The sequence below is a fragment of the Dellaglioa sp. L3N genome (assembly GCF_054941095.1).
Genome location: NZ_CM142928.1, coordinates 1,609,640 through 1,667,310, shown reverse-complemented (window position 1 = coordinate 1,667,310; position 57,671 = coordinate 1,609,640). Strand labels below are relative to the sequence as shown.

Below are 57,671 nucleotides of genomic sequence, written 5' to 3'. Positions count from 1 at the left end.
AGCAATTAGTTTATATCCTAATGATGATGAAAGATAATCCTTAACGACTTGAACTTTAAAATATTTAACCATAAAAATAACCCCCAGTATTGGATTTTGGTCCAATACTGGGGGTTCACTTCAGTAGTGCTTTTTTGATGACCTTTTAAATGGCTTTAAATCAATGATTTTACGTCGATGTAAAGTAATCTTTACCTATTATTAGTCTATTGGATGTTGGTCATCATTAGTATCTATATTTATTTGAAATCTAAAAATTTCTTTTAGACGGATTGATTGGTTTATTAAAAATAACATCATTAAGTGCTTTTAAATCAAGTTAAATCAAAAAAGTTTAGAGCTTAATATAAGCAGTCAAAACGATAAAAAAGGAGAAATAATAAGCATGTAACAATTATTTTTAAATGTGCTATTTAAAGGTTTGTTTTTTTATGGAGGGCATCATCTAGTAGCAAGTGTCAGTTTAAATGAAATGAGAATTAGTGCTAGTGGCTATATTCTTGTGCAGCGCGTATATTGAAAAAAATAAAAATCTTAGATAGGAATTATTATGAAAAAAATATTTATATCGGATAATTACTGGATGAAATGGTTTGGTGCGGTTAGTATCGTATTAATTTTGGTTGCGCCATGGTTAGTAGCCGAATATCCAGCTCTTGATTTTTGGTTATCTGGTGCTGGCATCATGGAAATATGCACTTATATTGGAGCTTTACCATTTTTTCAAAAAAATTTTGGTTACACTTTATTAGGTGTTTTGCTGATGTGCTTATTATCAATATTCGCTATAATTTATACTATAGCCGTATTTATGCTTTTAAAAGTTTAATTAGAAAAGCCACAAAAAAAGCTTTCCATTATCATAAATGGAAAGCTTTTTTTGTGGCTTTATTAGTGATTTAACCAAACTGACATTTGACCATCATCACGATTTGCCCAAGCATAGTAAGGAATCAAAGTCAGGCTTGTTTCAATATCGTTTGGTTTTTGATATTCAGCATACAAAGCTTGATCAGTCTTGATTTCGCTTCGTTTTGCTTTAGCCTTGACTTGAACGACACCATTGAGCAACGTTTCTTGAAAACTTGATTCAAGAGGACTCTCCACAGCAACGCGATATTTCCATAGAGGGGCCTCATTATCGACTTCTTCTGCACAATAGACAATTGGACCACGTTGGACGCTAACTTTACCAAAATCATAACGAACTAATTCATTAGCTTGCATAAATTTAGCACTCATATCGAGCGTCAATTGGATATCTAACTCAGTTCCGTCAATAGTAAAGTAAATAAATCCATCTTGTAGGTCGCTTTTAATAGGGCTACCATTCACAGTAACTTGGTAGTTAGCTTGTGACCAACCTGGAATACGAATTCCAAATTTAAATGTCTGACTGTTAGGGTTTGCCAGATGATATTGAATGTCGCCATCCCATGGGAAATTATTAGTTTGTTCAATTGTAATGCCGTTATCAAATTCCGCTTTATTAGCGATGAATTGATCAGATAAAATAACGTTATCTGTTTCATGATAGATATAGGTATCCACTGAAGCAATTAATCTGGCTACGTTGCTTGGACAACAAGCACAACCAAACCAATCCGCACGTTGCGTTAGAACATGATTTCTTGAAGGATTATTTTTTGAAATCACTGGATCGGCTTCGAGTGGGTTAACATAAAAGAAATGTTTCCCATCCAATGACATGCCACTTAAAGTGCCATTAAAGAGTTCTTTTTCTAGAACGTCACCGTATTCACCTTTAGCTTCAATACCTAGCATTTGTTTAGCGAAGAAGGCCATGCCGACAGAAGCACACGTTTCACCATACATGGTATCGTTTGGAAGATCATAATCATAGGTAAATGCTTCGCCTATGTTAGTTGAACCGATGCCACCAGTAATATACATCCGTTTTTGGACGATATCATTCCAGAAGCGATGGCAGGCAGCTAATAATTCTTTGTCGCCAGTTTCTCGTGCTAAGTGTGCCATTCCGGTACATAGATAGACGACTCTAACGGCATGACCTTCAGCGGTTTCTTGATCAATGATAGGCTCTCCTGCTTGATAATAAGTATCTGGAAAGCTTTTCATCCCATCAATTAAGTCATTATCAAGACCATCCAGTTTAATTTGATCATCAAAAAATTCTGGGTCTTGACCTCGTTGATTAATAAAAAATTGTGTTAAGGTTAGGTATTTTGACTCCTGTGTTTCGTCATATAAACGCATTAAAGCGAGTTCGATTTCTGGATGACCATCCCCGCCATGGATTTTGCCAGCTGATAATCCAAAATGATTATCAATGCAATCTGCCATTTTAATGGCTATATCAAGGGCTTTTTTATTCCCAGTTGCTTGATAATAGGCAATTCCAGCTTCGATATAGTGACCCATTGTGTACAATTCATGAGACTGTTTTAAGCGTTTGAACTTTCTTTCAGGGGCATCGATTTGGAAAAAGGTTGATAGATACCCATCTTCATCTTGTGCTTCAGCAATTAAATCAATTAAATTATCAGTGATTTCACGTAAATTAGCATCTGGATGATAATTAAAACTGTATGCGGCAGCTTCTAACCATTTATAGACATCTGTATCTTGAAAAGGATAACCAAAGTGATGACCAGTTTCTTGACCTGCAGCAATCTTTAAGTTAGCAATTGCATGACTATTTTTTGAATCAGCTTCATTGCCACCTGGTTCATGGGCAATATCAATATCGGCTTCATCATTCATAACTGCCCATTGATAGGGTAAGACTTCTTTAACAATTAATTCTCGATAGCGACGCCAAAATGAAGAGGTAATTTCAATTTTTTTCATAGTAAATTCTCCTAAAAAATTATTTAAATGGATGTTGCTCGTTTTGCTAAATCGGCTTTAACGACTGATTCATGTTTTTCGTATTTACGGTATAGTAACATTGGAATAATGCCCAGTGCAAAGATAATCATAGGTAACCAAATGAATGAGAAGCTAATGGCACCTAATGAGGCAGTCGTTTGCGTTTGGTCAGCACGGTAGCCAAATGCATTCATAATCATTGATGGAATGAAGCCACCGATACCAGCCCCCATTTTAATACAGAACGAACTCCCAATAGCAGTTAGGAATCCACTTGCTCGAATGCCATTTTTCCATTCACCGTAATCAACTGTATCGCCAACCATTTGGAAAAATAATGAACAAGCAATACCACTACCAATATTAGCAATACACCAGAAAATAATCATCATTGTCATGCTAGAGTGAGAAAAGGCTAAGCCAATCTGACCCACTGAAGCAATGGCAAATCCTAAAATCGTACTCCCGTACTTATTGAATATTTTAACCAAGTAGGGAATCATAGCCATACCCAATACTTGGATAATTGAGATGCCATTAAAGACTGAAATGAGGTTTTTATCGCCAACATTATATTGGAAGTAATAAGCAAGTGTTGAAGTCCGACTTGTTAACCCCATCCAGAATAGAATATTAGCTATGACAACTAAAACCCAAGGCCAATTTTTCTTAGCAGCCTTGAAACTTTCCTTGATTGGAATTGATTTAATACGTTCGATATTTTTTTCACGCATATCCCAAAAGGCAATGACCAGTAAGATAACGGCAACAATGGCATAGATACCGACGGCTATTGACCAACCTTTACTAGAATTACTACTCCCGCCTAATAAAGTGGCTAGGGGTAAAATGAACGTGATAGCTAAGAAGTTCCCAACATTGCCACCAATCATACGGAACGTATTGGCAATTGTTCTTTCGTTGGTGTTAGAAGTTAAATTGGGTAAAACAGCGGTAATAGGCGTTGACATCCCTGTATAAGCAATTCCTGCTAAAATATAAACGATCCCAGCATACCAAAACCTGGCGTTACCTGTGAATCCAAAATTAGTGAATAATAGCCATACAAAGATAGCGAAGGGGGCTGCCATCCATAAGAACCAAGGACGACTTTGACCATATTTACTCTTGGTATGATCAATAATGATCCCCCAAATAGGTGCATCAAAAGCATCAAAGAAACGTGCAACTAATAGAATAATACCCGCTGCAGCAACAGAAAGTCCTAATACTTCTGTGAAATAATATAATGCAAAACTACTAATGATACAATAGAGCAAGTTACCAGACATGTCTGTAAAGGCATAGGTAATTTTCCTATGAAAGGGTAACTCTGCTTTTGGTTCTAAATGATTGCTAGCTACTTTATTATTATCCATTGTTTCCTCCACCTTTTATGTTATTTATTGAATAACTAAATTGTAACCGTTTGCAAACGCGTTAAAAATACCTTAAGATGGAGAATAAGTGGATAAATCCGACTTGTTGAAAAAGGGATGGTGTTAATATGTATGCAATTAATTTAAACAAGCCAATTTTGTTTTATAAATCAGGGGAATTTACTTCAAAACCCGGATGGACGCATAAAAAAATGCATCATGACCGTGATTTTGAATTGATTCTATGTATTCAGGGGACATTAGAATTGAAAATTGATGGTCAGCAGTTAATGGTGCATGAAAATGAATGCTTATTATTGCCACCCAATGTGACAATTCAGGGTAGTCAGCCCGCAACTGACAAAATAGATTTTTACTGGGTCCATTTTTTTGCTAGTTGGAAAGACTTACCTTTACAGGCATCATCTATTCAATTAGCACTTCCAAAAATAAGACATCATCAATTTACGCAGGAATTAAATGATTTAGTTTTATTGCCGAAATTATTTAAGCTGGATAATGCAAATGGGATTGTTATCTTGATTAACCAATTATTAAATACAAATAATTCTTATCATTATAGTCAGCATTCATGTGATTGTTTAATTCAAACGATTCTTATTGAGTTAAGTAATATTTATTTAACGTCGTTATCTAACAAGACTGATAAATCAACGTTACTTACAAACAAAATAATTGAATGGATTAGAGCTAATATGAGTAGTACAATTTCAGTGCAATCAATTGCTGACCATTTTGAGCTTAATCCGGATTATTTAACGCGAATTTTTAAACGTGAACAACATGGCAATCTCCGCAGTTACTTAATTAATTTAAAACTAGAAGTAGCTAAAATCTTATTAATTAAGACAACCTTATCAGTGAACCAAATTTCAGACTTAGCTTATTTTAATGACCCTAAAAATTTTATGCGGATGTTTAAACAGCGGACGTTAATGACTGCTTCTGAGTACCGCAAAATTTATAGTAATACGCATCTGAATAATCCAAATGTTGATCCATCTATTCCGATTCCTCAAGAAATTGAAGTTAAATTGGACCTTTTGAGGAATGATTTTTAATTCGTTATTATAAGCACATATATAAGTCGATAAAATGGGGAAAATTATTAATCCAACTAAAGCTAGAACAAATTTATTTTCACTTATAAAAAATGCCAATAGAGACGCTATGCCCGTCATTATTGCAGGTGCTGATGATAACCGCAGTGCTGTTTTAATGGGTAAGAGAGACTATGATGCAATACAAGAAACAATGAACTTGGTTATGAATGGTCAAAATCGTGTTGTTTATACGATTGATAAAGAAACGAAAACGGTTGAGATTTATTCTTGTTGGGCACATTATGAAGGTGGAACACTTAATCTGAATGGTAAGTCTAATTCACAACGAAACTAGAAATAAAAAAAGCTCCAGAAAAGTTAGATTTGTCTAACTTTTCTGGAGCTTTTAATTTTTAATCTTTCAATGCATATTTTTGAATAGCTTTAGCAACACCTAACTCAACGTTAGTAGCAGTAACTGCTTGAGCGCTATCTTTAACTTCTTGAATGGCGTTACCCATGGCAACACCGAAGCCAACAGCTTGAATCATTGATAAATCGTTACCTTGATCACCAAGTGCCATGACCTCTTCTTTTTTGAAACCTAATTTGTCAGCTAAGCCCATAACGGCACTACCTTTGCTAGCATTTTTGTTTAGGATTTCTAAGAAATAAGGTTCACTTTGAACATAGTAATAATGATCAGTAATTTTTGCAGGTAAGTCGTTAACAACACGAGAAATAACTTCAGGATAATCGACATACATCATTTTTGAAATCACAATGTCTTTAGCCATTTCTTCAGGTTTACGGAATCGAAGTGGCATTTGTACCAAGAAAGATTCAGCAACGGTGTATTCGCTAATATCAGCATTAGCCGTATACATTAATTTTTGATCTTCAGCATGGGCGTGAACGTTTAACTCACGACTTGTTTCTTCAAGTAGATAATAGTCATTAATATCTAAAGTATGATGAATTAAACTTTCACCGGAACCAGATACTTGAACTAAAGCACCATTAAAGGTGATAACGAAATCATCATCCGTCGTTAAATCAAGTTTTTCTAAGTATTTTGTGACACCAGTTAAAGGACGTCCAGTGCAAAGAACGACTTTGATACCGGCAGCTTTAGCGGCTTTAATGGTGGCGATAGTTTCTGGGGCGATTTCTTTTTGGTCATCAACGAGTGTACCATCGATATCGATGGCGATTAATTTAATTGTCATGTTGTGTGATCTCCTTTGGATGAATTAAGTGGTCATTATTAATGTAGCTTCTGAACTGGGTATAAATGTCAGCAAATAAATCATTTTCTGATTTTAATAATTCTCTTGGGAAGAAGAAACGGCGATCGCCTGAAACTTTTCCGGTAATTGAAGCCACCAAGGCACTCACGCTAGATAATTCAACGAGTGAGCCATCGGCTTGAGCTAATTCAATTTGGGTACGGGGTTTATCTTGGGTTGGATCATACGCATCGTAAGGTAAATCATAACTATCATTTTCTGCCATATAATACGTAGGTTGGAAGCCGGCTGATTCAATTAAATTCGCTAATGTAGGCAATAAATCAGCTGTCTCTTCGTCAAATTTGATTGATTTAAATGGTTTGCGGTCCAAGAAACGAACGGCTAAATCACTTAGAATCGTATCAGAATTTTGACGCCATTCCGTGAAATAAGTTGTTAAAACACCGTCATCTAATTGTAAGTAATCGTTCAATGAAAAGTCATTTTCAAAAAGTGGAATCAATAATTTAGGTGAATCTTCAGCACTTAACCGGTTATTTTCATATAGGTATTTAGCGCGATTCAACAAATGACTTAAAATAACTTCCATCGATCGAGAAATGGGATGAAAATAGACTTGAACGTACATCTGGAAACGACTCACAATATAATCTTCAACGGCGTGCATCCCGTTAATATCAAAGGCAATGCCACCTTTATAAGGACGCATGACACGTAAAATACGCGTCAGGTCAAACGTGCCATAATTCGTACCTGTATAGTAAGAATCACGTAATAAGTAATCCATTCGATCCGCATCAATTTGACTTGAGATTAATTGGACAACTTGCGGATTCGGATAGGTTTTTTGGATAACACTGGCCACTTTTGCTGGGAAATCAACAGAAACTTGGGTTAACACGTGATTAATTTCAGTTGATGGGTCAGTCAGAATTTGTGCGGTAATGGCTTCATGGTCTGTTTTAAAAATATGCTCAAAAGTATGTGAGTAAGGGCCATGGCCAATATCATGGAGCAGTGCAGCGCATAGGGCGACTAATTTTTCAGAATCATCCCATAGACCGTCACCAGCTTCTTTAGTTGGATAGTTCCGTTGGAAATTATCACAGATTCGACGGGTAATTTCGTAGACGCCTACGGAATGTGTGAAACGAGAATGTTCAGCGCCGTGGAACGTTAACGAAGTTGTTCCAAGTTGTTTAATCCGACGTAAACGCTGGAATTCTTTCGTATTAATTAAATCTAAAATAACTTGGTGTTGCACATAAATGTAATCGTGAATTGGATCACGTAACACTTTTTCTCTAGCGAGTAATGGCGATTGTTCGAGCATTAGAAATTCCTCCTCGAAAATTTAGATGTTAACTATCAGGTGTAAATAAATTCGTAATACTTCTATTATAACGAATATCTGTGGGTTAGTCATGAAATAATGATGAATAATAGGTAACGACATTTATTTGAATCTAAGTTATAATACAATGAAACAGCAAGGCAATGGAGGAATCGGTCATATGGCGATTACATTAGATAAACAAATTGAAATTCATTTGGAAACAATCAAAACGCAAGAAGGCGAAGTGGAGCGCTATGTCATTGAAACAACAGGGCAACTTGTTCGTTTGGGTGACGGAATGTACATCCGGTATAAAGAAGAGGAAGACGAATCTGGCGAAAGCACCCCAGTCACATTTAAATTACAAGATGATGGTGAAATTCAATTGACGCGAGAAACTGATGCCATACGAACAAAATTAATATTTTTGGCTAAACAAAAAATTAATGGCGTTTATAAAACAGCGTATGGCCGCATGCCAATTGAAATTGAAACAATTCGACTAAAAAGTCAGTTAAAAGATCAACCAATTTCAGGTGCAATTGAGATTGATTATCGCTTAACAACCAATGGTGAATTATTGGGTGACTATAATATACGATTGCAATTTACAGCATAAAAATGTATGATTAAGAGTAGACTTTTTGAAAGGACGTGTGCTAGTTGGAGCTTAAACAATTCGATGGCCAAAATAGAGACGAGTTATCAATGATTGAGGTTGCTCATGCAATCCTATCACAACATGGTGACGTCATGGGTTTTGCTGACCTAACTAATGAAATCCAGACATATCTTGGTAAAAATGATTTAGAAGTGAGAGATCGCTTATCACAATTTTACACAGATTTGAATGCGGATGGTAGTTTCATTTCACTTGGAGAAAACTTATGGGGATTACGTTCATGGTATCCCTTTGATTCAATTGATGAAGCTGTTGCCCATGTGGAAGACGAAGATGATGAAGATCGTCCTAAACGTAAAAAACGCAAGAAGGTTAATGCTTTCTTAGCAGATGTCGCCGACGATGATGACGTTATCGATTACAATGATGACGATCCTGAGGATGACGATTTAGATGCAACTTATGAAGATGACACAGATGATACAGATGGCGATTCAGAAATCAAAGGTTACGATAAAGATTTAGACGAAATAGCAGATGACAGTGATTCTGATGATGAGGAAGAATTGCCAGAAGGTATTGAAGATCAATTATCTGAAATATCAGATGATGATACAGATGACGACGAGGAAAATAATTAAAAGGACTTGACGATTTCGTCAAAACCCTGTAATATATTTTTTGGGCGCCTCGCAGGTTTTTCTTGCGAGGACAAACGCACGGTTGATACAAGCTCCCTACACTGAGTAAATTACTCAGCTTAGGGAGCTTGTTGTTTTTTATAGTAATAATGAGCAGGCCATAAACACATAATCCCCACACAAATTAAACCCAAAGGAGATTCATAATGACCAAATATATTTTTGTTACAGGTGGCGTTGTTTCGTCAATTGGTAAAGGGATTGTTGCAGCATCTCTTGGCCGTTTATTAAAGAATAGAGGCTTAAAGGTAACTATTCAAAAGTTCGATCCCTACATTAACGTGGACCCAGGTACAATGAGTCCCTATCAACATGGGGAAGTTTTCGTAACGGATGATGGTACAGAAACTGATTTAGATCTTGGTCATTATGAACGTTTTATTGATATTAACTTAAATCAATATTCAAACGTGACGACTGGTAAAATTTATTCAGAAGTTTTACAAAAAGAACGTCGTGGTGATTATTTGGGTGCAACAGTTCAAGTTATTCCACATATCACAAATACAATTAAAGAAAAAATCATGCGCGCTGGAACGACAACAGATTCAGACGTTGTGATTACTGAAATTGGTGGGACTGTTGGGGATATTGAATCATTACCTTTCCTTGAAGCATTGCGTCAAATGAAAGCTGATGTTGGTTCTGAAAATGTAATTTATATCCATACAACATTAATCCCATATTTAAAAGCTGCTGGTGAAATGAAAACAAAACCCACACAACATAGTGTTAAAGAATTACGTGGATTGGGTATTCAACCAGATATGTTAGTTGTCCGTACAGAACAACATATCTCACAAGACATGCGTAATAAATTAGCTAATTTCTGTGATGTTGAACCAGATGCTGTTATCGAATCAATGGATGTGGATACGTTATACACGATTCCTTTGGCATTACAAAAACAAAAAATGGATCAAATTGTTGTTGATCATTTGAAATTAACAACACCAGAAGCAGATATGACAGAATGGCAAGCACTTGAAACGAAAGTTTTAAACTTGAAGAAAACCATCAATATTGCGCTTGTTGGTAAATACGTGAAATTACCAGATGCTTATATTTCTGTTGCCGAGGCATTGAAACATGCAGGATATACAGTAGATGCTGATGTTAAGATTACGATGGTCGATTCTGAAAAATTAAATGAAAGTAACGTTGTTGAAACGTTGCAAAATGCTGATGGAATCATCGTTCCTGGTGGATTCGGTAACCGTGGATTGGAAGGCATGATTCTTTCAATCCAATATGCGCGTGAAAATAATGTGCCATTCTTGGGCGTTTGTCTTGGTATGCAAATGGCATGTATTGAATTTGCACGTAACGTGGTTGGCCTTCAAGGAGCTCATTCAACAGAAGCTGTTCCAGAAACACCATACAACATTATTGATTTGATGACAGATCAAGAAGATGTTGAAGATATGGGTGGGACACAACGTCTTGGGTTATATCCATGTAAATTAAAACCAGGAACCGTTGCTGCCGCAGCTTACAATAATCAAGATGTGATTCAAGAACGTCACCGTCATCGTTATGAATTCAATAACGAATACCGTGAACAACTTGCTGATAAAGGCTTAGTTTTTGCTGGCACATCTCCAGATAACCGTTTAGTTGAAGTTGTTGAAATTCCAGAAAATAAATTCTTCGTGGCAGCTCAATACCATCCAGAATTCTTATCAAGACCACAACGTCCAGAAGGCTTATTCCAAGCTTTCGTGAACGCTACGGTTTAATAAATTAAATTTAAAAGAGAGACTAACAATTTGTTAGTCTCTCTTTTTTTGTATTTAGGGGTTGTATTAAATTCGTGTACTATGTATAATAGTACACATGATAGAGGTGAGATAAATGCAAATTAATAAAACAAGTAGTAAACCATTTTATGAACAATTAATATCAGGTATTAAAGAAGATATATTCAAAGGTATTTTACAAACCGATGATAAATTACCATCAGTCCGAGAAATGGCCAAAATCCATGAGATGAATCCAAACACAGTCAGTAAAGCGTATAAAGTTCTTGAATCGCAGGACGTGATTGTTACGGTTAAGGGTCGTGGTACGTATGTCAAAGCTAATAATGAGGATAATCGTGATGAACGACAAATTCAAAAAATTCGTGATGGATTATTAGATGCGATTAAAGAAGTGACCTATCTCGGCGTACAGGAAGCTGAGATTCAAAGTTGGATTACAGCATATTTTAAAAAGGAGGACTAAGCTATGGGATTTGAAATTAAAAATTTATCAGAAAAAATTGGTGACAAAGAAATATTGAAGAACATTAATATTAGCCTAGTTCCTGGAGAAATAGTGGGTCTCATTGGACGTAATGGGGTTGGTAAAACAACTTTATTCCGATCAATCTCTGGCCAATATATACCAGATAAAGGCGATGTTTTAATAGATGATCAATGGGTTAAAGAAGATTTAGCATTGAAAGAAAAACTCTTTTATTTGGACACACAGAATAACTTTTTTGATGGCTATACAATAGATAAAATTGCGGCATTCTACGAATTAGCTTATCAGACATTTGATCGTCAAAAATATGATACTTGGGTCGCAGAATATGAGTTACCTAGACAAACGAAATATCGTCAATTTTCTAAAGGGATGCAAGGGTTATTTAATATTATTTTAGCTTTTTCAACAGGTGCCCCTTATGTTATTTTAGATGAACCTTTAGATGGTTTAGATGTGATTGTGCGTAAGCAAGTTTTCCAGATTATTATCGATGCTGTCGCTGAAGATCAACGTAGCGTGCTGATTTCTTCACATAATCTAGAAGAGTTGGATCGCCTTATTGATCGCGCAATTGTGTTAAAAGGAACTCATATTGTCAGCGACTATCGTTTAGAAGATACACGTTCTGAGGCACGTAAAGTGCAATTAGTTTTTAAATCAATAGAAATTCCAGCATTTATAAAAGAAAATAGTCGCGCAATTAGTATTCAAGGACGGGTTGTCACAGTTTTATTTGAACATTATTCAGATGACCTTGAAGCTCAAATTAAAGCTGAAAAGCCAGCCTTATTCGAAGAATTACCTTTAACTTTAGAAGATTTATTCCGAGCAAGTCTGTCGGCTAAAGAAAATGCTGAAGGTGAAAAATAATGACAGCAAATAAAAGATTGAATCAAATTGTTTGGCAGAGGTATAAATGGTTTGTAGCATTGATTGTGCTGTTAATTGTTGGTTTTTCGCTGTTCAGTACGGTTAGTGCTATTAATACCGTAAAAGAAGCAGAAAAAACGACAACCTATCAAGATTTTGTTTTCAATGCTAAATCGGATGCGAAAGAAAATAAAGTGAAACCTGACTTGAGTCAAGCAGAATATAGAGACTATCAAAAGGGATTGGGATATAATGATTCATTCACCCTTGCAGCAGGCAATGGTACGTTTACCGTTTTTATTTTTTTGGTAGTGGGCGTAGGACTGTTTACAAGTTTATATGATTTACAGACAAAATTTAATGAATTTATTTTTTCGAGTGGTTTTTCAAGACAACGTTATTTTTTGAAAAAAATGGGGTTACTGTTAGGAGTAACATTTGTTTCTTTACTTATTAGCATGTTAGCGGATGTTTTAATAGCTAAGATGCTAATCTCAAGTCATTTCTTTTACATCTCAAGTTTGTTTATTGCATGGGATATAATAGTTGATCTGGTAATCATTCTTGCTGTTTATGCGGTTGGAACGATTGTGGGTGTTTTAGTGAATGGAGTTCTAGCTGCAGTATTAACAGCACTTGGGTTCCTTGGAACTTGTGTTTTATTTACGAATAACTTTTTAAGGAATGGACCAGAAAATTTTCTTGATTACTCAGCAGCATCAAGTGCAAGTCACAGATTTTTAAATGTGCAACTCCCCTTGGTTATCCTTGTTATTTCAGCTGGGTTAATGATGTGGGCAGCCGCTTATTTCTTTGAAAAACTATCATTAGAGCAAGAGGGCCCTTACTTGCAGTTTAATTATCTGAAAAAACCATTACTTATTTTTGTAACTATCTATATTGGGTTGATTTATGGGGCACAAGGTCGTGGCTATGAAACAATGGGTGAGATGATAAGAACGGGTTTAATTAGTGGTGTTATAACGTTGATTATTGGTTATCTTGTCATTTATCGTCCTCAAAACATCTGGCAAAACGTCCGAACTATTTTTTCAAAGCGTCGCTAGTATAATCACTATAAAAAGCTGAGAGGTAGATATTATGACAGTAAATAAAAGGCTAAATAAGCTCATTTGGCGAAGATATACGGCTTTTATCGCATTAATCATAGGAGCAGTTATTGGAATGGCCTTGGCAACGACAAGCAGCACAATAGATATGAAAAGAAGCAATGAAAGAGATTCGACTTATCAAACATTTGTAGCAGAGACAAAAGCAGATGCAAAAGAAGAACATGAACCAGTGGGCTCATTAGATCAAGCAGCATATCAAAAATATCAACAGGAAATGGGTGCAACCTACGAAGAAATAGATTTTAATAGCAATTCATTTATGTTATTTTGTGGGCTTGGTCTGGTAGTCTTGGGTCTTTTTACTAATTTATATGATTTAAAAACAAATTATAATGAATTTCTATTTTCAAGTCCATTTTCTAGAAGAGGTATTTTCTGGCGAAAGGTGGGTCTCATCTTTGGAACGGCGTTTCTATCAATTGTCGTTTGTTCAATCATTAATATTGTGGCAATAAAAGTTGCGATACCTAGTGAATACATGAAAGTATCGCAAATGCGTATGTTGATATTAATGCTTCAATCGTTGGCGCCATTAATGGCGTTATACGGTGTGGGCTTAATAATAGGTATTTTAGTGCGACCCGTTTTACTAGCTATATTAACAACTTTTGGATTTCTTGGTTCAACTGTTCTGATTGAACAATCCATTTATAATCCGACCACGTCTGCCTGGAATGAGGCCGGGATCTATCTCATTTTAGGGGTAATGACTTGGCTCATTGCGGCCTATTATTTTAACAAATTATCCTTAGAACACAATAGTCCGTACCTGCAATTTGATTATTTAAAGATACCTGCGCTGATTGTAACTACAGGTTATGTTGCTTTTGTGATTGGTTTTTCACTTTTTTCAGAAGCAAATGATCCGAAGACTATTATCTGGGGCACAATCATTTCTGGCATCATAGCATTTATCACTGCTTATATCGTCATTTTTCGCCCACAAAGTGTGGAACAAAAATTACAACGAATTTTTTCAAAAAATAAAGCCTAATGATTAAATAAGATCCTATTCAAAACGAATAGGGTCTTATTTTGACCTTACAAACTTGTTAGTATGTATGACAAGAGAGTTATGCTAAACTACCATTTATAGAAATGAAAGAACAACTATTGGGAGGGATTCAACTTGAAAGAAATGTTAACAATAAATAATTTGACTAAAAACTTTGGCAAAAAGACAGTCCTTAAAGGAATTGATTTTAAAATTTCAGAAGGTGAGATAGTTGGACTTGTTGGTGCTAACGGTGCTGGTAAGACAACAATTATGAAATCAATTCTTGGTTTGGTTAGTTACCAAACAGGAGAAATTACAATTGATGGTAAAATCGTATCAACGACAAGCCACCAAGCGCTAGAAGAGGTCGGGGCTTTAATTGAGTATCCTGGCATTTATCCATTTTTAAGTGGCTATGACCATTTGAAATTATTCTCTGAGAAGAATACAAAAGAAGAATTAGATGAAATTGTTGCCGATTTGCATATGACCTCGTATATCAATCGTAAAGCAAAATCATATTCATTAGGGATGAAACAAAAATTAGGGATTGCGTTGGCCATATTAAACAGACCAAGATTAATTATTTTGGATGAACCAATGAACGGCCTTGATCCACAAGCAACACGAGATGTACGTGAACTCGTCTTGAAATTATCAAAACGTGGGACATCATTCCTAATCTCAAGCCATATTCTAGGTGAGTTAGAAAAAATTGTTGACCATTTTATCATTTTAAATAAAGGTAAAATTATTCAAGCGATGTCTGCTGAGGAATTGAATGAAGGGCATAATCATTACGTTCTGTTAACAACAACAGAAAATGAAAAGGCTAAAGAAATTCTCAAAGCTGCCAACTATGAATTACAAGTTGATCGGTCAGTCAAGATTAAAATGAATGACGAGGATAACTTAGCCGCTATTATCCAAGTTCTTTACGATAATAAAATACAAATTAATGATGTGAGACATCAAGAAAATGATATGGAAGAATCGTTACTCAATTTATTAGATCAAAAAGATGGAGGTAAAGCCTAATGATAACCTTGGTTAAACAAGAATTATTCAAGTTATTAAAAAAGAGATCAACACCAATTATTTCAGCTTTACTTGTTATTTTTATTTTTGGATTAGCAATTGTCACAAAAATGAATCCAACCATTTTTGATGCTAAAGGTCTTTTCGTGCAAGGCTTCGGGGCAATATTCTTACTTTTCCTTATTATGATTGCAACTGCTAGTACAGTTGTTGCTATGGAGTCACAATTTGGGACGATTAAAGATTTGCTCTATCGGAAATACTCACGAGGGGCTGTTTTAGCAAGTAAATGGCTAACTGTTTTTCTCTATTCAATTTATCTTAATGTGTTGCTTTTTGTTGCTGCAATTGTGGCAAAATTACTATTTCTACCTAACTTTTCATTATCATCAAAAGTGGGAGATCAAACGGCTGTCCATGCTTTAATGACATTACTGACAGGTAATTTTGTTAACTTATGGCTCATTATCAGTTTAGTGTTATTGTTGGCTAGTGCCTTTAATAGTTCTGGCGCATCAATTGCTGCTGGGGTTGGTTTTTACTTTTTAACATCGATTGTTTCAAGCATCCAAGTGCTAGCAATTGCCAAGTGGGATTGGATGAAGTGGAACCCTATTAACATGATGAATTTAAGCAATCAATTATCACTTGGAAAAGCATATGAAGCATTGACGAAGTTATCAACTGAGCAATTAATTTGGGGTAACTTAGGCTATACGGTCATATTCTTATTCTTAGGCTACCTAGTTTTCAAACGTAAAAATGTCTAAATAAGAGCAACGTCAAATGATAAATTTGATGTTGCTTTTTTATTTAATAAACAAATGCAACCGCTTTACTTAAACAAAACGTGGACCTACAATAAGGTTATTATTAATGATTAAGGAGATAATTATGGGATCAAGAATGATGCACTATGCGATAGCTAATCATATTTCTAATCAAACCAATCTTGGACTTGATTTTTTGATTGGGAGTATTGCGCCAGATGTCAATAAAAATTCAAAAACACCCAAAGAATTAACGCATTTTATGAAAATAAGAGCAGACGGCGAACATGATATGTTCCCTGATATTTTTTTGAGTGAATATGGTAAGGAATTGAGTCCTTTTAAACTTGGCTACTACTTACACTTAATCTCTGATGAGATATGGCTAAAAACGATTTACAAAAGGGTTATTCTTGAAAATAAAACAGATACTAAAGATCAAGCGCTAAAGAAATTTTATTTAGATTTTCATTTTTTTAATCGTAAACTGATCGAAAAATATCAGCTGAAACCTATTGGTAATGTCCCATCAATTGTGACAGGAGTCACTGAAATAGTAGATGCCGATATACCAGAAATTATTAACGATTTAAATTCAGATTTTTTAGACAAATCACAAATGACAGTATCTCAGATAATTTCAAAGAAAGCGATAGATGATTATATAGAAACATGTACAGACCAATTTATGGCATTTTTGACAGAAAATGGGCTTGATTAGGCTAAAAATCTAATAGTTATCCATGGTATAAATTAATGTAAGGGCTATCAGTGATAAATTATGGTTATATCTGATGGAAATGAGTGTCGCCTGAAATTAAGTTGTTAACAACCTTTTGAAAATAATGTCATAAATTGTGAGTACTCCCCCTTTTATTGATACGATTTATTTCTATTAACGTGATATTATAGTTAAATAAACTTACGGACAATGGGGAGAACGGTATGAAAATTAATAATAAGGTAAAATTAACGGTATTAACTTTAGGCTTGTTGTTTTTAGTTAATATTTCAAGTGTTAGTGCTTCAGGTGGTATTCCTAATACGGATTATGATGGTGCACTTGGTAAAGCACCTCGAGCAATATTAATGACTGGGTTATTCCAAACGGGTACGGGGGCTGGTGTTACACCAAATAGTGGGATGGTTGGATTGGATTCTCTGAATAAAGTATCTAGTAAGCCATCAAAAACATTGGTTAAGATTACGGATGCTAAAAACCAAAAAGCAGCAGTTTGGTCATCGGATACTAATTCATTTGATATTAATACGGATGATAAAGCTTCTATGTGGATTTATTTTGGTAATGCTAATAGTGGTGCTGGAGATGGAATGGCACTTGTTTTGCAAAATGATCCGAATAATAATAAAGCCATTTCATCTATTGCAGGTGAAACATTAGGTGTTTGGGGAAATGATTCCGGTGCGAAGTCAGCAGGAGATGTGGCTAAATCAGCGATTCAAAATAGTTGGGCACTGGAATTTGATACGCATAAAAATGATGGTACAAATACGAATAATGCGTTTGATTTTGGCCTAGCAGGTGATAGTCATATTGCTAGTGGCTATCCAGCAGAGGCTGACACTTATGCTGCCCCTTATAAAGGGGCGTCGTATTATACGCAAAAGCATTCAGGTCTTATTACTTACGGCGGCTATTTATCAAATAGCAAATGGCATCATGTCACAATTAATTACAAATCGATTGATGCGAAAAATGGTTCAATGACGTATGCGATTGATGATAAAGCCCCAATTTCAGAGACAAAACCATTGGATCCTACTGATGATGTAAGTCAACCTGGGCAAACGGCAACAGTTCCAATTGATAAATCAAAATTTAATTCAACAGATGGTAAAATTCGTTGGGGCTTTACCGGTTCTACTGGGGATAATTTTGAAAATAACTTAGTAATGTTTGAACAAGTCCCTGGTCTGGTAAATGCGACCGCGGTACAAACTATTACAGATGTAACTCAAAATAAGGATCTCCCTGCTGATGGGACTGGGACAGTTAAAAGTGGAGATCAATTAAAATTTACGACTAAAGCAACCTATTTAGGTGGTAAACAAAATTGGAAGGATCCTGCTGCTTATTTAAAATATCCTGCTGATAATATTAAATGGACAGAAACTATCTTGAATGATGATAAGCCCAATATTTTAGGTCCTGATAGCATATGGGGCGAAGAACCTGGTAGTGGTGCAACATTTGGTGCTGATTTTTCTAAAGATAATCCAACGGGGAAAATAGCATATGTTGGAACTGTCGGACCTGTGACTGAAGATACACCACAAACTAGTCCAGCAGGACAGATAATCGGAAGTAACGCAATGATTGATTCAAATGCGGTTAGTTATACGATTGAAGCCGCTCCTAAAATGACGTTATCAATCGATAATCTTAAAGATATCGATGTTGATTATGGTAAGGATGCAACAATCACAGGAACTGTCAAATCTAGTTTGGGCGGCGATATTGCTAAAGGTGCTAAAGCTAGTGTCACGATTAGTGGCGATAAGACACCCATTGAAGGCGATGTCGCAACAGATGGGACATTTAGTGTAACGGTACCAAAGGCTAAATTAACAACATCTGGTGAAAAGACATATACAGTTCAAGCAACAGATGTAGATGGCAATACAACAGATAAAACGGATAAAGATGATACTAAAAAAATTAATATCCACCCAGTTTTAACTTTGAACGATAACAATGACACAGTTATTGCACCTTATACATTTACGTTCCAAGTTGTCGATAATAGTGCAACTATTACGACGTACTACAAAGAGGGTAAAGATGGAACGCCTGTTCAACTAGAAAAATACGATAATAGTAAACCAGGTTCTACAGATGATCATACAGTTGCGTTGGATGAGTCTAAACTTGCAGTTGGTAGTCATGAATTAACCGTTTATTCTGTTGATTCTGCTAAGGATACTTCCAATGAGCAAACAATTACAGTTGTTATCGGATCGTTGAGTGTGTCATCTGATGATACGATTACTTTTAAGAATAAAATTCCTGCTCAAACAAGTGTTTTAGATCGTACAGCAGACTATACGCTCAATTTAGAAACGTCAGCAGCAAAAAATTGGACGTTATCTGCGACGGCAGGACCTTTAACGGCACAGAGTGATAAGAGTACTTTAAAAGACTCAACTATTGGATTCCGTGATTCTGATAAAGGAGAGCTAACACCACTGAATGCGATAAGTACAACAATTGATAGTGGTGTTGGACAAATAAAGACGATTGCAAAAACATGGTCAAAAGATTCAGGTATTCTATTGAATGTGGCACCAAGTGAAATTCATGCAAATGAAGTTTATACTTCTGAAATTGATTGGACATTAACAGACGCTTCAGCAAGTTAATTAAGTGATCATACGAAAAAGCACACTACTTTAATTAGTTTAAAGTAGTGTGCTTTTTCAATTCTATTTATGAAATCCATGAGCTAATAGCTGACCAGATAGCGCTGAAGAATGAGACGATAGCGTCCCAAATTTTTTGTAAGAAGTTACGATTTCCAGAAGTATTTAATTTACTGAAAATATTTTTAGCGCCATCTTGGATATTTGTTGCGACTTTGCTTGCTTGTGATTTAAAATCTGATGAATCTAAAGCACCTGAATCTCGAATCTTAATTAAGGTAGCGACAATTTGCTGTTTTTGGCTATCAGTGATGACATTTGTTAAGTTATTATTTGTAATTTGATTGTTCACAATCACTGTAATTTGGTTATTTGTAATTGAACTCCCTTTTTTAGCCATGTCTTGTTTAGCACCGGCTACGGCATTGTTCAATTGTGAATCAGTATAGCCATCTTTATTCTTGTTGGCTTGTGTAATATCACTTAAAGTCGACATTTCATCTTGCGCAGCAGTCACTTGTTTGGTGTTTAAAGTATCACCGTTTTGAGCAAAGGCAGCGTACACACCAGCTAAAGCACCAGATCCATCAATGGGTGTGGCAGATGTCACGTAGATATTAGCATCCGTTACGCCAGCTGTTAGTGCGGCATTTTTATATTGATTTTCAGTAATGGTTGTAATATTGTTCGCGCCATTATAGTCTAAAATTTTAACGTTAATCCCAGAACCGCTGCTGGTTTTTTGAACCATCGCAGATGACCAAACGCCAGAATCTGTGGTAAATGTCCCACCTGAACTATTGAGATATTTAACTAAGGTTGCGCCGTTGACGGTTAAGGTCGAGTAAGAGGTATTACCTTCTAAACTTGAGGTTAACGTTGAAAGTGTGCCTGATTTTTGTGTATCTGTTAAGCTCGTTCCTAGTGTTACCACTGGATTCGACCAGTTAGTGGTTGTGCCTGTTGTTGATGACGCAGAACTTGATGAGTCATCAGTTGCAGCATGAGCAACTGAACCTAAGCTAAGGACGGCTAATGTTGTCATTGCCGCTGTGTAAATTAATTTTTTGAATGTCATAGTAGGAACCTCTCAATTGTTATTATTTTAATTTTATTATACCCATCTGGGAAGAAAAGGTTGTTAAATGGGTCTAAATAATAGAAAAAATTAAGGATTGTTAAAATGGAGAAATTTTTAATTAAGTGAGACAATGCGCCTAACGATAAGTTACAATATTAAATTAATAACTAAATAGGAGAGTAACCATGACAAAAAATATGACAGATACATTTAAATTTGGTAGAGGTTTAGAATTGAAAAATCGAATTTTAATGGCACCAATGACTGTAAAAATGAGTTATTATGATGAAGTTGTCACACATGACGAATCGGATTATTATGCGCTGCATTCAGGTGAAGTTGGTGCCGTTATTACTGCCGCTACCAGTGTACAAGCGAATGGAAAAGGTTGGGAAGGCTCACTTGCTGTATATGATGATAAGTTCATTCCTGGATTAACAAGATTAGCGTCTGCTATCAAAAAAGAGGGAAGTAAAGCTATTTTACAAATTTTCCATGCAGGACGAATGACGAATTCAAGCATTCTTAGAGGAAAGTCAACAGTTTCGGCTAGTGCCATTGCAGCAGAACGTCCAAATGCGGAAACGCCTCAGGCATTATCTGAAACTGAAATTTTAGAAATTATTGAATCTTTTAAATCAGCAACAAGACGAGCAATTGCAGCTGGATTTGACGGTGTCGAATTACATGGAGCGAATACCTATCTTCTACAACAATTTTTTTCACCACATTCAAACAGACGTGATGATGCATGGGGTGGCACGCTTGATAAGCGATTTAAATTCATCGATGATGTCGTTAATGGTGTTATTGAAGTTGTTGATCAGTCGGATGTTGAAAAGTTTATTATTGGTTATCGTTTTTCACCCGAAGAATTTGAAAATCCGGGTATTAGTATGGAAGATACAATGGTTTTAATTGATAGACTTGCGGATAAAAAATTAGACTATCTACATATCTCATTGGGTAAGTATAATAGTATTTCGAGAAATAAAAGTTTCAATGAAAAAACAAGAATGGCTTATGTTCAAGAAAAAATTAATGGCCGAGTTCCTTTAATTGGTATTGGTAATGTTCGTACTGGAGAGGATGTCAACGCGGTCTTAGGAAATGCAGATTTAGTTGCGGTTGGTCGTTCTCTTTTAATTGATCCTAACTGGACGTTTAAGATGTTTGATGGAAAAGAAGATACAATCAAAAGAGTTTTGGCTAAAGGTGATCGAGAAAAATTAATGGTCAGCGATGGTGCTGTTGAATTTTTAGAAGATATGATGCCTGAAAGGTTGGTTGATTAACCGGACCATTTTGGTGTGCACGTCGTTACAGTAAAAATTAAAAAAACTTTCAACACTCTAATTTTTAGTGAGTGTTGAAAGTTTTATTTATTTTACCGGAACAACTTTGATTTCAGTTGAGTCGTCATTAATCACAATGTATAGCGTCTGCGTTTCTTCTTTATCGAAGAAACCAAGATTAATACAAGGTAAGCCATCAAGTTCTTCAACGCCAACGAAGCGATCCGTAAATATTTGACGGACCATTTTACCCATTTCTTTATGAGCATTGGCTTTTTCGGCTGCTACTTTGAGCGTGAATCCAGAGTCCAAGTAAGATTTGATTAAGCGAATAATCGATAAGGTATGGTAAGCATATTTTCTATTTTGATTTTTATTCGTATTAATAGAAGAAATGAACCCTTTTTGTTCCCAGTATCTAATTTGGCTCTGTGTCAGTCCTGTTGTTTCAGCAATCTCACCGATTCCGATAGAGAACGTGTCATTTTTCATAATGACGGCCATTCTTTTTGCGTAATCTTGAATGTTTGCAATATCATTCATATCTGCCAAATAAATTTACCTCCTGAATAAAAATTCTAATTAATGATAACGGTTTTAACCTTGTTATATTTACTATATTGATTATATATTTTTTAAAACGTTTGTCAAGATGGTTGACATACTTTGTAAATAGTCTTATATTAGTAACCGAAGCTATTTTAGAGGAAAAGAAGGTCATATAAATGAATGGACTAGATGCAAAAGGAAAACCATATAATCGTACCATGTTAATTGCTATTTTATTAATTGGTACATTCTGTACGGTTTTGAATCAAACGATTTTAGCAACAGCTTATCCAACGTTAATGAAGAACTTTAATGTGACAACGTCAACTGTTCAATGGTTAACAACAGGATTCATGTTGGTTAATGGGATTTTAATTCCAGTTAGTGCTTGGTTAAGTAGCCGTGTTAACACAAAATGGTTATATATCGGCGCTATGGGAATATTTGAACTTGGGACAATTATGGCATACACAGCGCCTAACTTTGGCTTTTTACTTGCTGGACGTTTAGTTCAGGCTGTTGGTGTTGGGGTAACAATGCCATTGCTACAAACGATTATGTTATCAATTTTCCCACCAGAAAAACGTGGGGCTTCAATGGGACTTGCTGGGATGGTTATTGGACTAGCACCTGCTATTGGGCCAACGCTTTCAGGTTGGGTTGTTGATAATGCAACATGGCGTGATCTTTTCGGAATGATTATTCCAATTGTTGCCGTTGTTCTTGTGGCTTCTTTCTGGTTTATGAAACCAGTTATTGAAACACACAAATCAAAAATTGATATTTTATCATTAATTGTTTCAACAATTGGATTCGGTAGTTTATTATACGGATTCTCAACGGTTGGGGATAATGGCTGGGGGAGTGCTTCAGTTCTGAGTTTCTTAGCAATCGGAGTGGTCTTTATTGCACTCTTCGTATGGCGTCAATTAACAATGGAAACACCATTCTTAGAATTGCACGTATTTGCTTCTAAAGAATACACAATTGCTGCATTGTTAAGTTCAATTGTAAATATGGCTATGATTGGTGTTGAAATGATCTTGCCAATGTACTTACAAACTGTTCGTGGTGATAGTGCTTTTCAATCAGGGTTAACATTGTTAGCCGGTGCATTGATGATGGGTGTTATGAGTCCGTTCACAGGTCGTTTATTCGATTTATATGGTGCTAAGAAATTGGCTACCGGTGGTATGTTCTTACTAACGCTTGGAACAATTCCTTTTGCTTTCTTAACAAAAGACACACCAACGTTATATATTGTTGTCATGTACGCTATCCGGATGTTCGGTATTTCAATGGTGATGATGCCCACAACGACATCTGGTATGAACGCATTACCATCTAATTTGATGGGACATGGGACAGCTGTTAATAATACAGCACGTCAAATTGCCAGTTCAATCGTTACTGCTGTCATGGTTTCTGTTTTAACAAATGTGACAACAGATGCCTTACCTGGTAAATCATTACTTAAAGCAGATCCTTTGGCTTACAAGAACCAAGCGATTAATGCAACATTGAGCGGTTACAAAGCTGCCTTTTCAATCGCAATTGTCTTCTGTGTCATCGGTCTTGGTTTTGCATTCTTCTTAAAATCAAAAAAACAAGTAACAAGTAACGGAGGTACAAAATAATGATTATTATTTTATTAGTTATTGCCGTTATTTTATTCTTCCTAACATGGAACTTAATCAAAAATAACGCACTTAGTTATACATTAGGTGGTATTTTCGCACTTTGTGTGATTGTATTTGGTGGTATGATTGTTGCTAATTACAGCACACATTATGGCATGGAAAAAGTCACAACAACTAAAACTGAGAAAGTAGCATCAACATCGAAAGCTATGAATCTACTTGTGTACCAACCAATTGGTACTAATGGTGTTGAAAAAGTAGTTGTGTACAAAAATTCGGCTTCACAAAAGAAAACCAAACAGACACAAACAGATGAAACGACTAGCAAGATTGTCAAAAATGCTAAGCGTAATAAGTTAGTGGTTAAAGAAACACGTTGGGTTTACAAAAATAATTTCTACAAATTATTATTCGGCGTTGCTGATAACAACAAAGTTTTAATAAAGCGGACGAATACATTCTACGTTAAGAAAAACGTTGTTGTGTTAACCGCCAACCAAGCAAAAGCAATGCCTAAGATTGCTAAAGCTGAACAAGCCAAATTAACAACTAAGGCTGGTAAAGCGCAATTAGCAAAAGACGGCGCAACATTTGTTAAGACAGCTGTTGCCAATGCAATGATGAAAAATGCAGCAATCTCAAAAGCGGATCAAGCTAAGATTGTGAAACAAGCAACTGCTGCTTTTGAAGCACAAACTAAAGCACAAGTAATGCAAAAAGTATTACAAGAAGTGAAACAAGTTAAGTAATTAGTGGGCATAACCTTGATAATTTTAAAATTATCAAGGTTATTTTTTTATCTAAACATGAATTTAGACGAGACAAATGGTATGATATGTTAATGTCATTAACATTATAAAGGAGTCTTTAATCATGAAAAAGAAACTTATTATTTGGATTGTCAGCATTTTGGTCGTATTTGCGGTTGCGATTACTGGAGCAAGCTTCTACCTGTATCACTATGCCATCCAAAATACAGAAAAAACATTAACTGGGACATCAAGTAGTACGTCTAAGACAACATTAGAGGCACAGAAATGGTTGAAAGGGACGAAAAAAGAAACGTGGACAGAACAATCAGCAGGTGGTCATTTGAAATTGGTCGCTGATTATGTGCCTGCTGCTACGAAATCAACTAAAACAGTTGTTGTGGCGCATGGTTACATGGGTGACAAAGAAAGTATGGCGTCATACATTAAATTATTCCATGAAGCAGGTTATAACGTCTTAGCCCCTGATGACCGTGGACAAGGTAAGAGTCAGGGGGATTATATTGGCTTTGGTTGGAAAGATCGCTTAGATTATGTTAAGTGGACCAAAAAATTAATCGCTGATAAAGGGTCAAATCAAAAAATTGGGTTATTTGGTGTCAGCATGGGTGGTGCTACCGTCATGATGATGAGTGGGGAACAATTACCTTCACAAGTTAAAGCCATTGTTGAAGATTGTGGTTACACTAATGTGGAAGATTTATTAGCTTACCAATTGAAATTACAATTTAACTTACCCAAAGAACCTTTGCTTACAACATCAAGCTGGGTCACACAAATGCGTGCAGGCTATTCCTTTAAAGAAGCAGATTCAGTGAAACAATTAAAGAAAAATAAATTGCCTACGTTATTTATTCATGGCGATTCCGATGGCTTTGTGCCAACGTCAATGGTTTATGACAATTATAAAGCTTCAGCTGGTAAGAAAGAATTATGGGTCGTGAAAGATGCTGACCATGCGGAAGCGTTCAGTAAGAATCCAAAACGTTATGCTAAAAAAGTGGTAAACTTTATGAATGACAATTTAGATAAATAAGACGAGGACGGTTAATTTATTTTGAATAATCAAGTTATAGAGGGACAAACACTTTCATTTGATGAGGTTACTTTTGAGACAACTTATCATAACTGTACAATTGAAGCGTCAGTTGAGCCAATTAAAGTTGATTCAGTGACTTTTGACCACTGTATTTTTGAACAAACTGATTTTGTTCGCAGTGAATGGTTGGACGTTGTGATTGATCACTGTGAATTCTTGAACGCTGAATTTAATGAGAGTTATTTTTTTCGTAGTGAAATCAAAGGCTGTCGTATGATGGGGTGCGATTTCTCTAATCGGACCATTTTTAAAGAAATGCAGTTTAAAGACTGTCAGTTAAGTTATTCAAATTTTAGTGTTGCTCATTTTCAAACTGTTGAATTTAGGCGATGTGATTTAAAGGAAGCTAGCTTTCAAGCTGTTGAGATTAAGAAGAGTCTGACATTCCCTGAGAGTAATATTGAAGGTTGTGACTTTATCGAAACGAATATGAAAGCTGTCGATTTCTCACAGAGTGAATTCGAAACAGTTGTACTAGATCCAAAATTAGTACGTGGATTAACAATTAATGCGTACCAAGCGACAATTTTGGTGGCTTTATTGGGAATTAAATTAAAATAGGCCTATAATAAAACAGACTGAACCAGCGAAGCTAATATTTCGCAGGTGTCGGTCTGTTTTTGAAAGCTTATTTTTACGGCATATATTGGTAACGCTTTCTATGGAATGTCAATTTCTGTGAGTTAACGCGTAGATATTGATTTTCTTTTGAAATAAGCTATGGTATATTGTTGTTAAGCAGTTAATAAGACGAAATATATATATAATGTATCAATATATTTAAAGAGAATGTGGGGGCATTACAATGAAAAAATTAAAAGTAGGAACATTATTAATAACAACGTTAATGACGTTAATCTTTATTGGGAAATCAGTGAGTGCTGATCCAGCTGATGATTATGCTAACGCAATTAAGACGGCACCACATGGTATTACTATGGATAATATTTTCACACCAGGTACTGGTAGTTCAACAAGTATCGCAAATGTTATGAATCTTGATGATGCTGGTAATGCTGTTGCGGCAGGGTCTGCAGATGCTACTAAGTCAATTGTTAAAATTACGGATAATAAAAATCAGGTTGGTTCAATTTGGTCAACAGATGTTAATGCATTTGATTTAAATGCTAATAGTACGACATCAATGTGGATGTATTTTGGAAATCAGTACGGTGCAGCTGGTGATGGAATGGCTCTCGTTCTACAAAATGATGCAAGAGGCCTAGCCGCAATTTCAGCTGGTGGGGAATCTTTAGGTGTTTGGGGAAGTGATACAGGTGATAATAATATTCAAAATAGTGCGATAAAAAATAGTTGGGCACTTGAATTTGATACACATCGGAATGGTTCATCAAGTAAAGGCAGTGGATTTGATAATATCAAAATAGGCGATAATCATTTGGCAAATGGATATCCCGCGAAGAGTGGGACATATGAACGTCAGGGAAACTTCATAATTGGTTATTATAATAAGATGTCGCATGCAGGCATTATTAATGGATCAGATAGTTGGTTATCAAATGGTTCATGGCACCATGTGACGTTAACTTATTCATCAGATTCTGCAACAGAAGGAACAATGACCTACACAATTGATGACAAGGACCCATTGTCAAATGATCAACAAAAAGGTCAACCTCAAACAGCTACAATTGATAAAAAAGAATTTGCATCAAATGGTAAGGTACGTTGGGGATTTACTGGTGCAACAGGTGCGAAATATGAAAATAATATTGTTATGTTTGAACAGGTACCTAATTTAGTTTCGGCAAAGGCAACTCAAAAAGTTTCTGATGTGAGCCAAGACGATAAAGATATTACTGATAATGGTTACGTTAAAAGTGGCGATAAAATTAAGTTTCAAACAACCTTGAATTATGAAGGTGGGTTACAAGACTGGCGTTCAATTAAAGCAGCATTAAGAGTTCCTAATGATATTACCTTAGATAAGGCAGCTACGATTACTTATGCTAATGGTGATAAGGAAACATTTGATACAACGGTAACGAGTAAAATTGACTTAATCACAAAAAAAATGAAAGATAACTTAACGAAGGCAAATAATGTGGCAGTTATTACAATGGTTGGGACAGCTAATAAAGTTGATAAGGATACCGTTGTATCAAGTCTTGGTGGCGATTTCTATGGATCAAATGCAATTGCGTCATCAAATGATGCAAGTTTTACAATTGGGGAACCAGCGAACCTATCAATTGAGGGATTGAATTCACCATCTGTTGAGTATGAGACTGATGCAACAATAAAAGGAACGTTGAAATCTTCGAATGCTACAACTGAACCAGATAATTTGGTGACATTCTATGCCACAATTAATGGAAATAAAATTGCAAAGCACCCAACAATTACGTTGATAGGTGATAGTGGTGACTTTCAAGATACCGTCCCTGCTGCTGATTTAAAGTATGGGGATAATGCCTATACGGTTTATGCAGTGGATAAATATGGGGATACATCTCCTGTTGCAAAAACAACAATTAAAGTTAATTCACAAAAGCCAATATTTGCATTAACTGATGAAGGTAAAACAGTTGATGCACCATACACATTACAATATCAAGTAACAGATGATAGTAAAACGGTTAAGATATATTATGAAGAAGGGTCAACTACTCATGAGTTAATGGAAACTTACGATAACTCACAAACAATTGGTCAAATGTATTCTGGAAAGTATGAATTACCAAATACATTATCAGTTGGGAAACATGAGTTATCTGTTTATGCCATTGATTCAGATGGTAATAAATCTGATGTGAAAACAATTACGGTTGTTGTTTCTGGTAAAATAGAGATAACAACAGTTGGTAATTTAGATTTTGGGCTTCAAAAAATTCCAGCACAGACAACCGTTTTGTCTCGTCCAACTGATTTCTCAGTTGATTTAGAAACATCGTTGCCTGGAACTTGGAAGTTAACAGCTTCAGCAACTGACCTTACTTCTAAGAGCAATACGCTTAAAGATGCCATTGTTTATCGAGATAAATCTGGAGATACTTTGCAGACATTGGATTCAACCGGTATTGAGATAGCGTCAGGGGCATCGAGCCAAACAATGACAACAAAGTCATGGACCAAAGATGCGGGTGTTTTAATTAAGGCTGATCCAAGCCAAGTTCACAAGGATTCATATACAGCAGAAGTTAACTGGACATTAAGTCACACACCAGCTTCATAATAATCAAGGGTCAGAATAGCTTTTATTCTGATCTTTTTTTATTTTTATTTTGCAATTATAACCATCTAGGATATGATGGACTAGAAAGAAATACCGAATCTGGAGGATGACTAATGAAAATGATCGTTGAAGAATTTATGACTGCCATCGAAGAAGAAGCTTATGATAAGACTTTTTATACAGCAACACCAGCAGAAGTTCAATCTGTTGGGATACCAGCATTATTTGCAAAAAGCTATGCGGCTTTAGAAAAAAGCTTGCGTGATAAAAAGTTAGCTGAGATTCAATTAATGATTGAATACCCAGAAGGAACGGCTATTTTTACGTTGGAAACGAATATTATTAATTTACCTTTCCGTTATTACAAAAAAATGCCGGGATTCTTTAATGAGGTCTCAGATGAAGCTGACATTAATGTTTATTTAATCGTTGAATCACCTATTCTTAATGTGTCTAAGTTGAGAATTGATGAGGTGACCTCAGCTACTAGTTATTTAGAAAATCCAAGTGATTATAATGTAACAATGACAACAATGATTGCTGAAAAAGTGGCTTTCTTAGAGAATCCACCGGTCATTGAAGAAAAAGAACCTGTTGTCGTTGAAAAGAAAAAGAAGGCACCAGCTAAAAAGAAAACGGCTGCTAAGAAAAAACCAGCTGCCAAAAAGAAAGCAACAACTAAAAAAGCGACGACTGTTAAAGCCGAGAAAAAAACAGCGGCAAAGAAACCCGCTGTTAAGAAAGCAACGGCTAAGAAGACGGCTGTTAAGAAACCTGCAGCTAAGAAGAAGTCGACAACTAAACCTAAAGCAAAATAAAAACCAAGGAAAAAATCATCATGATTTTTTCCTTGGTTTTTATTTATGTATCGAGTTAATTTTTATTTGATGAAGAAGTAGTAAATCAATAATAAAGCACCTAAAATGATACGGTACCAACCGAATGGTTTGAAATCTTTTGATTTAATGTAGCCCATCAAGAATTTGATAGCGACAATTGAAACAACGAAGGCCACCACGCAGCCGAGAACCAAGGCAAACGTTTGATCACCAGTAAAGCTATGACCACTATGGAAGTATTTGAAAATTTTAAGTAAGCTGGCACCGAACATCACTGGAATTGACAAGAAGAATGAGAATTCAGCAGCGATAAAACGTGATGTTCCTAAAAGAATAGCACCTAAGATAGTTGCACCAGAACGTGATGTTCCGGGAACTAAGGCAAGGACTTGGAAGACACCAATCCATGCAGCAGTTCGATAGCTAACTTGATTAAATGTCGTAATTGATGGGGTTGTGTTAGCTTTTTTGTTTTCGATAACGATGAATAACACACCGTAGATGATTAACATTAAAGCAACAACTGGGAAATTATACAAATGCGCGGTCATCCAGTCATCAGCAACTAAGCCAATCACAGCGGCTGGTAAGACGGCAACAATGACTTTACTCCACAATGACCAAGTGTCTCGTTTCTCTAATTGAGATTTACGAGGTGAAAATGGGTTTAACTTGTGGAAATAAAGGACAACAACCGCCATGATAGCGCCAAGTTGAATCACAACAAGAAACATATCCATGAAAGCAGCGCTCTCTTTGAGTTTCAAAAATTCATCAACTAAAATCATATGCCCCGTTGAACTAATCGGTAACCATTCTGTTATCCCTTCAACGACCCCTAAAACAATAACCTTTATCATTTCAATAATATTCATAAAAACAGATTCCTTCCAAAACTTTTTTTTAACTTTTTTTAGTATAACCAATTTAATATGAAAAAACACTAAAATTAAAGAAAACCTTAGACTTTTTTAAGTTTAAGGTTTTTGTGGAAGTTAAATTTCTTTACTTAAAGCAATGATTTTATCAACGGTTTCATCTAAAAATTGAATCGTTTGGTTCAATGGTTCATCAGTTGTAATATCAACGCCAGCAACTTTGGCAGCTTCGATTGGGGCTAATTCACCACCAAGTTTTAGAAAATTGAGCCATGATTCAGTTGCGACTTCAGGATCTTTTAATAAATTCAAATGAGCTTGCGTTGAAATGGCAAGTCCAGCTGAATAAGTGTATGAGTACAGTCCCATATAATAATGTGATTGGCGCATCCAAGTTAATTCAGCGCCCTCATTGATTTCAACATCGGGTCCCCAGAATTTTTCGAGTACATGACGTTTGATGTCACTTAGTTGGTCGCCGTCGAATCCTTGACCAGCATCAATCAATTGGTAGACTTCACGTTGGTAAGCTGCTTCAAGTAAATGGGTCACAAAATTATGGAAATAAGTATTTGTTAACATTTTTGAATAAGCAAACCGTTTTAAGCGAGGATCTGTTGACTGATTTTCAATCGAACGCGTTAATAATAATTCATTGAACGTAGAAGGCGCTTCAACCAAGTAAGTAGATGGCTCACTACCAAGGATTGATTGGTTATCTTGTGTCAGGATAGCTTGACCAGCATGCCCAAGTTCATGAATTAACGTGTAAACGTCAGCTAATTCATCTGTCCATGACATTAAAATGTAGGGATGTTTACCATAAGGAGTTGTTTCAAAACCCCCAGTTTCTTTACCGATATTTTGTGGAAAATCAACCCAACGTTCTGGGAATGAACGGGTAACCATCGCTTGATAATCTGTACCAAGTGGGGCAACGGCATCATTGACATACTTTTTAGCTTCTTCGATTGAAACTTTTGGCGCAAAATCAGGATCTAAATCAATTTGTAAGTCGGCGAAGGTCATTTTGTCTAAGCCACGCACGTCTTTAATATGTGCAGCGTATTTCTGCATAACAGGTGCTAACTTAGTCATAATCGTATCGATTTGACGATTAAATAATGAACGGTCAACTTCTTGTTCGGCCAATAAGTAATCGAAAACGGAATCATAACCACGTAAAGTGGCAATACGTTTTTCTAGTGACACTTGATTATAATAATTAGCCGCAATTGTGTGCTTATACTGGGCTAAAGTCATTGAAAAACGCTTGAATGCGGCGTGGCGTACGGCCATATCTGGATTATATTGATACGTATTTTCATATAAAACAAATGACATGGGGTAAGTGACCCCGTTAACTTCAAAATCAGCAAAATCCATATCGGCCGCTCGTGCTTGACCGTAGATTGCTTCTGGTGCAGAGAAGTTAGGTTGGAAAGTAGCGAGTACTTGTTCAACTTCTGGACTTAATTGGTAGGCTTTTTGTTTCTTTAATTGGCGAATGTAGGCTTTTAATTTTGGATTAGCCGTAACGACTTTATCTAAAATAGTTACTGGGCATTTTAATAATTCGATATCAAAGAAAACTAATTTTGTGGAAATTTCAGCAGATAAGGCTTCAAAATCACGCATTAATTGGTTGGCAGTTGGATTCGTAATATCGACGGCTTGCTGCAAAAAAGCATAATGTTCAATATGTGATAAGCGCGTGTAAATGTCTTCTAAGGCATTAAAGGCGTCACAAATTGGCACTGTTTCGGTTAGATGACCATGATAAGCAATATCGAATGCTTGAACGAGGTCACGAACCAAGTCAATATCCGTCTGAAAAGCAATGGCATTTGGATAAATGGCCGTTAAATCCCAAGTTAATGCTTCGGGAACTTCATTTCGAGTAACAAGTTGGTGATTTTTTGTCATAATCGTAGCCTCCTATAAGGTTTGTATGCCTAGTATTGTACCATTATCTAGGGTCTAATGAATAAAAAAAGAACCTATCAAATGAGATAAGTTCTTCATAATTCGTGAGGGCATTATTTTGAGTATTTCTCGATTAAATCGTCTAAGACAAGTAAGTCTTCTGCTTCGTAGCGTTTACGGAAAGCAGCGATTTCTTCTGCTGAGAAGTTTTTGGGATCAACGGCCAAATCTTCAACTGGAATGGCACGTTCGTCAGTAATTTTGACATCAATGAGAACGGGACCTTCTGAAGCTTCAGCTTTTTCAAATGCGGCAACCAATTCGTCATGAGTAGAAACGGGAATACCTATGGCACCCATGGCATTTCCAACTTGTGCCCAATCGGCATCATTGAAATCAATTCCATAGAAAGGTTGACCTTCATCTTCTTGTTCATCTTGAATAAAACCAAAATGTTGGTTAGAAAAGACAACATTAATCACATGTTGTTTGTATTTCACTTGGGTTAATAGATCTTGAACCACCATCGCAAAAGCGCCATCTCCAACAAGGTTAAAGACTTGGCGGTCAGGATAGGCTGATTTAGCAGCGATTGCTGCCCCCATACCGTAACCCATTGTAGCGAATAAAGCAGATGTTGTGAATTTTTGGTTAGGATTCATATCTAAATAACGTAAGCTATTCATTGTGACATTACCAACGTCGATTGCGAAAATGTCATCGCCAGTGGCATGTTTGTTGATTTCTTTAAAGACGGCAGCAGGTTGAAGTGGCGTTGTTGTTTTATCCTCGAATTTTTTGAGGTAAGCACGCCAATTTGCCATATCTTCAATTGTTGCATCGAAGAATGGACGGCTTTCAACAGGTGCGTCAGCCAATTCAACGAAACGAGCTAATGTTTTCTTAGCATCACTGAGTAAAGCGACATCAACAGCATGACGTTTACCAATTTTCGAAGCATCAATATCAATTTGAATAAATTTCATATTTGGTTTTAAGATTTTCTTTGTTTGTGCAAAAGGTAAATCGGCACCCGCAAAGACAACTAAATCAGCGGCAGCAATGGCTTCATCAGCAGGTTTTGTTGCAACGCGGTAAGTTGACCCTAAGTTTGCGCGATAACTATCTGGGACTGTTCCTTTATTGATGGCTGTAATAATAACGGGCATTTTAAACTGTTCAGAAAAGGCGATAATTTCATCAGTAGCCCCTTTTGTCCCAATTCCAGCGAATAAAACAGGTTGTTTTGCTTCTTTGATAAGGGCCAAAGCCTCTTTAATTTTAGTATCATCTGGTTCGGGTAGAATGGGTGCTGCATAATTGTGACCTGATGCGTAATAACTATCAGCGTCGATATCCATCCAACCATAGTCATTTGGAATCGTGACCACCGCAACCCCTTTGTATTGGTAGGCTGTTCGAATGGCTTGGTCAATGACACGGGGTAAACTTTCAGGTGTCATGACCGTTCTATTGTAGACAGAAACATCGGCAAACATAGGATTTTCATTCATTTCTTGGAAGGAATCCATGTTCATAGCACTCGAAGCAACTTGTCCGATTAAAGCAAGCACAGGGACATGATCTTGTTGAGCATCATATAAACCGTTGAATAAATGTGTGGCACCGGGACCAGCTGAACCAAAGACAACCCCAACTTTACCGGTTAGTTTTGCTTCTGCAGCTGCAGCCATTGCGCCCACTTCTTCATGGCGTACTTGGACATAATTAATGTGTTCTTTTTCGGCTTCTAGAGCGCGCATTGTTGTATTGAATGAGCCACCAGGTAAGCCGTAGACATTTTTAACTTCCCAATCTTGTAATACTTTCAACATGGCAATTGATGCTTTGATTTTTTCTGACATAACTTAATCCCCACTTTCATTAATGAATAAGTATCTTGCACAACCTATTATGCCATTTAATGATAACGTTTACAAAAGAAAGGGACTAAAAAAACACGATTCTTTAAGAACCGTGTTTTCAGTGTGTTTATTTAGCTTCTTTTTTGTTTGTATGACGTGCAATTGCTGGCAAGATTAAACCTAGAGCAACGAAGATAATAGGTGTTGCAATGTTTAATGCAAGTTGGAAAATGTAGCTTGATGGGTTATCTGCATAGGTAATCTTAGGCACAACCCCTAAGATACAAGCAAAGGCTGTGAAGAGAAGACACCATGCCCCAATAATGTAACCGACAACCGGATTTTTAACAAATTTGTATTCCGATTTGAATTTTTTGTATTGTTTGTTCAATAACATGTAAGCGAAGAATACCCAGAGGTAACGCATAGGCATAACAATGGCGTTTAAGTTCAATAACCATTTGAATAATTCGTTCATGTTACCAATTCCCATTGCGGGAACAATGATTAAGATACTGACAAGGATACCTGTTAAGGCATAACCATTAACTGGCGTCCCTTTTTTGTTGCGTTTTGATAAAGCTTTAGGAATGTAATTTGCATCTGCATCACCTAAAAGAATTTTTAGAGGTGCGTCGATTGAGAAAGCAAGAGCTGACATTTGAGCCATTGCATTGGCAACTGCGTAAAGAATCATGAATAAGTTACCGACGTGGTAGTAAGTCCCAAGACGTAAGAAACCTTCGTAAGGACCATTGGTAATTAAATCATCAGGGATGTTATTCCCATTGAATAAGAAGCCCATGGCGAATGAACCAAGAATTGCGCAGACGGCAACCATGGCAGCTAAGACTAACATTCCTTTTGGAAATTCTTTGGCTGAGTTTTTTGTTTTATTAACATAAGGTGAAATCTTTTCAGCACCACCAACGGCAAAGACTAACATTGAGATTGTCGTGAAATAAGCGAAGTTGAAATTAGGGAGATATGATTTAATGGCACCCATATCAGGTGTTTGAATTTTCGCACTTGTCATGAAGGGTGCTGTGACAGCTAAAAGAATGAATAATAATGACATAATAAACATTGCTGTACCAGCGACACTACCAATTCGACTAATGGTTGCAACCCCTTTTGAGGCTACCCACAAGAAGAAAAGGAAGATGACCAAGCCCATAATTGAGACAGTCATTGCAGAGGTATCGTTAACGAAATTACCGTTTCCTTTAAATAACCAACTGAAAGCAATTAAGATACTTTGAGGTTTTTGAGCTAAATAAGGAATATGTACAATCCAGTAAGTCCAAGCAGCATAGTAGGCAAGTCTCTTAGTTGAAGTTGCCCGCACCCAAGAAGATACCCCACCTTCTGCATCTTTAAAAGTTGAACCTAATTGTCCAACAATCATTGTATAAGGAACAAAGTAGAAAATCATGATCAAAATCCATGATGTAATAACGGTTAAGCCTTGGTTTGCAAAGTTATTAAAAACATTTGCGAGTCCCCAGACGGAAACGAACGCAACTAACGCGACGTTATACCACCGTAACGTTTTTTCTGATTCAAGCAAAGTAAGAATCCTCCATTGTATTAAGTGACGTTTTGTTTATCTATGTTCACTCATTTTTAAAATGAAATAAGATAAGTCTAATTATAAAGAAAAGGTAATGAAAGCACAATCAATTTTTGATTTAAGGGCGTTTTTAAAGGGGTGTAAAGACAAATGTCAAAAAAAGCAAGTAAGACCTAAAATTTTGACGGTTTTTATTAGAAAACATCATGTATCATAGTAGCAGTGATAAATGGGGGGAACGGTACTATGAACATAAAAGTTAAAGCAATGCTGCTATCAGTGCCAATTCTTATTGGATTAGGGGCGTTTCAACAAACAATCCAGGCAGCGCCAACGATTAGTGATGTCATGGCATTGAACAAGCAATCATCAAGTGTTGTTGGTGATGCAAGTTCAAGTATAGTAGAAGATTCTGCTAAAACTGCTAGTGACGCAACAGAAACAAATCAAGCTACTGTTGCGAGTGCTGACACTAAAAAAGATTCGTTGGATAAAAAAATTAATAATACGAAGGCCGATAAAACGGTAACGACCACAACCAAGGCAGATACTGCTACGGCGACAACAGGTAACAAAAAAGTGGCAGATAAGCGTACAGATTTGAAAGCTGTAAAGAAGTCTGGGGCTACGGTTCGAGATGACACTAGTGTCATCTTTATGAATGGTATAGATGATGATGTGGAATATCCTACGGAACTTAGCATTGCGGATTTAGATGATGATGCAACGCAATCATATTCGGGATTTTACTCCGATGAAGCACATGGTGCAGAATTAGGGTTAAAGGATGTTTTATTTACAGCTACATTTACGGATGCAGATGGTAATAAGCAGGACTTAGGTAATAATGATTTGGGACTTCCACGGAATAAGTTTGGACTGAAAACTTTATCCGATGATGGTCAGCAAGCATCGTTTACCGGTGAGGTACCTGATAAGTTATTTAAAATAGGAAAAAATACTTATAGCGTTGTTGCAGAACGAGTAGCTGATGGCGTTCAGAGTACTACAGGAACAGCAACAACAAAGGTTACAATTCCAGCTCCGGTAGTGGATTTGGACGATAGTCCTACTACAGTCGATGTGCCAACCGCTGATCCTCAATACACCTTGAACTACACCGTTAAGGCAAATGAGTATGCAACCAAATTAACAACTTACTATAAAGATAGTGTTACTGGTAAAGAAGTTGAAATGGGTAGTTATGACAATACTGATAAAGATAACAACCATAAAGATAACTTTACAATGAAGGATTTAGCAAAAGGTGATCACACGATGACAGTTTATACAAAAGATGATCAAAAGAATACATCTGATGTAAAGACCTTTAAAATTCATGTTGCTGATGATGTCGTTGTTAAACCAACTTTCCAAATTAACAGTATCAGTAATCTTAATTTCGGTGAGGCAATCAAAATTCCAAGTGAGACAACAGTAATGAGTCCGCAAGCTGGATTGAATGTTAACTTGGCTGCGGTTAATGCTGGCGGTTGGAAGTTGAAGGTTGCGACTGATGGCTTGAAGGGGACTGATGGTAGTACTGATCCTAATGCTTTGATTTTTAAAAGTGATTCAAAAGATAATGGACAGGTTATCGATGTCACCGGTGTTGATGTCACAACGGGTACCGGCGTAAAAGATAGTATTGATACAACTTATGAAGCTGGGACCGGTGTTCTATTGAAGGCTGATCCAGCTCAGTTAAAAGCACAAACTTACAAAGCTGAATTAGACTGGACGTTAGTAAGTGCACCATAAACATATAGAAACGAAACATTGAAATGGATATAGGTATTTCTTTCAAAGTCAGTCTAGTTCAGCTAGATTAGCTACTTTCAAGAGTATCCAGAGAACAAATAACGAGTGTGCTGGTTGGAAATGTCAAAATTTTACACTTAACTAGTAAAAGTTGACAGTTTTAAGTTAAATGCTTCCGGTATACTTCTGTTATGGTGATAAACAAATAAACAGTACGGGGGGATATTATTATGAAAAAATATTTATTAGCAACAACTTTATTGGGGGCTGCAGTTGTGGGTCTTGGAACAATGAACAGCGTATCAGCTGATGACGCAGCAAAGACAACTGATGCAACAGCAACATTTACAGCAGGGGAAAATCCTGATGGTGGTGGTTCATTAGAAATTAAGGATGCAACTCCTACACTTAATTTTGGAACAAATAAGATTTCAGCAGATAATGTTGATCTTCCATCAAAAGCAGGTCTTGATGTAACGGTTAGTGATCTTCGTGGTTCATTTGCCGGATGGAATGTTTCTGTTTCGGGAACACCATTAACAAATAAAACAGTTGGTGATTTAGAAGGTGCTTCACTTGTTTTACCAGCTGGTATGGTAAATGGTGCAGCTGCAACAGATAAGATTACTGCAGATGGTTTAGATAACCTTTTAGATGGTAGTGCAAGTATTAATGCAACACCAGAAAATGGTGCAGGAACGACTGAAGTTAACTATGCAACTGCTGCAGATGCAACACCTACTGCTGGTATTCATATAAATGTTCTTGGTGGTTCTGCACATGCTGTAGCATACACAACAACATTGAAGTGGACATTAACAGACGCACCTAAATAATAATAAACTTAAAAAATTCGGGGGAATAATAATATGAAAAAAATTCTAACAAGTGCATTACTATCAGCAACAATTTTGGGGGCTGGCTTAGCAATTTCAAGTCACGTAAGTGCTGCTACAGATCCAAAAAGTGAAAAAACAGATGGATCAGTTACATTCGAAGCTGGTACAGACCCAACAAAACCAGTTGATCCAACGGACCCAACAGATCCAGATGTTGATCCTGACGATCCTGATGGTGGTGATGGTGGTACTGGTGAAGCTGGTCCATTAGAAATTGCATATGCTACTAAAACTGTTTCATTTGGTACAGACAAAACAGTTGGTGATGGTTCACAAGATGATGCACCTGCTGTTAAAATTTCTTCTGACAAACAAACTCTTTACGCAAACCATTATGTAGCTCTTGAAGTTGCTGATACTCGTGGTACAGCAGCTGGTTGGACACTTAATGCTTCAACAAGTGATTTTACAAATGGCGACGAAGTACTTAAGGGTGCTGAATTAGCTTTCGCTCCTGGTGCTGTAACTGTTGCTAATGGTGGTGATTCATCAACTGCTGCATCAGCATCAGCTGTTACGAAGACTGGTACTGCCTTATCAGCTGGAGTAGATAAGGGTGTTGGTTTAACAGTTGATAAAATTGCTGCTGATGGTGCAACTTTAACAATTCCTGCTGGCTCTGCAAAGGTCGGAACATATACAGCAGCCGTTACGTGGACATTGACAGACGCACCTGCATAATAAATAGACATTTAAACAATTAAAATAGTAAACTTAAAAAAATCGGGGGATTTAATCATGAAAAAGGTATTAACAAGTGCATTATTATCAGCAACAATTTTGGGGGCTGGTTTAGCAGTATCAGGTCAAGTAAGTGCTGATAAAGTACCAGATCCAGCAACAACAACAACAGGTGTTCAATTTAAAGCTGGGGATGACGAAACTGTCATTCCTCCAGTTGACCCAACAAAACCAACAGACCCAACAGATCCTGGTGATGGTGGTACTGGTAACACTGGTACACTTGCAATTATTTGGGCTACTAAAGCAATTAGTTTTGGTACAGAAAATGAAATTAAAACAACAGAAGATGTCTTAAAATCTGATAAAGATGTTGCTGTTGAAGTTGGGGATGTTCGAGGAACAGATGTTGGCTGGAATCTTTCAGTTAAGTCTGACCAATTAACTGGCGACAAGGGCGAATTAAAAGGAGCAGTACTTTCGTTAGATGCTGGTTCAAATGTTGTTGCTAGTGGAACATCAGCACCAGCTACTACTGATGAACTTAAAGATACAACTACGAGTGGTGTCGTTCTTAGCGCTGTTGAAGGTACTGGTGCCGGAGTCAACGTTAATACAATTGCCAAAGATGGCGTTAAATTAACAGTTCCTGCTGGTAGTGCTGAAGCAGATGTTGCTTACTCATCAACATTAACATGGACACTTGCTAGTGGACCAAAAGCATAATTTAAAAATTAATTAAGTAAAGCATAAAGATTCTGAGGGGAGAATTTAATGATGAAAAAAGTTCTAACAAGTACATTATTATCAGCAACCATTTTAGGTGCTGGGCTTGTCGTTTCGGGCAACGTTAGCGCTGCAGGTAATGCAGATGGAAGTGCATCAACAGATGCTTCAGTTTCATTTATTCCAGGAGATCCAACAAAACCAATTGACCCAGTTGATCCAACAAATCCAACAGACCCAACGGATCCTGGTGATCCTGGTGATACGGGTAATACAGGTAACCTTGCAATTGTGTATGCAACAGACGCAATTAGTTTTGGGACTGATCTTACAATTCCTACTTCAAAAGCAACAACAGTTAATGCAATTGATATGCTTTCTCTTGAAGTTGGTGATATTCGTGGGACAAATGCTGGCTGGGAACTTGATGTCGCAGCAAGTGATTTTGTAGCCAAAAATGGTGATGTTTTAACGGGTGCAAAAGTTGAACTTGGTAAAGGTGATGTTTCAGTTGTTGACGCTGCAGAAGGCGTTAAAACAGCCGTTTCAACTGGTTTGACAGAGAATGATAAAGCACAAGCAGTTCTTACTGCTAAGGATGGTATTGGTAGTGGTATTACAGTTGATAATATCAAAAAAACAGATATTTCATTAACAATTCCTACTGGTGTTGCTAAAGCTGAATCATACTCATCAACAATGAACTGGACATTGAAAGATGCTCCTAAATAAAGATAATTAATCTGGTTAATTTTAAACATTATACTAGTGGTCGTTCACTGTGTAATGTTTTTTCTTGAATTAAGATATCTATTTTGGAAGGAGATTTCATGAAAAAAATCATTGTGTTAATGACAATGTTATTCTTGGGATTTATCGGTTTTAATGTTAATCAGCAAGTTAATGCGGCAAGTTATTCGGGGACAACAGAAGCAACCGTTACGATTAAAAAAGTAGATAAAGTGACTAAGCCTAGTGATAACCAAATTCCTGATCGTAATGGGAATGGTGGAGCAACAACTACTGGTAACAAAGCTGTTGCCGGTAAAGAGGCTGATGGTAAAACGGGTACTGGTTCTTCAGTTGTAGGTGGTGTCTTACCACAAACAAACGAAGGCAAATCAGTTGCTGCTACAATGGTTGGACTAATCCTAGTCCTTAGTGGCCTACTTATTTTTTACATTAAACGTGATAAAAAACAAGAAGACGCATAGAAAAATAATAAGGGTATAGTTGCTTAGATAACTAAGCTATTATGGCTTTTTAGAAAAATAATTGAGAGAGTTGTTATTTAATAACAACTCTCTCTTTTTTTAAAAAATTGATAAGTTAATTAACATAATTATTATGTAAACGCTTGATTGTTTTAAGAGGTATTTAATGTTAAAATTATATATATAATAATATTTCCATTAAAATATTAAGTATAAAGAAACAATATTGTAAGTGTAGCAGGACTTTTATGTCTGTTTCATTTATATATACATATCGTTACAGGGGGGAACATTAAATGAAAATAATTACAGGAACTTTGATCGTTTTTTGTATCAGCGTGGCAATCATATCAATGACGACGAAGATTTTTGCGGCAAGTGATCCAGTATTGACAGGCACTACTCAAGCGACGGCAACTTTAGAAGCGGGGGATGGTGGGGTCGCAATTATGTCAGCCCCATATTTTTCTTTTGGTCAGCAAAAATTAAGTAGTGAGGAAACAACGGTGACGGCTAAGGGGACAGCAGATGATGGCACGACACCTGTTGATGCACAGATTTCAGATGCACGTGGAACGGGTTCCGGCTGGTCGCTACAAGTTTCATTGAAATCGCCATTTCAAACAAGTAAAGAAGACGGTGCGCATTTATTGCAAGGAGCTGTTTTAACCATAGGCACGAGTGAAGCAACGAGTAATGGTGACGGTGTATCACCTAGTGAACTGAACAATCAGGTAACACTTAATGATGCCGCACAACCAACTGTTACAGCAAGCCAGAGCGAAGGGATGGGAACTTGGAATATGCCTCATACTGCTAGTTTAACGGTTTCTCCAATGGCTAATTATATCGGGACATACTCAGCAACTATTGATTGGTCGTTAGTGAATGGACCAGCCTATTAGGTCAGCATGTATGATTTAGTAGTGACAGAATCAATAGACGTAAAATTGAGTGTGTAAAAACGGGGGAACTAAAAAATGAAGAAATTAATTTTAACAATGGGGATCGTAAGTGCCATTTTTGGCTGCATGTTAGTAGGCGAAAAAGATGTTCAAGCAGGTCAAGAGGGGAATCCACCTGAAAGTATTAAACTGGACAATATTTTTACAATACCAGAGGGATCTGATAGTTCCGTGGTTGAAGATACGAATACAAAACATTATTATGTTCAAGTGACACCAGATCGTGGTCTACATAAAAATGGAGCTATTTGGTCAACGCCTAGTAATGAATTAGATTTAACTAAAGATTTTGAAGCATCAATGTATGTTTACTTTGGTGGTATGGGGAGTTCGGCTGCTGATGGAATGGCTTTTGTCATGCAAAATTCTGCTGAGCAAGGAGATACAATTCTTAAAGGCGCACAGGGTTCTCAAATGGGGGTCTGGGCTAGTGAAGAACACTACGGACCATTTAACGGTATTCAGAATAGTTTCGCTGTAGAATTTGATGCGCATTATAATGATGGATTTGATTGGGATGTTGGTAAAACACTTGGCAAAGTGAACCATCTTGCGTGGGGATATCCTGGTAAAGAATCAACCTATAGAGATGAAGGTGAAGGAAATCGTGTGTTAAATCATAATGATGTCCAAAGTATTGATCCTTTGTCGAATGATAAATGGTATTTATTCAACGTTAAGTGGACCGCTAGTGCAGAGGGGAAAACTGGGACACTACAATATTATTATGGTGATAATCGTGCCACTAATCCTGTTGTCACGATTAAAGATATTGATTTGCAAGATGTCTTTGGTGGCACAAATGTTGTCTGGGGATTCACTGGATCAACGGGTGCTAAAACAGATAATAATCAGGTCGCTTTTGCTAAGGTTCCTGGACTAGTGAATGCAGATGGTACGGCAACTGTGTCTGATAGCTCAAAGAAAGTTATCGCAAGTCAAGATATTACAGGTAATAAAGTTAGTTCCGGCGATACTTTAAGTTATAAAATTGGTGCTAATTATAAAGATGGTAAACAAGATTGGGAAGAAATTCTTGCTAACTTTAAGCTAGATGGAGATGTTATATATAAACCAGGAACACTTAAACTTGTCAAAACTGACCAAAAAGGCACAGAGAAATCGTCGACACTGGTTGATTCTTCTTGGACTGATAAAACCTTAGACAAGATTAATTTAGGAAAATTGGGTAAACTTTCGACCGATGCGAATACTGCGGCTTATATTACTTTTGACGTAACAGCTGGAGCCGCAGGAATGGTCAATCAAAGTTCTGGAACCTTGAAAGGTGATAATTCTGTTGTGACGACCAATGCATTAAGTTATGAAATTTCACCAAATGAAGCCCCTACGCTTACGTTAGCGGATGCAGGTAAATCAATAGATCTTGATAACGGGACAGATTATGACTTTAAAGGAACTTGGAAAGATGTAGATAGTGATACTGCCAGTTTATTTTATACAATAGATGGTGGTGATGCTGTTTCATTTGAAAGTGATCTTAAAAATGATCCTAAAGATAAAGATTATGATTATTCAGGGACAGTCCCCACTAAAGAATTAGCCATAGGGACACATAAAGTGAGCATTTATGCAAAAGATGCAGAGGGCGCATCATCTAATATTGAAACAGTCACGGTTAATGTTTTAGGTGCGCTACAGTTCGCTAATATTTCTAAGACGGCTACCTATGAGACTGCCAAGATACCAACAGGTAGCGATTCTGTAGTTATTAACAGAGGTAGCGATTGGGATGTTAGCGTGAAGGATACTCGAGCAGCTGGTAGTAATTGGCATGTTGATTTAACGTTAACTGCTCCTTTTACATCAGAAGATGGGCATGTATTAAAAGAGGCTTTGATGTATAAGTCTGGTACTAATGAAACTGAATTCGTTGTTGGAAAACCGATGACTGTCTACAGTGCGGCTACGGTTGATAATAAAGATGTGCCTATTAATTGGACAGCTGATCAAGGTGTTTTAATGGTGGCGCATAGTTCAGATTATAGAGGAACCTATACCGCTGGACTGAACTGGTCATTGGTAGATGCACCTTAGAGTTAGTTAATAATGAACCAAAAAATAAAGGCTACTAATGATAAGAAATCTGTCATTAGTAGCCTTTATTTTTTTATTAATCTTTATCAGCTATTGTTTCTTCAGTTGATTCTACTGGGTTTGGTAGGTGTTTTACTTGGAACCAATCAATGTAGTTACGTTTGAATTCAATAATCTTAAATTCAAAGACATCGAATTGAATGATAGCATTTAATTTAACTTTATGATTTTCAAGAATGAAACCAGCAAGTGTCACACTTTCTGACGCTTTCATTTCTTTATTCTGAATTTTAAAGAAGCGCTCAAAATCATAGAGAGTAGTTTTACCACTGACATTGTATGAGCCGTCATCATTTTTGATAATATACTCACTTGAAACGTCATCGATTTCATCTTTAACTGTTCCGAAGAGTTCCTCGTAGATATCTTTATCAGTGACGATCCCACTTGTCCCACCATATTCATCAAGCACAACTACGATAGGTGTTTGTTTACTAATCATTTGGCTTAACAAGGTTCTAATAGGCGTTGTTTCTGGAACCGTAATGATTGATCTAAGCATCTTACTAATTAAAATCGTATCATCAATCTCGGCTTGTCTAACCAAATCATAGATATAAACATAACCAAGAATTTTATCTTTATCATTATTAGCAACCACTGGGAAGCGGCTGTAGCCTTGATGTAAGTAGTCCTTGATAACATCATGAACGGTATCCGTAATATCAACGACGTAGAGACTTGTTCGATCAACCATAATATCTTTGGCAATTTTATCGTTTAAATCAAAAGCCCGTTGCATGTAGACATAATCGTCTCGATCAAGTTCACCACCTGAAACGGCATTTTGTGATAAGGCTAGAATTTCTTTTTGGGTAAAGACTTCACTGTTTTCATCGGTTGGCGTAATACCAATCATTTTGGCAACTCGTGTTGCTGAGTTATTCAATAACCAAACTAATGGATAAAAGGCGAGATGGAAGTAACGTAATGGTGTGAGGACAACCATTAAAACTTTGATTGGCATATCGATACTAATGTTTTTAGGAACGATTTCCGTGAAAACAACTTCAACATAGGTCAGGATTAGGACACCAACGATTGCCCCAATAATATTTAAACCTGATTCTGATGCAAAATGGAAGATTTTGAGAACATCCACTAGCAAGAATTCAATGGTTTTTTCACCGACCCAACCAAGGATAATACCGGCGACACTGACACCAACTTGTGTTGTTGAGAGATATTCGTTCAGATGAGCAAGCATTTTTAGTGCTCTTTCTTGCTTTTTACGATTTCCGGTACCTGTTTCAATATCAGCCTCGATAGCACTTGGACGTGCTTGAACGAGGGCAAACTCTGCGGCAACGAAGAACGCTGCTGCAGCTAACGTCACCAAGATGACAAGCAAATTGATGATAACTGTACCACTAGACAATTTTTGTATCCTCCATAATTAATTTGTATTTTAAACTCGTGTTCCTCTATTTTACCATTAAATAGGTGCTATGTCGTTTGCTCTTGGATAAGTATTCAGATAATCGTAAAACTTTTTAGACAGATGATAGTAATTTACACGTAAATTCATTATAATAGAATAATAAAGAAAAAATATAGAATAATAACGGAGGCTATCATGTCGGGTCAATTCGCAAAAGGTCAATTAAAATTATTTGCACTTAATTCTAACGTAGAGTTAGCAGAGAAGGTTGCTCACGTTTTAAATACACCCCTTTCTACAGCATCCGTGAAACATTTTAGTGATGGCGAGATTCAAATTAACATCGATGAAAGTATTCGTGGTGCAGATATTTATATTATCCAATCAATTTCAAATCCTGTTAATGAAAACTTAATGGAACTTTTGATTATGGTTGATGCATTACGTCGTGCCAGTGCCGGGACCATTAATGTTGTGATGCCTTATTATGGGTATGCACGTTCAGATCGTAAGGCACGTTCACGTGAACCTATTACAGCTAAGTTAGTTGCTAATTTCATTCAATTAGCAGGCGTATCTCGTGTCATTACACTTGATCTCCATGCTGCTCAATTGCAAGGGTTCTTCAACATTCCAGTGGATCATTTAGTGTCATTGGAAATCCAATCAAAATACTTTATTGAAAAAGGCATTACAGATGATGTTGTTGTGGTCTCACCGGATCATAATAGTGTTAAAGGTGCTCGTAATATGGCTGAAAAGCTCAAAGCTCAGATTGCCATTGTCGATAAACGTGGTTCTGACTTTGCTGACAATAGTGCAGCAACATCTATTATTGGTGATGTCAAAGGGCGTCGTTGTATCATTATCGATGATATGATTGATACTGGTAAAATGATGACAGATGCAGCTCGTGCACTTAATGCTGCAGGTGCAACAGACATTTACGCTTGTGCAACGCATGCTGTTATGTCAGATGGCGCAATTGAAGCTTTGTCTGATGATAATATTAAACAAGTCATTGTGACTGATAGTATTGTTGTACCAGAAGCAGAAAAGCTTGATAAATTAGTTCGTTTATCAGTTGCTGATCTCTTTGGTCAAGCAATTGATTTGATTCATAAAAACCGTTCAGTTGATAAATTATTCACAGCAAAAGATTAAAATAAACCGTTAGTTAAGTCACTTTTGTGAGTTTGCTAGCGGTTTTTATTTTGGCTTTTGCTAATTATTGTTAGCTTAAATGATGAGTCTCATCCGAACAAATTTTAAAAGTTTTCAATGGTATACTTGTTTTGCATAACAACTACTGGAGGTTCTTTTATGTCTAAGAAATTACAATCAATTGTTCCTATTTTTTTGTTAGTTATTAATACTCTGTTGATTCTCTTTTTTATGTTTCAATTATTTCCGTATCATTTAGGCAGATGAAAACACGTCGGTTACCTTATGATCTGCTAATGATAGTCGTCTTTCTCCAATGTTATTTAAGATCTTATTAGTTCTATTTTATATATATATTGGGCATATATTAGTTAGGTAAAGAGGAAGCAAAATGAGAAATAGCAATATGGTATATTAGTAGAATAAGAACGATTTAGTGGATGAAAAGGGGCGTTAAAATGAGTTTGAAATTTGTCGTAGGGAAAGCGAGTACAGATCATCAAAAAAGTCTTGTTGCGCAGTTAAAAGAATCAAAAGGGATTGATCCAACGGCGCAGTTTTTTTATCTCGTTCCTAATCATATTAAATTTGAAGCGGAAGTTAGTGTTCTTGAAGCGTTAGGGGCAGAAAAACTTGCTGAACAAAATCTCTTTGCACAATCGAATGTTCAAGTTTTATCATTTACCCGATTGGCATGGTTCTTTTTGAAAAATACACCGTATTACCAGATACCACGGTTGTCACAATCTGGATTGAACATGTTGGTCTATCATCTTATTTCAGAACATGAAGAAGAATTAACCATTTTTCGAGGTGAAAAAACGCAAACAGGGTTTATTTCACAACTAGTGAGTCAACTGAAAGAACTCAAAGTTGGCTGTGTCACCGCTGAAAATTTAGCGCAAATTGCTGAATCATTTCCAACAACAGGTGATTTAGGTGCTAAATTACATGACTTACAAATTATTTATCGTGCCTTTGATGCTGCGATGGCTAATCGTTATATTGAAAATAATGATTTATTAGCGGAATTGAGTCGTTATTTAACAGATGATCGTTTAAAGACGAGTTATTTTTACATTGACCATTTTTCACAATTCACGGCGCAAGAACAAGAACTTGTGACGGCCTTAATTAAAGGCGCCAAACGAGTAACCATCGGGTTGGTTTTAGATAAAGGTCATGCGCATGAGGTTGTAGAGAAGTCTGATTTATTTTATAAATCAAGTCGTTTATATGTCGATTTGAATGCCAAAGCCCATCAAGCTAAGGTTTCAGTATTAACAGATAGTTATGCTGAAACTAAAGATAATCAGAATCCAGATTTATCCCGGTTAGAAGATTTTTGGATTGCGTCGAGACGGTTAGTTAAATCAAAATCGGAAGTGTTGGCTCAGCCTGATTCGATTCAAATTTTTGAAGCAGATAGTCGTTATATCGAAATTCGACAAGTTGCAACAAAAATAAGGCAGTTGGTGGCAACGCAAGGTTATCGCTACCGTGATTTTATGATTTTAACACGTCATTTAGATAGCTATGAAACGGTGATCCCACCAGTATTCAATGAATTCCAAGTACCGTATTTTAACGATTTACAGCATGCGATGGCCGACCATCCATTAGTTGAATTATTAGCTGCGTTATTTGAAGTAAAAGCGAAGCATTACCAATATAGCGCAATGATGCGTTTATTGAAAACAGAATTATTAATCCCACAAAGTGAAAATAGGGTAATGCCAATTGAGCAGTATCGTAGTGCCGTTGATTTAACTGAAAATATGGTCTTAAAATATGGCTTTTCTGGTTCTCAATGGTTACGTGAAGATGATTGGACTTTTTACCGATTCGATTTCACAGATGCAGATGAGCAACAGACGGACAAGGATCAAGCAATTACAACGCAAATAAATCAAATTAGACATTTTGTAAAGCAGGCGTTGCCACCTTTTTTCAAGCAATTGGATCAAGCGAAGACAGGTGAAGCAGGCGCCAAGATTATTTATCAATTCCTTGTTGAACAGGGTGTCACACAGCGGTTATTAAGTTGGCGTGATCGCTATTTGGCTGTTGGAAATGTGGCTCAATCTGAAGAACCCGAACAAACTTGGCAGACTTTTGTGGGGATGTTGGATGAATATGTGGACACGTTAGGGACACAAACGTTCCATGTTGATGACTTTATGGCTTTGATTCAAGCTGGTTTTGAAGGGGCAAGTTATTCACAAGTTCCCTCTACTTTGGATCAAGTCGTTATTTCTGAATCAGGGATGGTTCAAATGAACAATCGAAAAATGACCTTTATGATTGGGTCAACGGATATGGTTATGCCGGAACAGGTAAGTCAGACGCAATTATTAACGGATAATGACCGCGTAGAAATGGCTGATCACTTATCTGATGATCAATATTTATCAGATTCTGCTATCAGTCAAATGGCGGCTGAACCATTTGTGAACTACCTTGCCTTTTTAGGTAGCCGTGAACAACTTATTTTTTCATATCCAAGTGGTAATGATGGCGAAAAGAATTTAAATCCGTCACCTTATCTCATGATGATTAAAGCGCACTTTAATTTAGCTGTTCAACATTTAGCAGCTAGTCCTGAACTGACAGAACAGTCAGCGCTTGGCTTTATTGGGACGAAGCGGAGTACCTTATCATCGTTGGTGGTGGTGTCTCATCTTGCGAAAACGACTTTATCGCCAATGCCCGATAGTTGGCAATATATTTTACGTCAATTGTTAGCTGATTTGGAAATAGGATCGTTGACGAAACAGTTATTAGGTAGTTTGGATTATAAAAATGTGCCCGTTAATTTAACCCCAGAAATTGTGACTGACTTATACGGGACGCAGATGAATACGTCAATTTCAAAATTGGAAACGTTCTATAATAATCCGTTCGAATATTTTTTACAATACGGTTTAAAATTGAAAGAACGTGATGTTTTTGAACTATCACCTGCAAGTACGGGTGAGTTTTTCCATATGGGATTGGATGAATTGATGAAAGCCGTTACCGACGCCAACCAGATTTATGCTGATGTGTCTAAAGAACAATTAGATGATTATTTAAATGTGATTTTAAAAGATATGCGAGAGTTACCACAATTTCAAATTCTTGGTAGTTCAAGCCGCATGGGCTACATCGCTAAACAATTAAGCTTATTATTGAAACAAGTGACGCATGCCATGTGGCAACAAGGTCAACAAACTAAGATGAAACCGCTAAAAACAGAAGTCCTATTTGGACATGTTGGGGCTGAATCTGGATTGAAAGCCTTGGCTTATGAATTACCTAAAGGACATTCAGTTAAAGTCCGCGGTAAAATTGATCGCATTGATTATATGAAAGTTGATTCAAAGCAATATCTCGGAATTATTGATTATAAATCAGGTATTCGAAAATTTGATTTTAGTGATGCCTTTTATGGATTATCCATGCAAATGCTGACTTATTTACAAGCTCTGATTGAAAATGCTGATATGATTGCACCAGAGAATGATCTGCAGACGTTAGCAGCTGGCGCAGTTTACATGCATTTACAAAATCCTAAGTTGAAAATTGAAGATGTGCAGAAAAATGGGTTATCTGATACCTTGTTAAAAGCGAATCAAATGGATGGTTTATTATTGGAAGATGACCAGTTGCTTGGTAATCTGGATACAGATTTTGCAGATGAATCAACGGGTTATTCAATGATTTATCCGTTTAGAAAAACGAAAAAAGGGTTTACGTCGCCTTCATCTCGTTCAAAGAAGTTGATTACACAAGAAGACTTGAATTTACTTTTAGGACATAATAAAAAGTTAATTATGAAAGCAGCGAACGATATTTTTTCAGGGGCAACGGCCTTAAGTCCTGCACGTTGGAATGCAAAAAAAACGGCTTTGCAGTATTCACCGTATAAATCAATTTTTCAATTTGACGCGATGTTACCTGAAAATAATTATCATGAAATTAGTAAATTAAGTTGGGAAGACATCAAAGAACGCCTGACAGATGGGGAGGACGATACGATTGAGTAAATTTGAATTTACACCTAACCAACAACGTGCCATCGATGAAAGTGGGACGAATATACTTGTGTCGGCCTCTGCCGGTTCAGGGAAAACCCGCGTTTTAGTTGAACGTGTGATAAAAAAAATCTTAAATAAAACGACTATTGATGAGTTACTTGTTGTGACGTTTACGGAAGCTGCTGCCAAAGAAATGCGTCAACGAATTCAAGTGGCTTTACAAAAAGCAATCAATGAAGCAGATAATCAAGAACAAAAACAATATTTAATGGAACAACTCATGCAATTACCAGTTGCTAATATCAGTACATTTGATGCCTTCTGTCTACAATTAATCAAACGTTATTACTATGTGATTGATTTGGATCCCGTTTTTAGAATGTTAACAGATGTGACGGAAGCTGCTTTGTTACGAGAAAACGTCTGGGAAGAATTACGTGAAACACTGTATGCTGCGGATGATGCCGTTTTTGAAAGCTTAACGCAAAATTTTTCAAACGACCGCAATGATGAGGGATTATCTGAACTCGTTTTCAGCTTATTTACATTTGCGAGTTCGAAACCCAACCCTGCTGCTTGGTTGGCTAGTTTATCTGCAGCGTACGATGTGGGGGATGATTTGGTTGGTAGTCCTTTCTACCAAACGAATATTAAACCATTAGTTCAAGCTGATTTAACGCAAATTCAAGCTGATTTGAAAACAGCGTTGGATTTGGCAACTCGATTTGACTTGAATAAACATCTTGTTGTGACTGAAGAAGAAAGCCAGCAGCTTTTGCCTATTATTCAATCTGTTGAAAATGATGCGCCTTGGAATCAGCTCCGAGATAATATTCGTGGGTATGAGTTGAAGCGTGCGCCAAGTGTGCCAGCAAAAAACCTAGAAGACGAACAGGTTATAGCGAAAGACCGGATTAAAGAACTGAAAGATAGTATAAAAAAACGGTTAACTCATTTATCTGAACAATTTTTCGTGCTAAATGAAACGGAAACGTTGGAAATTATGACGGAATCCAAAAAATTGATTGAAAAATTAGTCGATGTGATTGGGTTATTTAGTGACGCCTTTACCAAAGAGAAACGCCAACGTCACATACTTGATTTTAATGATTTGGAGCACTTAGCATTGACTATTTTGGCGAGTGAATCGGAGACATCTGTTCAAACGCAAGCGGCACTCCAAGCTAAATATAAAGAAGTGCTGGTTGATGAATATCAAGATACTAACCAATTACAGGAAGCAATATTAACGCGAATTACAACGAAAGACCCTGTCAATATGTTTATGGTGGGGGATGTGAAACAGTCTATTTATGGGTTTAGACTGGCTGATCCTAGTTTGTTTTTGAGTAAGTATCAAGCTTATGAGAATAAAAACAGCGAGGGTAACCGGATTATTTTGGCTGAAAATTTTCGTTCTGTGAAGAATGTAACGAATTTTACTAACTTAATTTTTACGCAAATTATGGACGAAAAAGTTGGGCAAATGGCTTATAATGACGATGCTCAGTTAGCCTTTGGAGCGTCGTACTATCCTGACGTTGAACAGAAGGCTGAAGTTTTAATTTACGAATCTGATGAACCTGAACGTTTCGATAATCCAGATGATGAGACTGAAGCAACTAACGAGCAATTTGAAATTGACGGTAAGTCAGAAGGGCAAGTAGCTTTGATTGGGCAACGAATTCAGGAGCTGATTGCGGATAAAACGGAAATCTTTGATCGCAGCGCTTCAGAAAAACGTCCGGTTGAATATCGTGATATTGCACTATTGGTACCAACCCGTAAGAATAATTTAGCGATTATTGATAGGTTCAAAAAAATGGGTATTCCAGTTGTCGTGAACGATGCAGAAAGTTATTTTCAAACGACTGAAATGCGAATTATGATGGCTTTATTGCGGATTATTGATAATCCTTATCAGGATATTCCATTGGTCAGTGTATTGCGGTCGCCAATTGTTGGATTGGACGAGAATCAATTGGCTTATCTGCGTATCGGCAACAGGACAGATGATTACTATCAAGCAGTATTGACTTTCTATCAAAACTTTAATGCGTTTAAAGAAAGTGGCTTCGCAAAAAATCTCTATAATAAAATAAATCGTTTCTTGAGCCAATTGTCAGGTTTTCGTGAAATTGCGCATGAAAATCAGATTGCAACTTTGATTTGGCAGATTTACGAAGAAACTGGGTTTTTGGACTACGTTGGGGGTATGCCTGCTGGAAGTCAACGTCAAGCTAACCTACATGCGTTATATAATCGGGCACATGCTTACGAAAATAGTAGTTTTAAAGGGTTATTTCAGTTTGTACGCTTCATTGAAAAAATGCAGGAACGAGATAAAGATTTAGCTGAAGCACCTGTGCAAAATGTGGAGAATGCGGTGTCAGTGATGACTATTCATGGGAGTAAAGGTCTTGAATTTCCTATGGTCTTTCTTGTGGATGCCACGCATCAGTTTAATCAAATGGGGATGCGCAAGCCTTATCTAATTGATGATCATGCTGGCCTTGGTATGACTTATTTGAATCCCGAAAATCGTATCATGATGGATACATTACAAAAAACGATTGTGAAATCGGCTGCCATTGCGAAATCGGAAGCTGAAGAAATGCGCTTGTTGTACGTTGCGTTAACGCGTGCAGAACAACGACTCTTTATTGTGGGTGCTTATGCGAATAAAAAAACAGCAATTAATCATTGGCAAAAGGCATTCCAAAGTCAGCAACTTGTGCTGAATGCGACAGCACGAAGTGGGATTAAAAACTTCATGGATTGGATTGGGATGGCATTGGTGAGACATCCACTGTTTGACGCAGCGTTGTTATCAGATATGCCAGCAGCATCGTTGTTATTAAGTGATGATGAAACACAATTTAGTGTTAAATTTTATCAGAAAACAGATTTAAAACAGCTGAGCGTGGCTAGCGAAGAAGTCTCGCAGACAGATTGGTTAGAAACGACAACTAGTGAGATGCCTGAAACGTTTGGTGATATTGATGTTGATCAAATTGAGCAAGTTTTGAATTTTCAATACCCGTTTGAGCATTTGACTAAAACAACTGCTTATCAAGCAGTATCAGAAGTGAAACGATTATTTGATGATCCGACTAGTCGTGAAATGAATCAATTAAGTGTAGACGGGCAAGGCAATCGATATGTGGCCAGCGAGCTTGCTGTACCGAAGTTTATGCAGGGGGTAACAGTACCAACGGGTAGTGATATTGGTAGTGCCACGCATTTAGTGTTACAGGAGCTCGATTTGACGGGCGAAGTCACTTTAGCAGGGATTCAAACTGAAATTGAGCGGTTAGTAGCAGCTAAAGTCTTAACTAAAGAGGTTGCAGCGCTGATTAATGGGCAACATATTGCTAATTTCTTTCAATCTGATTTGGGCAAATCTGTTTTGAAGGCTGGAAGTGCGGTTCAACGTGAAGCCCCTTTTTCGATGTTGTTGCCAGCCAGTGAGTTGTTTCAAAATATAGAGTCACCTGATGAAAAAGTCTTGATTCATGGGATTATTGATGGTTATTTTGTTGAAGATGGTGAATTAGTGTTGTTCGATTATAAAACAGATAAAGTATCTAAAGACAGTACTATAGAAGGAATTGAAAAAATAACCACTCGATACCGTGGTCAATTGAATTTATACGGTGAGGCATTAACGAGTATGACAGGCATGAAAGTGGCCCATAAATATTTATATCTTTTGGCTGCTAATCAGGTAGTTGAGGTATAAATGTAAAATGTCACAATAAAAAAATTTGAATAGATCTTAGTAAGATGAGTACCGATGCATGTGCATCAGTACTTATTTTTTTATAAAAAATAGGATTGTAGTATAGAGAGTGACATCGGTTAAGAACATAGTTGCACTTATTTTTAGGTCACTTTATAGCGAAAAATAGAAATAGTTCCTATGATAGGTCAACTTTTTTTGCAAATTGGTATAGATAGGTTTATTTTGAATGAAACAAGACATGTAAACGTTCAAAATCTCATTATAGAAATGGATATAGCGTAACTATTCAATTAAAAGGTATAATTGTAAACGTGTACAGATTTAATTTTTTAATAGTAAATCGTAATGATTGTGCTATACTTATCAACAGAGACGTTATGTAAACGATAGTTTATTTGTCGTTTCGTGGCATTTAAAATTAAATTGGATTGTGGATGGACAGAGGCAAAACGCTTAAGTTGATTTTGAAATTTTTTGCTTTTATATTATAAATGTAAGCGTTTTTGCTAAAGTTCTGAAAGAATCTGATAAAAATTTAGGAGGTTTTAAAAATGGTTGGAATTGTAATTGCAAGTCACGGTAAATTTTCCGAAGGCATCATGCAATCCGGTTCAATGATTTTTGGTGAACAAGAGAATGTTCAAGCAGTCACTTTCATGCCTAATGAAGGACCAGACGACTTGAAAGCCCATCTTGAAGCAGCAATTGCTACTTTTGATGATCCAGAGCAAGTATTGTTCTTGGTCGATTTATGGGGTGGTTCACCATTTAATCAAGCTAACGGCTTGTTTGAAGCTCATAAGGATAAATGGGCAATTGTTACAGGTTTGAACTTACCAATGTTAATTGAAGCTTATGCAGCACGTTTATCAATGGATTCTGCACAAGAAATTGCTGCAAGTATCTTAGGTGAAGCAAAAGGCGGCGTTAAGATTAAACCAGAAGATTTAGCACCAAAAGAAGCAACTGTTGCAACAACAAACGCACCTACTGGTTCAATTCCTGAAGGAACTGTTATCGGCGATGGTAAAATCAATTACGTCTTAACACGTATTGATTCACGTTTATTGCATGGACAAGTTGCGACAGCATGGTCTAAATCAGTTAAACCTGACCGCATTATCGTTGTTTCTGATAATGTTGCTAAGGATACACTTCGTAAAAACCTAATCGAGCAAGCTTCACCACCTGGTATTGTTGCACATGTTGTGCCAATTGCTAAGATGATTGAAGTCTCAAAAGACCCTCGTTTTGGTGGAATGAAAGCATTACTTCTTTTTGAAAGTCCAGAAGATGTTTTAACAGCTATGGATGGCGGAATGACATTTGACGAAATTAACCTTGGTTCAATGGCTCATTCAGTTGGTAAAGTAGTTGTTAACAACGTATTATCAATGGGAAAAGAAGATGTTGAAACTTTTGAAAAATTAGAAGCAAAAGGCGTTAAATTTGATGTCCGTAAAGTGCCTAATGATTCAAAAGATAACATGGCTAACATTCTTAAAAAAGCTAAGGAAGAATTATCTAAAGCTTAAAGAACACAATAAAAAGAAATTAATTTAGGAGGCTTATTATGTCAGCTATATCAATGATTTTAGTAGTATTAGTTGCCTTTCTAGCTGGTATCGGTGGAATTTTAGATGAATTCCAATTCCATCAACCACTAGTGGCATGTACCTTAATCGGTTTAGTAACTGGTAATTTCACTGCCGGAATTGTTCTTGGTGGTACATTACAAATGATCGCACTTGGTTGGGCAAATATCGGGGCTGCTGTTTCTCCCGATGCTGCACTTGCCGCAGTTGCATCAGCAATTATTTTAGTATTAGGTGGACAAGGTGTTAAAGGTGTTCCTGCAGCTATCGCTGTTGCCGTTCCTTTAGCCGTTGCCGGATTATTCTTAACAATGGTTGTTCGTACATTGGCTGTTCCTATTGTTCATATAATGGATGCTGCCGCAGAACAAGGTAATATCCGTAAGTTAGAAGCATGGCATATTCTTGCTATTTGTATGCAAGGTATCCGTATTGCTATCCCAGCAGGAGCACTTCTCTTTATTCCAGCAAAAACTGTTGCCGGATTCTTGAACTCAATGCCCGCTTGGTTAACTGATGGTATGGCCATTGGTGGTGGATTAGTGGTTGCCGTTGGTTATGCACTTGTTATTAACATGATGGCTACAAAAGAAGTATGGCCATTCTTCATTCTTGGGTTCGTAGTCGCAGCTATTACGCAATTAACATTGATTGCTATTGGTGCTATCGGTGTTGCCCTTGCTCTTATTTACTTGAACCTCGAAAAAATGGGTGGTTCATCAAATGGTGGCGGTGGTAACAGTAGTTCCGGTGATCCACTTGGCGAAATTCTAAACGACTATTAGACTAGAAGAGGGAGGAAAAATATTATGGCAGATAAAATTGAATTAACTAAAAAAGATCGATTAGCTGTAGCATGGCGTTCAACGTTCATTCAAGGTTCATGGAACTACGAACGTATGCAAAATGGTGGTTGGGCATTCTCTATGATTCCAGCTATTAAAAAATTATACAAAACAAAAGAAGATCGTTCAGCAGCTTTAAAACGTCACATGGAATTCTTTAATACTCATCCTTATCTTGCATCACCAATCCTTGGTGT

Annotated in this window: 46 protein-coding genes and 1 pseudogene (2 of these 47 running past the window's edge); 35 read left to right on the top strand and 12 right to left on the bottom strand. The window is 36.7% G+C overall.

What is annotated here, in order from left to right; translation table 11 throughout:
* Positions 1-72: pseudogene (locus tag ACVPPR_RS08595) on the bottom strand (IS3 family transposase); it reaches 1,301 nt to the left of the window's first position.
* Between the two features lie 478 nt (positions 73-550).
* On the opposite strand from ACVPPR_RS08595, the gene ACVPPR_RS08590 reads away from it, so the two are divergent.
* Positions 551-829 carry a hypothetical protein gene (locus ACVPPR_RS08590; RefSeq protein WP_462304166.1) on the top strand — a complete coding sequence of 93 codons (279 nt, stop codon included), beginning with the start codon at positions 551-553 and terminating at the stop codon, positions 827-829.
* Between the two features lie 62 nt (positions 830-891).
* Here the strand turns inward: ACVPPR_RS08590 and ACVPPR_RS08585 are convergent, their stop codons facing one another.
* Positions 892-2,832 carry a glycoside hydrolase family 127 protein gene (locus tag ACVPPR_RS08585; protein WP_462304165.1) on the bottom strand — a complete coding sequence of 647 codons (1,941 nt, stop codon included), beginning with the start codon at positions 2,830-2,832 and terminating at the stop codon, positions 892-894.
* Positions 2,833-2,855: 23 nt separating this feature from the next.
* Positions 2,856-4,232 (bottom strand): MFS transporter, encoded by a 1,377-nt coding sequence (locus ACVPPR_RS08580; protein WP_462304164.1) that lies wholly within the window; start codon positions 4,230-4,232, stop codon positions 2,856-2,858.
* A gap of 128 nt (positions 4,233-4,360) precedes the next feature.
* Between ACVPPR_RS08580 and ACVPPR_RS08575 the strand changes: the two genes are divergently transcribed.
* Entirely contained in the window at positions 4,361-5,314 is a 954-nt protein-coding gene (locus tag ACVPPR_RS08575) for an AraC family transcriptional regulator (protein WP_462304163.1), read from the top strand.
* Positions 5,315-5,348: 34 nt separating this feature from the next.
* Positions 5,349-5,651: a type II toxin-antitoxin system Phd/YefM family antitoxin gene (locus ACVPPR_RS08570; RefSeq protein WP_462304162.1), complete on the top strand. Its 303-nt coding sequence runs from the start codon at positions 5,349-5,351 to the stop codon at positions 5,649-5,651.
* A gap of 58 nt (positions 5,652-5,709) precedes the next feature.
* On the opposite strand, the gene yidA is transcribed toward ACVPPR_RS08570, so the two are convergent.
* Together yidA and ACVPPR_RS08560 are read right to left on the bottom strand one after the other, a co-directional pair.
* Positions 5,710-6,525: a sugar-phosphatase gene (yidA, locus tag ACVPPR_RS08565; protein ID WP_462304161.1), complete on the bottom strand. Its 816-nt coding sequence runs from the start codon at positions 6,523-6,525 to the stop codon at positions 5,710-5,712.
* Entirely contained in the window at positions 6,515-7,882 is a 1,368-nt protein-coding gene (locus tag ACVPPR_RS08560) for an HD domain-containing protein (RefSeq protein WP_462298077.1), read from the bottom strand. Before ACVPPR_RS08560 ends, yidA begins: the two co-directional genes overlap by 11 nt.
* A gap of 181 nt (positions 7,883-8,063) precedes the next feature.
* Here ACVPPR_RS08560 and ACVPPR_RS08555 point away from each other — a divergent pair, with 181 nt between their 5' ends.
* The 11 genes from ACVPPR_RS08555 to ACVPPR_RS08505 all read left to right on the top strand — a co-directional run bounded on the left by ACVPPR_RS08555 (position 8,064) and on the right by ACVPPR_RS08505 (position 19,650).
* Entirely contained in the window at positions 8,064-8,504 is a 441-nt protein-coding gene (locus tag ACVPPR_RS08555; protein WP_462304160.1) for a YwiB family protein, read from the top strand.
* A 44-nt stretch (positions 8,505-8,548) separates the two neighbouring features.
* Positions 8,549-9,148: a DNA-directed RNA polymerase subunit delta gene (rpoE, locus tag ACVPPR_RS08550; RefSeq protein ID WP_462298080.1), complete on the top strand. Its 600-nt coding sequence runs from the start codon at positions 8,549-8,551 to the stop codon at positions 9,146-9,148.
* Positions 9,149-9,354: 206 nt separating this feature from the next.
* Entirely contained in the window at positions 9,355-10,947 is a 1,593-nt protein-coding gene (locus ACVPPR_RS08545) for a CTP synthase (RefSeq protein ID WP_462298081.1), read from the top strand.
* Positions 10,948-11,062: 115 nt separating this feature from the next.
* On the top strand, positions 11,063-11,434 hold the full coding sequence (locus ACVPPR_RS08540; protein ID WP_462297245.1) for a GntR family transcriptional regulator: 372 nt from the start codon (positions 11,063-11,065) through the stop codon (positions 11,432-11,434).
* A gap of 3 nt (positions 11,435-11,437) precedes the next feature.
* Positions 11,438-12,331 (top strand): ATP-binding cassette domain-containing protein, encoded by an 894-nt coding sequence (locus ACVPPR_RS08535; protein ID WP_462304159.1) that lies wholly within the window; start codon positions 11,438-11,440, stop codon positions 12,329-12,331.
* Complete coding sequence (locus ACVPPR_RS08530; RefSeq protein WP_462304158.1) at positions 12,331-13,398, top strand: hypothetical protein; 1,068 nt, start codon at positions 12,331-12,333, stop codon at positions 13,396-13,398. Before ACVPPR_RS08535 ends, ACVPPR_RS08530 begins: the two co-directional genes overlap by 1 nt.
* 34 nt (positions 13,399-13,432) lie before the next feature.
* A complete protein-coding gene (locus ACVPPR_RS08525; RefSeq protein ID WP_462304157.1) occupies positions 13,433-14,458 on the top strand; it encodes a hypothetical protein in 1,026 nt (341 codons plus the stop codon).
* A gap of 144 nt (positions 14,459-14,602) precedes the next feature.
* Positions 14,603-15,499 carry an ABC transporter ATP-binding protein gene (locus ACVPPR_RS08520; protein ID WP_462304821.1) on the top strand — a complete coding sequence of 299 codons (897 nt, stop codon included), beginning with the start codon at positions 14,603-14,605 and terminating at the stop codon, positions 15,497-15,499.
* Positions 15,499-16,269: an ABC transporter permease gene (locus tag ACVPPR_RS08515; RefSeq protein ID WP_462304156.1), complete on the top strand. Its 771-nt coding sequence runs from the start codon at positions 15,499-15,501 to the stop codon at positions 16,267-16,269. Before ACVPPR_RS08520 ends, ACVPPR_RS08515 begins: the two co-directional genes overlap by 1 nt.
* A gap of 124 nt (positions 16,270-16,393) precedes the next feature.
* A complete protein-coding gene (locus tag ACVPPR_RS08510; protein ID WP_462304155.1) occupies positions 16,394-16,990 on the top strand; it encodes a hypothetical protein in 597 nt (198 codons plus the stop codon).
* Positions 16,991-17,214: 224 nt separating this feature from the next.
* Positions 17,215-19,650: an L-type lectin family protein gene (locus ACVPPR_RS08505; protein WP_462304154.1), complete on the top strand. Its 2,436-nt coding sequence runs from the start codon at positions 17,215-17,217 to the stop codon at positions 19,648-19,650.
* 67 nt (positions 19,651-19,717) lie between these two features.
* Here ACVPPR_RS08505 and ACVPPR_RS08500 read toward each other — a convergent pair whose 3' ends face one another.
* A complete protein-coding gene (locus ACVPPR_RS08500) occupies positions 19,718-20,728 on the bottom strand; it encodes a DUF1002 domain-containing protein (RefSeq protein WP_462304153.1) in 1,011 nt (336 codons plus the stop codon).
* Between the two features lie 188 nt (positions 20,729-20,916).
* On the opposite strand from ACVPPR_RS08500, the gene ACVPPR_RS08495 reads away from it, so the two are divergent.
* On the top strand, positions 20,917-22,026 hold the full coding sequence (locus ACVPPR_RS08495; RefSeq protein WP_462304152.1) for an NADH-dependent flavin oxidoreductase: 1,110 nt from the start codon (positions 20,917-20,919) through the stop codon (positions 22,024-22,026).
* Between the two features lie 87 nt (positions 22,027-22,113).
* Here the strand turns inward: ACVPPR_RS08495 and ACVPPR_RS08490 are convergent, their stop codons facing one another.
* Positions 22,114-22,569, bottom strand: coding sequence for a MerR family transcriptional regulator (locus ACVPPR_RS08490; RefSeq protein WP_462304820.1), 456 nt, complete (start codon positions 22,567-22,569; stop codon positions 22,114-22,116).
* Between the two features lie 182 nt (positions 22,570-22,751).
* On the opposite strand from ACVPPR_RS08490, the gene ACVPPR_RS08485 reads away from it, so the two are divergent.
* From ACVPPR_RS08485 to ACVPPR_RS08460, 6 genes are all read left to right on the top strand, one after another.
* Positions 22,752-24,212 (top strand): MDR family MFS transporter, encoded by a 1,461-nt coding sequence (locus ACVPPR_RS08485; RefSeq protein WP_462297230.1) that lies wholly within the window; start codon positions 22,752-22,754, stop codon positions 24,210-24,212.
* Complete coding sequence (locus ACVPPR_RS08480; RefSeq protein WP_462304151.1) at positions 24,212-24,964, top strand: DUF4811 domain-containing protein; 753 nt, start codon at positions 24,212-24,214, stop codon at positions 24,962-24,964. Before ACVPPR_RS08485 ends, ACVPPR_RS08480 begins: the two co-directional genes overlap by 1 nt.
* A 124-nt stretch (positions 24,965-25,088) precedes the next feature.
* A complete protein-coding gene (locus tag ACVPPR_RS08475) occupies positions 25,089-26,021 on the top strand; it encodes an alpha/beta hydrolase (protein WP_462304150.1) in 933 nt (310 codons plus the stop codon).
* A gap of 21 nt (positions 26,022-26,042) precedes the next feature.
* Positions 26,043-26,645, top strand: a complete 603-nt coding sequence (locus tag ACVPPR_RS08470) for a pentapeptide repeat-containing protein (RefSeq protein WP_462304149.1) — start codon at positions 26,043-26,045, stop codon at positions 26,643-26,645.
* Positions 26,646-26,889: 244 nt separating this feature from the next.
* The gene (locus tag ACVPPR_RS08465; RefSeq protein WP_462304148.1) at positions 26,890-29,280 is read left to right on the top strand and encodes an L-type lectin family protein; all 2,391 of its coding nucleotides are present in this window, start codon (positions 26,890-26,892) and stop codon (positions 29,278-29,280) included.
* 113 nt (positions 29,281-29,393) lie between these two features.
* Complete coding sequence (locus ACVPPR_RS08460; protein ID WP_462297222.1) at positions 29,394-30,098, top strand: hypothetical protein; 705 nt, start codon at positions 29,394-29,396, stop codon at positions 30,096-30,098.
* Between the two features lie 62 nt (positions 30,099-30,160).
* On the opposite strand, the gene ACVPPR_RS08455 is transcribed toward ACVPPR_RS08460, so the two are convergent.
* The 4 genes from ACVPPR_RS08455 to ACVPPR_RS08440 form a co-directional block, all read right to left on the bottom strand.
* Entirely contained in the window at positions 30,161-30,994 is an 834-nt protein-coding gene (locus ACVPPR_RS08455; protein WP_462297220.1) for an undecaprenyl-diphosphate phosphatase, read from the bottom strand.
* Positions 30,995-31,114: 120 nt separating this feature from the next.
* Entirely contained in the window at positions 31,115-32,923 is a 1,809-nt protein-coding gene (gene pepF / locus ACVPPR_RS08450) for an oligoendopeptidase F (protein WP_462304147.1), read from the bottom strand.
* 113 nt (positions 32,924-33,036) lie between these two features.
* Positions 33,037-34,788, bottom strand: coding sequence for a pyruvate oxidase (gene spxB / locus ACVPPR_RS08445; protein WP_462304146.1), 1,752 nt, complete (start codon positions 34,786-34,788; stop codon positions 33,037-33,039).
* Between the two features lie 127 nt (positions 34,789-34,915).
* Positions 34,916-36,358 (bottom strand): amino acid permease, encoded by a 1,443-nt coding sequence (locus tag ACVPPR_RS08440; protein ID WP_462297216.1) that lies wholly within the window; start codon positions 36,356-36,358, stop codon positions 34,916-34,918.
* 249 nt (positions 36,359-36,607) lie between these two features.
* On the opposite strand from ACVPPR_RS08440, the gene ACVPPR_RS08435 reads away from it, so the two are divergent.
* The 8 genes from ACVPPR_RS08435 (at position 36,608) to ACVPPR_RS08400 (ending at position 44,665) form a co-directional block, all read left to right on the top strand.
* Positions 36,608-38,122 carry a hypothetical protein gene (locus ACVPPR_RS08435; protein ID WP_462304145.1) on the top strand — a complete coding sequence of 505 codons (1,515 nt, stop codon included), beginning with the start codon at positions 36,608-36,610 and terminating at the stop codon, positions 38,120-38,122.
* Between the two features lie 230 nt (positions 38,123-38,352).
* Positions 38,353-38,958 (top strand): WxL domain-containing protein, encoded by a 606-nt coding sequence (locus tag ACVPPR_RS08430; RefSeq protein ID WP_462304144.1) that lies wholly within the window; start codon positions 38,353-38,355, stop codon positions 38,956-38,958.
* 33 nt (positions 38,959-38,991) lie between these two features.
* Positions 38,992-39,702 (top strand): WxL domain-containing protein, encoded by a 711-nt coding sequence (locus tag ACVPPR_RS08425; RefSeq protein WP_462304143.1) that lies wholly within the window; start codon positions 38,992-38,994, stop codon positions 39,700-39,702.
* Positions 39,703-39,759: 57 nt separating this feature from the next.
* Positions 39,760-40,428 carry a WxL domain-containing protein gene (locus ACVPPR_RS08420; protein ID WP_462304142.1) on the top strand — a complete coding sequence of 223 codons (669 nt, stop codon included), beginning with the start codon at positions 39,760-39,762 and terminating at the stop codon, positions 40,426-40,428.
* 48 nt (positions 40,429-40,476) lie between these two features.
* Entirely contained in the window at positions 40,477-41,160 is a 684-nt protein-coding gene (locus tag ACVPPR_RS08415) for a WxL domain-containing protein (protein WP_462304141.1), read from the top strand.
* Between the two features lie 98 nt (positions 41,161-41,258).
* The gene (locus ACVPPR_RS08410; RefSeq protein WP_462304140.1) at positions 41,259-41,642 is read left to right on the top strand and encodes an LPXTG cell wall anchor domain-containing protein; all 384 of its coding nucleotides are present in this window, start codon (positions 41,259-41,261) and stop codon (positions 41,640-41,642) included.
* 296 nt (positions 41,643-41,938) lie between these two features.
* Positions 41,939-42,547: a WxL domain-containing protein gene (locus ACVPPR_RS08405; protein WP_462304139.1), complete on the top strand. Its 609-nt coding sequence runs from the start codon at positions 41,939-41,941 to the stop codon at positions 42,545-42,547.
* A gap of 75 nt (positions 42,548-42,622) precedes the next feature.
* Complete coding sequence (locus ACVPPR_RS08400; RefSeq protein ID WP_462304138.1) at positions 42,623-44,665, top strand: L-type lectin-domain containing protein; 2,043 nt, start codon at positions 42,623-42,625, stop codon at positions 44,663-44,665.
* Between the two features lie 76 nt (positions 44,666-44,741).
* Here ACVPPR_RS08400 and ACVPPR_RS08395 read toward each other — a convergent pair whose 3' ends face one another.
* The gene (locus ACVPPR_RS08395; protein WP_462297204.1) at positions 44,742-46,103 is read right to left on the bottom strand and encodes a hemolysin family protein; all 1,362 of its coding nucleotides are present in this window, start codon (positions 46,101-46,103) and stop codon (positions 44,742-44,744) included.
* A gap of 198 nt (positions 46,104-46,301) precedes the next feature.
* Between ACVPPR_RS08395 and ACVPPR_RS08390 the strand changes: the two genes are divergently transcribed.
* The 6 genes from ACVPPR_RS08390 to ACVPPR_RS08365 all read left to right on the top strand — a co-directional run.
* Positions 46,302-47,270: a ribose-phosphate diphosphokinase gene (locus ACVPPR_RS08390; protein WP_462304137.1), complete on the top strand. Its 969-nt coding sequence runs from the start codon at positions 46,302-46,304 to the stop codon at positions 47,268-47,270.
* Positions 47,271-47,728: 458 nt separating this feature from the next.
* Positions 47,729-51,298 carry a PD-(D/E)XK nuclease family protein gene (locus ACVPPR_RS08385; RefSeq protein WP_462304136.1) on the top strand — a complete coding sequence of 1,190 codons (3,570 nt, stop codon included), beginning with the start codon at positions 47,729-47,731 and terminating at the stop codon, positions 51,296-51,298.
* On the top strand, positions 51,273-55,031 hold the full coding sequence (gene addA, locus ACVPPR_RS08380; protein ID WP_462304135.1) for a helicase-exonuclease AddAB subunit AddA: 3,759 nt from the start codon (positions 51,273-51,275) through the stop codon (positions 55,029-55,031). Before ACVPPR_RS08385 ends, addA begins: the two co-directional genes overlap by 26 nt.
* Positions 55,032-55,585: 554 nt before the next feature.
* Entirely contained in the window at positions 55,586-56,569 is a 984-nt protein-coding gene (locus ACVPPR_RS08375) for a mannose/fructose/sorbose PTS transporter subunit IIA (protein WP_462297197.1), read from the top strand.
* A gap of 38 nt (positions 56,570-56,607) precedes the next feature.
* Positions 56,608-57,414, top strand: a complete 807-nt coding sequence (locus tag ACVPPR_RS08370; protein WP_462304134.1) for a PTS mannose/fructose/sorbose transporter subunit IIC — start codon at positions 56,608-56,610, stop codon at positions 57,412-57,414.
* A gap of 24 nt (positions 57,415-57,438) precedes the next feature.
* Positions 57,439-57,671: the 5' portion of a PTS system mannose/fructose/sorbose family transporter subunit IID gene (locus ACVPPR_RS08365; RefSeq protein WP_462304133.1), read on the top strand. Its footprint extends 685 nt past the window's final position; the window shows 233 of its 918 coding nt (coding positions 1-233); it begins with the start codon at positions 57,439-57,441; the stop codon falls past the right edge of the window.

Excerpts from the sequence above, each read along its gene's own strand:
- ACVPPR_RS08590 (WP_462304166.1), top strand. The coding sequence starts at position 551 with ATGAAAAAAATATTTATATCGGATAATTACTGGATGAAATGGTTTGGT.
- ACVPPR_RS08585 (WP_462304165.1), bottom strand. The coding sequence starts at position 2,832 with ATGAAAAAAATTGAAATTACCTCTTCATTTTGGCGTCGCTATCGAGAA.
- ACVPPR_RS08580 (WP_462304164.1), bottom strand. The coding sequence starts at position 4,232 with ATGGATAATAATAAAGTAGCTAGCAATCATTTAGAACCAAAAGCAGAG.
- ACVPPR_RS08575 (WP_462304163.1), top strand. The coding sequence starts at position 4,361 with ATGTATGCAATTAATTTAAACAAGCCAATTTTGTTTTATAAATCAGGG.
- ACVPPR_RS08570 (WP_462304162.1), top strand. The coding sequence starts at position 5,349 with ATGGGGAAAATTATTAATCCAACTAAAGCTAGAACAAATTTATTTTCA.
- yidA (WP_462304161.1), bottom strand. The coding sequence starts at position 6,525 with ATGACAATTAAATTAATCGCCATCGATATCGATGGTACACTCGTTGAT.
- ACVPPR_RS08560 (WP_462298077.1), bottom strand. The coding sequence starts at position 7,882 with ATGCTCGAACAATCGCCATTACTCGCTAGAGAAAAAGTGTTACGTGAT.
- ACVPPR_RS08555 (WP_462304160.1), top strand. The coding sequence starts at position 8,064 with ATGGCGATTACATTAGATAAACAAATTGAAATTCATTTGGAAACAATC.
- ACVPPR_RS08545 (WP_462298081.1), top strand. The coding sequence starts at position 9,355 with ATGACCAAATATATTTTTGTTACAGGTGGCGTTGTTTCGTCAATTGGT.
- ACVPPR_RS08540 (WP_462297245.1), top strand. The coding sequence starts at position 11,063 with ATGCAAATTAATAAAACAAGTAGTAAACCATTTTATGAACAATTAATA.
- ACVPPR_RS08535 (WP_462304159.1), top strand. The coding sequence starts at position 11,438 with ATGGGATTTGAAATTAAAAATTTATCAGAAAAAATTGGTGACAAAGAA.
- ACVPPR_RS08530 (WP_462304158.1), top strand. The coding sequence starts at position 12,331 with ATGACAGCAAATAAAAGATTGAATCAAATTGTTTGGCAGAGGTATAAA.
- ACVPPR_RS08525 (WP_462304157.1), top strand. The coding sequence starts at position 13,433 with ATGACAGTAAATAAAAGGCTAAATAAGCTCATTTGGCGAAGATATACG.
- ACVPPR_RS08520 (WP_462304821.1), top strand. The coding sequence starts at position 14,603 with ATGTTAACAATAAATAATTTGACTAAAAACTTTGGCAAAAAGACAGTC.
- ACVPPR_RS08515 (WP_462304156.1), top strand. The coding sequence starts at position 15,499 with ATGATAACCTTGGTTAAACAAGAATTATTCAAGTTATTAAAAAAGAGA.
- ACVPPR_RS08510 (WP_462304155.1), top strand. The coding sequence starts at position 16,394 with ATGGGATCAAGAATGATGCACTATGCGATAGCTAATCATATTTCTAAT.
- ACVPPR_RS08505 (WP_462304154.1), top strand. The coding sequence starts at position 17,215 with ATGAAAATTAATAATAAGGTAAAATTAACGGTATTAACTTTAGGCTTG.
- ACVPPR_RS08500 (WP_462304153.1), bottom strand. The coding sequence starts at position 20,728 with ATGACATTCAAAAAATTAATTTACACAGCGGCAATGACAACATTAGCC.
- ACVPPR_RS08495 (WP_462304152.1), top strand. The coding sequence starts at position 20,917 with ATGACAAAAAATATGACAGATACATTTAAATTTGGTAGAGGTTTAGAA.
- ACVPPR_RS08490 (WP_462304820.1), bottom strand. The coding sequence starts at position 22,569 with ATGAATGATATTGCAAACATTCAAGATTACGCAAAAAGAATGGCCGTC.
- ACVPPR_RS08485 (WP_462297230.1), top strand. The coding sequence starts at position 22,752 with ATGAATGGACTAGATGCAAAAGGAAAACCATATAATCGTACCATGTTA.
- ACVPPR_RS08480 (WP_462304151.1), top strand. The coding sequence starts at position 24,212 with ATGATTATTATTTTATTAGTTATTGCCGTTATTTTATTCTTCCTAACA.
- ACVPPR_RS08475 (WP_462304150.1), top strand. The coding sequence starts at position 25,089 with ATGAAAAAGAAACTTATTATTTGGATTGTCAGCATTTTGGTCGTATTT.
- ACVPPR_RS08465 (WP_462304148.1), top strand. The coding sequence starts at position 26,890 with ATGAAAAAATTAAAAGTAGGAACATTATTAATAACAACGTTAATGACG.
- ACVPPR_RS08460 (WP_462297222.1), top strand. The coding sequence starts at position 29,394 with ATGAAAATGATCGTTGAAGAATTTATGACTGCCATCGAAGAAGAAGCT.
- ACVPPR_RS08455 (WP_462297220.1), bottom strand. The coding sequence starts at position 30,994 with ATGAATATTATTGAAATGATAAAGGTTATTGTTTTAGGGGTCGTTGAA.
- pepF (WP_462304147.1), bottom strand. The coding sequence starts at position 32,923 with ATGACAAAAAATCACCAACTTGTTACTCGAAATGAAGTTCCCGAAGCA.
- spxB (WP_462304146.1), bottom strand. The coding sequence starts at position 34,788 with ATGTCAGAAAAAATCAAAGCATCAATTGCCATGTTGAAAGTATTACAA.
- ACVPPR_RS08435 (WP_462304145.1), top strand. The coding sequence starts at position 36,608 with ATGAACATAAAAGTTAAAGCAATGCTGCTATCAGTGCCAATTCTTATT.
- ACVPPR_RS08430 (WP_462304144.1), top strand. The coding sequence starts at position 38,353 with ATGAAAAAATATTTATTAGCAACAACTTTATTGGGGGCTGCAGTTGTG.
- ACVPPR_RS08425 (WP_462304143.1), top strand. The coding sequence starts at position 38,992 with ATGAAAAAAATTCTAACAAGTGCATTACTATCAGCAACAATTTTGGGG.
- ACVPPR_RS08420 (WP_462304142.1), top strand. The coding sequence starts at position 39,760 with ATGAAAAAGGTATTAACAAGTGCATTATTATCAGCAACAATTTTGGGG.
- ACVPPR_RS08415 (WP_462304141.1), top strand. The coding sequence starts at position 40,477 with ATGATGAAAAAAGTTCTAACAAGTACATTATTATCAGCAACCATTTTA.
- ACVPPR_RS08410 (WP_462304140.1), top strand. The coding sequence starts at position 41,259 with ATGAAAAAAATCATTGTGTTAATGACAATGTTATTCTTGGGATTTATC.
- ACVPPR_RS08405 (WP_462304139.1), top strand. The coding sequence starts at position 41,939 with ATGAAAATAATTACAGGAACTTTGATCGTTTTTTGTATCAGCGTGGCA.
- ACVPPR_RS08400 (WP_462304138.1), top strand. The coding sequence starts at position 42,623 with ATGAAGAAATTAATTTTAACAATGGGGATCGTAAGTGCCATTTTTGGC.
- ACVPPR_RS08390 (WP_462304137.1), top strand. The coding sequence starts at position 46,302 with ATGTCGGGTCAATTCGCAAAAGGTCAATTAAAATTATTTGCACTTAAT.
- ACVPPR_RS08385 (WP_462304136.1), top strand. The coding sequence starts at position 47,729 with ATGAGTTTGAAATTTGTCGTAGGGAAAGCGAGTACAGATCATCAAAAA.
- addA (WP_462304135.1), top strand. The coding sequence starts at position 51,273 with ATGGGGAGGACGATACGATTGAGTAAATTTGAATTTACACCTAACCAA.
- ACVPPR_RS08375 (WP_462297197.1), top strand. The coding sequence starts at position 55,586 with ATGGTTGGAATTGTAATTGCAAGTCACGGTAAATTTTCCGAAGGCATC.
- ACVPPR_RS08370 (WP_462304134.1), top strand. The coding sequence starts at position 56,608 with ATGTCAGCTATATCAATGATTTTAGTAGTATTAGTTGCCTTTCTAGCT.